General features: G+C 48.3%; 50 protein-coding genes and 1 tRNA gene (1 of these 51 cut by a window edge). 16 read left to right on the top strand and 35 right to left on the bottom strand.

Annotation, left to right across the window (positions count from 1 at the left end):
- The 16 genes from BFR57_RS08105 to BFR57_RS08030 all read right to left on the bottom strand — a co-directional run.
- Window positions 1–1,608: the 5' portion of an aminotransferase class V-fold PLP-dependent enzyme gene (locus BFR57_RS08105; RefSeq protein WP_071463486.1), read on the bottom strand. It extends 480 nt beyond the left edge of the window; the window shows 1,608 of its 2,088 coding nt (coding positions 1–1,608); it begins with the start codon at window positions 1,606–1,608; its stop codon lies off the left edge, out of view.
- A gap of 80 nt (window positions 1,609–1,688) precedes the next feature.
- Complete coding sequence (gene nqrM, locus BFR57_RS08100) at window positions 1,689–1,901, bottom strand: (Na+)-NQR maturation NqrM (protein ID WP_071463485.1); 213 nt, start codon at window positions 1,899–1,901, stop codon at window positions 1,689–1,691.
- A 19-nt stretch (window positions 1,902–1,920) separates the two neighbouring features.
- Window positions 1,921–2,961, bottom strand: coding sequence for an FAD:protein FMN transferase (locus BFR57_RS08095; protein ID WP_071463484.1), 1,041 nt, complete (start codon window positions 2,959–2,961; stop codon window positions 1,921–1,923).
- A gap of 3 nt (window positions 2,962–2,964) precedes the next feature.
- Window positions 2,965–4,191, bottom strand: coding sequence for an NADH:ubiquinone reductase (Na(+)-transporting) subunit F (gene nqrF, locus BFR57_RS08090; RefSeq protein ID WP_083405117.1), 1,227 nt, complete (start codon window positions 4,189–4,191; stop codon window positions 2,965–2,967).
- A 45-nt stretch (window positions 4,192–4,236) separates the two neighbouring features.
- Complete coding sequence (gene nqrE / locus BFR57_RS08085) at window positions 4,237–4,845, bottom strand: NADH:ubiquinone reductase (Na(+)-transporting) subunit E (protein ID WP_071463482.1); 609 nt, start codon at window positions 4,843–4,845, stop codon at window positions 4,237–4,239.
- A 5-nt stretch (window positions 4,846–4,850) separates the two neighbouring features.
- Window positions 4,851–5,483, bottom strand: coding sequence for an NADH:ubiquinone reductase (Na(+)-transporting) subunit D (locus tag BFR57_RS08080; protein WP_071463481.1), 633 nt, complete (start codon window positions 5,481–5,483; stop codon window positions 4,851–4,853).
- Complete coding sequence (locus BFR57_RS08075; RefSeq protein ID WP_071463480.1) at window positions 5,476–6,252, bottom strand: Na(+)-translocating NADH-quinone reductase subunit C; 777 nt, start codon at window positions 6,250–6,252, stop codon at window positions 5,476–5,478. Before BFR57_RS08075 ends, BFR57_RS08080 begins: the two co-directional genes overlap by 8 nt.
- On the bottom strand, window positions 6,245–7,447 hold the full coding sequence (locus BFR57_RS08070; RefSeq protein WP_071463479.1) for an NADH:ubiquinone reductase (Na(+)-transporting) subunit B: 1,203 nt from the start codon (window positions 7,445–7,447) through the stop codon (window positions 6,245–6,247). The genes BFR57_RS08075 and BFR57_RS08070 overlap by 8 nt, the downstream gene beginning before the upstream one ends.
- A gap of 2 nt (window positions 7,448–7,449) precedes the next feature.
- The gene (locus BFR57_RS08065; RefSeq protein WP_071463478.1) at window positions 7,450–8,790 is read right to left on the bottom strand and encodes a Na(+)-translocating NADH-quinone reductase subunit A; all 1,341 of its coding nucleotides are present in this window, start codon (window positions 8,788–8,790) and stop codon (window positions 7,450–7,452) included.
- A 172-nt stretch (window positions 8,791–8,962) separates the two neighbouring features.
- Window positions 8,963–10,141, bottom strand: coding sequence for an enoyl-ACP reductase FabV (gene fabV / locus BFR57_RS08060; protein ID WP_071463477.1), 1,179 nt, complete (start codon window positions 10,139–10,141; stop codon window positions 8,963–8,965).
- 73 nt (window positions 10,142–10,214) lie between these two features.
- A complete protein-coding gene (locus tag BFR57_RS08055; protein ID WP_071463476.1) occupies window positions 10,215–10,523 on the bottom strand; it encodes a BolA/IbaG family iron-sulfur metabolism protein in 309 nt (102 codons plus the stop codon).
- Window positions 10,523–11,020 (bottom strand): hypothetical protein, encoded by a 498-nt coding sequence (locus BFR57_RS08050; RefSeq protein WP_143441062.1) that lies wholly within the window; start codon window positions 11,018–11,020, stop codon window positions 10,523–10,525. The genes BFR57_RS08055 and BFR57_RS08050 overlap by 1 nt, the downstream gene beginning before the upstream one ends.
- Before the next feature lie 92 nt (window positions 11,021–11,112).
- Window positions 11,113–11,649, bottom strand: coding sequence for an ABC-type transport auxiliary lipoprotein family protein (locus tag BFR57_RS08045; protein ID WP_171903951.1), 537 nt, complete (start codon window positions 11,647–11,649; stop codon window positions 11,113–11,115).
- Complete coding sequence (gene pqiB, locus BFR57_RS08040) at window positions 11,621–13,240, bottom strand: intermembrane transport protein PqiB (protein ID WP_071463473.1); 1,620 nt, start codon at window positions 13,238–13,240, stop codon at window positions 11,621–11,623. Before pqiB ends, BFR57_RS08045 begins: the two co-directional genes overlap by 29 nt.
- Complete coding sequence (locus tag BFR57_RS08035) at window positions 13,237–14,460, bottom strand: PqiA/YebS family transporter subunit (RefSeq protein WP_083405088.1); 1,224 nt, start codon at window positions 14,458–14,460, stop codon at window positions 13,237–13,239. The genes pqiB and BFR57_RS08035 overlap by 4 nt, the downstream gene beginning before the upstream one ends.
- On the bottom strand, window positions 14,444–16,252 hold the full coding sequence (locus tag BFR57_RS08030) for a sodium:proton antiporter (protein ID WP_071463472.1): 1,809 nt from the start codon (window positions 16,250–16,252) through the stop codon (window positions 14,444–14,446). Before BFR57_RS08030 ends, BFR57_RS08035 begins: the two co-directional genes overlap by 17 nt.
- Before the next feature lie 144 nt (window positions 16,253–16,396).
- On the opposite strand from BFR57_RS08030, the gene BFR57_RS08025 reads away from it, so the two are divergent.
- From BFR57_RS08025 to BFR57_RS08010, 4 genes are read left to right on the top strand one after another with little or no spacing between them, the layout of a single operon-like run.
- Complete coding sequence (locus tag BFR57_RS08025; RefSeq protein WP_071463471.1) at window positions 16,397–17,431, top strand: Fe(3+) ABC transporter substrate-binding protein; 1,035 nt, start codon at window positions 16,397–16,399, stop codon at window positions 17,429–17,431.
- Window positions 17,432–17,458: 27 nt separating this feature from the next.
- Window positions 17,459–19,084, top strand: coding sequence for an iron ABC transporter permease (locus BFR57_RS08020; RefSeq protein ID WP_071463470.1), 1,626 nt, complete (start codon window positions 17,459–17,461; stop codon window positions 19,082–19,084).
- Window positions 19,085–20,152 carry an ABC transporter ATP-binding protein gene (locus BFR57_RS08015; protein ID WP_071463469.1) on the top strand — a complete coding sequence of 356 codons (1,068 nt, stop codon included), beginning with the start codon at window positions 19,085–19,087 and terminating at the stop codon, window positions 20,150–20,152.
- A 54-nt stretch (window positions 20,153–20,206) separates the two neighbouring features.
- Window positions 20,207–21,154, top strand: coding sequence for a zinc transporter ZntB (locus BFR57_RS08010; protein WP_071463468.1), 948 nt, complete (start codon window positions 20,207–20,209; stop codon window positions 21,152–21,154).
- 70 nt (window positions 21,155–21,224) lie between these two features.
- Here BFR57_RS08010 and bfr (BFR57_RS08005) read toward each other — a convergent pair whose 3' ends face one another.
- The 7 genes from bfr (BFR57_RS08005) to BFR57_RS07985 form a co-directional block, all read right to left on the bottom strand.
- Window positions 21,225–21,692 carry a bacterioferritin gene (gene bfr, locus BFR57_RS08005; RefSeq protein WP_006955065.1) on the bottom strand — a complete coding sequence of 156 codons (468 nt, stop codon included), beginning with the start codon at window positions 21,690–21,692 and terminating at the stop codon, window positions 21,225–21,227.
- A gap of 1 nt (window position 21,693) precedes the next feature.
- Window positions 21,694–22,170, bottom strand: a complete 477-nt coding sequence (bfr, locus tag BFR57_RS08000; RefSeq protein ID WP_006955064.1) for a bacterioferritin — start codon at window positions 22,168–22,170, stop codon at window positions 21,694–21,696.
- Window positions 22,171–22,213: 43 nt separating this feature from the next.
- Entirely contained in the window at window positions 22,214–22,438 is a 225-nt protein-coding gene (locus BFR57_RS12730) for a (2Fe-2S)-binding protein (protein ID WP_083405087.1), read from the bottom strand.
- A 114-nt stretch (window positions 22,439–22,552) separates the two neighbouring features.
- Window positions 22,553–23,536 carry a calcium/sodium antiporter gene (locus BFR57_RS07995; RefSeq protein ID WP_071463467.1) on the bottom strand — a complete coding sequence of 328 codons (984 nt, stop codon included), beginning with the start codon at window positions 23,534–23,536 and terminating at the stop codon, window positions 22,553–22,555.
- Between the two features lie 47 nt (window positions 23,537–23,583).
- Entirely contained in the window at window positions 23,584–25,485 is a 1,902-nt protein-coding gene (locus tag BFR57_RS07990; protein ID WP_071463466.1) for an acetate--CoA ligase, read from the bottom strand.
- A gap of 68 nt (window positions 25,486–25,553) precedes the next feature.
- Window positions 25,554–25,721: a hypothetical protein gene (locus BFR57_RS12875; RefSeq protein ID WP_171903950.1), complete on the bottom strand. Its 168-nt coding sequence runs from the start codon at window positions 25,719–25,721 to the stop codon at window positions 25,554–25,556.
- Between the two features lie 113 nt (window positions 25,722–25,834).
- A complete protein-coding gene (locus BFR57_RS07985; RefSeq protein ID WP_071463465.1) occupies window positions 25,835–27,553 on the bottom strand; it encodes a DUF5666 domain-containing protein in 1,719 nt (572 codons plus the stop codon).
- 119 nt (window positions 27,554–27,672) lie between these two features.
- On the opposite strand from BFR57_RS07985, the gene BFR57_RS12965 reads away from it, so the two are divergent.
- The 3 genes from BFR57_RS12965 to BFR57_RS07975 are packed head-to-tail and all read left to right on the top strand — an operon-like array spanning window position 27,673 to window position 29,232.
- Complete coding sequence (locus BFR57_RS12965; protein WP_290439326.1) at window positions 27,673–27,801, top strand: hypothetical protein; 129 nt, start codon at window positions 27,673–27,675, stop codon at window positions 27,799–27,801.
- A complete protein-coding gene (locus BFR57_RS07980; RefSeq protein ID WP_071463464.1) occupies window positions 27,798–28,385 on the top strand; it encodes an ATP-binding cassette domain-containing protein in 588 nt (195 codons plus the stop codon). The genes BFR57_RS12965 and BFR57_RS07980 overlap by 4 nt, the downstream gene beginning before the upstream one ends.
- A gap of 46 nt (window positions 28,386–28,431) precedes the next feature.
- Window positions 28,432–29,232: a hypothetical protein gene (locus BFR57_RS07975; protein ID WP_071463463.1), complete on the top strand. Its 801-nt coding sequence runs from the start codon at window positions 28,432–28,434 to the stop codon at window positions 29,230–29,232.
- A 97-nt stretch (window positions 29,233–29,329) separates the two neighbouring features.
- Here the strand turns inward: BFR57_RS07975 and BFR57_RS07970 are convergent.
- From BFR57_RS07970 to BFR57_RS07920, 11 genes are all read right to left on the bottom strand, one after another.
- A tRNA-Ser gene (locus BFR57_RS07970) sits at window positions 29,330–29,417 on the bottom strand.
- Between the two features lie 65 nt (window positions 29,418–29,482).
- A complete protein-coding gene (locus BFR57_RS07965) occupies window positions 29,483–31,114 on the bottom strand; it encodes a methyl-accepting chemotaxis protein (RefSeq protein WP_071463462.1) in 1,632 nt (543 codons plus the stop codon).
- A gap of 83 nt (window positions 31,115–31,197) precedes the next feature.
- Window positions 31,198–32,265: an MBL fold metallo-hydrolase gene (locus tag BFR57_RS07960; protein WP_083405086.1), complete on the bottom strand. Its 1,068-nt coding sequence runs from the start codon at window positions 32,263–32,265 to the stop codon at window positions 31,198–31,200.
- The gene (locus BFR57_RS07955) at window positions 32,262–32,945 is read right to left on the bottom strand and encodes a gamma-glutamyl-gamma-aminobutyrate hydrolase family protein (RefSeq protein ID WP_071463461.1); all 684 of its coding nucleotides are present in this window, start codon (window positions 32,943–32,945) and stop codon (window positions 32,262–32,264) included. Before BFR57_RS07955 ends, BFR57_RS07960 begins: the two co-directional genes overlap by 4 nt.
- Complete coding sequence (locus BFR57_RS07950; RefSeq protein ID WP_071463460.1) at window positions 32,918–33,913, bottom strand: amidoligase family protein; 996 nt, start codon at window positions 33,911–33,913, stop codon at window positions 32,918–32,920. Before BFR57_RS07950 ends, BFR57_RS07955 begins: the two co-directional genes overlap by 28 nt.
- Entirely contained in the window at window positions 33,894–35,291 is a 1,398-nt protein-coding gene (locus tag BFR57_RS07945) for a M28 family metallopeptidase (protein ID WP_071463459.1), read from the bottom strand. The genes BFR57_RS07950 and BFR57_RS07945 overlap by 20 nt, the downstream gene beginning before the upstream one ends.
- 222 nt (window positions 35,292–35,513) lie before the next feature.
- Window positions 35,514–37,385: a nucleoside-diphosphate sugar epimerase/dehydratase gene (locus BFR57_RS07940; RefSeq protein ID WP_253183614.1), complete on the bottom strand. Its 1,872-nt coding sequence runs from the start codon at window positions 37,383–37,385 to the stop codon at window positions 35,514–35,516.
- Window positions 37,386–37,587: 202 nt separating this feature from the next.
- Entirely contained in the window at window positions 37,588–40,437 is a 2,850-nt protein-coding gene (locus tag BFR57_RS07935; protein ID WP_071463457.1) for a DUF6701 domain-containing protein, read from the bottom strand.
- A gap of 93 nt (window positions 40,438–40,530) precedes the next feature.
- Complete coding sequence (locus tag BFR57_RS07930) at window positions 40,531–41,277, bottom strand: HNH endonuclease family protein (protein WP_071463456.1); 747 nt, start codon at window positions 41,275–41,277, stop codon at window positions 40,531–40,533.
- Between the two features lie 86 nt (window positions 41,278–41,363).
- On the bottom strand, window positions 41,364–43,622 hold the full coding sequence (locus BFR57_RS07925; RefSeq protein ID WP_071463455.1) for a putative inorganic carbon transporter subunit DabA: 2,259 nt from the start codon (window positions 43,620–43,622) through the stop codon (window positions 41,364–41,366).
- A complete protein-coding gene (locus BFR57_RS07920; RefSeq protein WP_071463454.1) occupies window positions 43,619–44,947 on the bottom strand; it encodes an NADH-quinone oxidoreductase subunit L in 1,329 nt (442 codons plus the stop codon). Before BFR57_RS07920 ends, BFR57_RS07925 begins: the two co-directional genes overlap by 4 nt.
- Window positions 44,948–45,052: 105 nt before the next feature.
- Here BFR57_RS07920 and BFR57_RS07915 point away from each other — a divergent pair, with 105 nt between their 5' ends.
- Window positions 45,053–45,919 (top strand): LysR family transcriptional regulator, encoded by an 867-nt coding sequence (locus BFR57_RS07915; RefSeq protein WP_071463453.1) that lies wholly within the window; start codon window positions 45,053–45,055, stop codon window positions 45,917–45,919.
- Here the strand turns inward: BFR57_RS07915 and BFR57_RS12870 are convergent.
- The gene (locus tag BFR57_RS12870) at window positions 45,916–46,083 is read right to left on the bottom strand and encodes a hypothetical protein (protein ID WP_171903949.1); all 168 of its coding nucleotides are present in this window, start codon (window positions 46,081–46,083) and stop codon (window positions 45,916–45,918) included. The two genes, BFR57_RS07915 and BFR57_RS12870, sit on opposite strands and share 4 nt — an antisense overlap.
- A gap of 265 nt (window positions 46,084–46,348) precedes the next feature.
- On the opposite strand from BFR57_RS12870, the gene BFR57_RS07910 reads away from it, so the two are divergent.
- From BFR57_RS07910 to BFR57_RS07875, 8 genes are all read left to right on the top strand, one after another.
- Window positions 46,349–48,457, top strand: a complete 2,109-nt coding sequence (locus BFR57_RS07910; protein WP_071463452.1) for a TonB-dependent siderophore receptor — start codon at window positions 46,349–46,351, stop codon at window positions 48,455–48,457.
- A gap of 37 nt (window positions 48,458–48,494) precedes the next feature.
- Window positions 48,495–49,547: an ATP-binding protein gene (locus BFR57_RS07905; RefSeq protein ID WP_071463451.1), complete on the top strand. Its 1,053-nt coding sequence runs from the start codon at window positions 48,495–48,497 to the stop codon at window positions 49,545–49,547.
- Entirely contained in the window at window positions 49,520–50,056 is a 537-nt protein-coding gene (locus tag BFR57_RS07900; protein ID WP_071463450.1) for a response regulator, read from the top strand. Before BFR57_RS07905 ends, BFR57_RS07900 begins: the two co-directional genes overlap by 28 nt.
- Window positions 50,057–50,165: 109 nt before the next feature.
- Window positions 50,166–52,475 carry an EAL domain-containing protein gene (locus BFR57_RS07895; protein WP_071463449.1) on the top strand — a complete coding sequence of 770 codons (2,310 nt, stop codon included), beginning with the start codon at window positions 50,166–50,168 and terminating at the stop codon, window positions 52,473–52,475.
- 103 nt (window positions 52,476–52,578) lie between these two features.
- Window positions 52,579–54,429: a methyl-accepting chemotaxis protein gene (locus BFR57_RS12865; protein WP_071463448.1), complete on the top strand. Its 1,851-nt coding sequence runs from the start codon at window positions 52,579–52,581 to the stop codon at window positions 54,427–54,429.
- 97 nt (window positions 54,430–54,526) lie between these two features.
- Window positions 54,527–55,675 carry a PepSY domain-containing protein gene (locus BFR57_RS07885; protein ID WP_071463447.1) on the top strand — a complete coding sequence of 383 codons (1,149 nt, stop codon included), beginning with the start codon at window positions 54,527–54,529 and terminating at the stop codon, window positions 55,673–55,675.
- Window position 55,676: 1 nt separating this feature from the next.
- Window positions 55,677–56,153 (top strand): hypothetical protein, encoded by a 477-nt coding sequence (locus BFR57_RS07880; RefSeq protein WP_071463446.1) that lies wholly within the window; start codon window positions 55,677–55,679, stop codon window positions 56,151–56,153.
- A 72-nt stretch (window positions 56,154–56,225) separates the two neighbouring features.
- The gene (locus BFR57_RS07875) at window positions 56,226–57,578 is read left to right on the top strand and encodes a diguanylate cyclase (RefSeq protein ID WP_071463445.1); all 1,353 of its coding nucleotides are present in this window, start codon (window positions 56,226–56,228) and stop codon (window positions 57,576–57,578) included.
- Window positions 57,579–57,671 lie beyond the last annotated feature (93 nt).

Raw genomic sequence — 57,671 nt, 5'->3', positions numbered from 1 at the left:
GGTCGGTAAATGTTCACCCAATTTAAATAAGCGCCGTTGGCCCACCGATAAACAACCTTTAACGCCACAGTCACACTCTGCTGGCACAGCATCACAACCCGCCACAGCACTTTCTGGCCAGCCCCAAGCGTCCGTGGCTTGCTCGGTATTAATCAGCATAGCACGCAACATCGAAGCTGCTTGTTGAACATCAGCATCATCCGAACTGACTAAGACACCTTTAACATCGTAATGTTGGCACTGAACGAGGTTTTCTAATCGACCTGCTAAGGCAGGGTGAGGGTCAATAATGGCGACTTCACGAGCGTCTCGGTCAATGAGTACATAGCAACAATGGTCATCATACTTAAGTTGCACAACACCATCGAGCTGCGCATCGTAGTCATTATTAGTATCCGCAACAATCAGACAAGACTGCTGCAACGCCTCTGCTACACGCTGAATACGTTCACAGGCCTTATCGATGGTGTCTTGCGTTGTTGCAGGACCAAACGACATCCGAATCGCTGACTCACTTTGCCAATCGCTTAAACCCATAGCGTCTAAGACGAAGCTGCGTGTCACTTTCGAACTACACGCAGAGCCTGAGCTCACTCGAATATGACTCGCATCTAAGACATCCATGATGTCCTTAGACGAAACGCCTTTAACCGAAAAGTTAAGCGTAGTAGGAAGCGACACTGCAAAGTCGTGATTAAACACAATACTTGGAAATGCCTTGCGTAACGCAGCGGCCAATTGCTCGCGATAACGTGCAAGTGTCGGTGAGTCTGCAAATACGCTTTGCTTATCATCGAGCATAAGTTCAAAGAGCGCATGCAGTGCAGCGATTCCGGGTAAATTTTCAGTACCTGACCGATACCCCGATTCCTGCCCGCCACCAATAATGAGTGGTGTGAATGGCGCTGAATCGCGCACCGCCATAAACCCGATACCTTTCGGACCGTACAACTTATGTCCACTGAAGGGCGCATAATCAATCGAAATATCGTCGAGCGCTAATGGCAACTTACCGAGAGCTTGGACGCAATCGACCATCCAAGGAACTGCCGGCGCATGGGCTCGAATAGTTTGCTCAAGTGCGCTCAGATCCTGTTTTACACCCGTTTCATTATTCGCCGCCATGGTACATATCATTGCAGCCTGTCCAACATGCTCAGCAATAAAATCATGGTCGAGAATCCCCTGCTCATTGACAGGTATCGCTTTCAACTCAGCGTTAAGCCCTAACAATTGGTTCCAATGTTGCAACGCCTGTGGAACCGCTTTATGTTCGGTAGCGCCATACAGGAGGTAACGACGTGGCGATTGTGGGTTATCGACAGCCGATCGAATAGCCGAAACAACGGCGGTCTGGATGCCTTCGGTGGCACCACTAGTAAAAATAAGCTTACCAGACGAAGCGCCAATGACCCGGCGGGCCAACTGACGGGTTGTATCGAGGATGTAGCGCGCTTTGAGCCCAGTAACATGGCTACTACTCGGGTTGCCGAATATAGTTTCCATGGTATGCGACACCGCTTCTGCAATTTGCGGAAGTACGGGGGTCGTCGCATTACAATCAAGATAGAGTTCTTTACTGTCACTCTGTAGTGCAAACGGTTTCACGTGGGGCCCTCCTTCGAAACAACAGAGGCGCTTTACGCGCCTCTAATCACTTTATGTTATAACGATATAACTGTTGAGGGTCAACGAATTTCGTTCTCTTTCCATTGTGCCTCTTTGCGCATACGATCCTTTCGCTTATCGCACGGTTCATCACAGTCGCACGCTTTCTCCATGCCTAATGCACCGATACCACCGCAACTGCCTGAAATAGATTTTTTCTGCATGATATAGCCCACAGCCATCGCTAAAACGACGACTACAAAAAGAGCAAATACCAGTAAAAATGTTTGCATGAGTACTCCTTTTCAGTCCTTAACTCTTCGCTTGCAGCAAGGGTTCAAACTGTGGACTGACAAACTCCTGAAAACCGTCATCGGTCTTAAACACGAGCATCACCGCCAGCTTATGTTGCTGAGCAAACGCTTTAGCGCGTTCAGGCCCCATCACCATCAATGCTGTTGCATAGGCGTCTGCTGACATACAGTCATTAGCATAAACGCTTACAGACACGAGTTTATGTTGAATAGGCTCGCCGGTTCTTGGGTCAATAATATGAGAAAGTCGACGACCTTCCTCAACATAAAAGTTTCGATAGTCACCAGAGGTGGCTAACGCGCCCTCTTTAAATGAGACAACTTCTTGCACAGCTCGTTCCGTAGAAACGGGCTTTTCTATCGCGAGGCGCCATGGTTCATTATCAGGCTTACCACCCGAGGCTGCAATTTCACCACCAATTTCAACGAGATACTGGTTGATACCAAGATCTTCCAATAAACTCGCCACCCGATCGACACCATAACCTTTTGCGATGGTCGATAAGTCAACATAAACCTTAGGATGCGACTTACTTAATTGATGGTTATTGATGGCTAACTTTTGGTAACCCACATAAGCTTCAATTTCATCGAGTTGCTCAGCCGTTGGAATCTCTTCCGGTCGATTTTGCGGACCGAACCCCCACAAATTAACGAGAGGTCCGACGGTGACATCAAGTACGCCATCTGTTTCGTTAGCAATTTCAATCGCGCGTGACACCACGCGTTCCAGCGCGCGAGAGATAACTACGGGCTCGGTAGAGTAGTGTTGGTTAAACTTCGATAACTCAGACTCTGGGTCGTAGGTCGACATTTGTGCGTTGACCTGCTCCAACACCGTGTCCACACGACGCTGAATCTCTTCTTTGCCGTAGCGAGGATCCTTACTAAACACAGTAATGTGATAGCTGGTTCCCATCGTCGCGCCCTGCATTTTAATAACACGCGGCGCATCAGAGCAAGAAACCAAAAAGGCTAGCCCCAAAAGGGCTAGCCACAGTTTGCTTGCTAATGCATGTTTCACTGTAGAAACGTTCATTAATTAGCCACCGAAATCATCCAACATAATGTTTTCATCTTCTACGCCCAACTCTTTGAGCATATTGATGACCGCAGCGTTCATTACTGGTGGACCACACATGTAGAATTCACAGTCTTCAGGCGCATCATGGTCTTTCAGATAGCGCTCATAAAGCACGTTGTGGATGAAGCCGGTATCGCCATCCCAATCGTCCTCAGGCTGCGGATCAGACAATGCGACGTGCCATTCGAAGTTATCATTTTCTTCTTGCAGCATGTCAAAGTCTTCGGTGTAGAACATCTCACGTTTCGAACGCGCACCGTACCAGAACGAGATCTTACGATCGGTGTTCAAGCGACGTAATTGGTCAAAGATGTGCGAACGCATTGGCGCCATACCCGCGCCACCACCTACGAAGACCATTTCGGCTTCAGTTTCTTTCGCGAAGAACTCACCAAATGGACCTGAAATAGTCACTTTGTCACCTGCCTTCAAGCTGAAGATGTATGATGACATCTTACCTGCAGGCAAACTCAAGTCATTTGGCGGCGGCGTTGCACAACGTACGTTAAGCATGATGATACCCTTCTCATCAGGGTAGTTTGCCATTGAGTATGCACGTACCACTTCTTCATCGACTTTAGACTCAACGTCTAAGAAGCCAAAGCGTTCCCAATCGCCACGGTATTCCGGAGCGATATCAAAGTCCTTGTACTTCACGTGGTGCGGCGGGCATTCGATTTGAATATAACCACCGGCACGGAACGGTACTTCTTCGCCTTCTGGCAACTGTACAACGAACTCTTTGATAAAGGTCGCCACGTTGTCGTTCGATTTAACAACACAGTCCCATTTACGAATACCAAAGACTTCCTCTGGCAATTCAATTTTCATGTCTTGCTTAACGTTAACTTGGCAAGACAAGCGCACGCCTTCACGCGCTTCTTTCTTAGTAATGTGATCGAGCTCGGTCGGAAGAATATCACCACCGCCGTCTTTAATGGTCACGCGACACTGGCCGCATGAACCACCACCACCACACGCAGACGAAACGAAGATGCCGGCATTGGCAAGTGCGCCCAACAGTTTAGTACCAGGTTGGGTCACGATCTTTTTGTCTTCGTCGTCGTTAATCAGGATTTCCACATCACCCTGAGGTACCAATTTTGATTTAGCGAACATAATGATCGCGACCAAAACCAGTACGATGATGGTGAACATCGCTACACTGAGTGAAATCAGTTGAATATCCATCGATTCGTACCTTTAACTTTTATCGATTCAACATACTGGTTATAGAGATACGCCGGAAAACGACATAAAGCCCAAACCAATCAGACCCACTGACATAAACGTCGCACCTAGACCGCGTAAGCCATCAGGTACATCTGCATACTTCAGTTTTTCACGTACAGCTGCCAGGGCAACAATAGCCAGAGCCCAGCCAGCACCACTGCCGATTCCGTACACTACGGATTCGCCAAAGTTATAATCACGTTCAACCATGAATGATACACCACCGAAGATTGCACAGTTAACCGTGATCAACGGTAGGAAGATGCCCAGCGCGTTGTACAAGGCTGGCACAAACTTATCCAAGGTCATTTCAAGGATCTGAACAAGCGCTGCGATTACACCGATAAAGGTCAAAAATCGTAAGAAGCTTAAGTCCGCATCCGGGAAACCCGCCCAATCGAGCGCTCCAGGCGCTAGAATGTTGTGATAAATCAAGTTGTTTGCGGGTACTGAAATACCCAGAACAACGATAACCGCTACACCCAGACCAAAGGCTGTTTTTACTTTCTTAGATACCGCCAAAAACGTACACATACCTAAGAAGAACGACAGTGCTAAGTTCTCGATGAACACGGCACGAATAAACAGGTTAATATACTGTTCCATTGTGCTTACTCCTTAGGTTCGACTTGTTCGGTGCGGAAAGTACGCAGTACCCAAATAAATCCGCCAATGATAAAGAACGCACTCGGTGGCATTAACAACAAGCCTACCGGCTCGTACCAACCACCCTCTGAAACCAGAGGTAGAATCTGTACGTCGAACAAGCTGCCCGAACCAAATAGTTCACGCACGAATCCAACAACCAGCAACACCACTGAGTAACCTAAACCATTACCCAAGCCGTCTAAGAACGACATACCCGGTGAGCTCTTCATTGCATAAGCTTCCGCACGACCCATCACGATACAGTTAGTAATGATCAGACCAACGAATACCGAAAGCTCACGAGAAATCTCATAAGCATATGCGCGCAATACCTGGTCGACCACGATTACCAAACTCGCGATGATGGTCATCTGTACGATGATACGTACGCTCGAAGGAATGTGGTTTCGAATAATTGAGATAAATAGGTTCGAGAACGCAACAACCGCGGTCAAAGCAATACACATAACCAGTGTATTGCTCATTTTCGATGTTACCGCCAACGCTGAACAGACACCCAAGATCTGTAGCGCAATTGGGTTGTTTGCAAATATCGGTCCGAATAATACGGACTTCATTTCTTTTGCATTAGCCATTGGTCAGCTCTCCTTTGCGCAATTTGTCGAGTAACGGACCGTAGGCGTCGTTGCCCATCCAAAACTGAATCAGTGCGTCTACACCGTTACTGGTTAGGGTTGCACCCGATAGCGCGTCCACTTCGTGTTCGCCAGAGGCCCCGCCTTTCACTAAGTCAAACTGGACTTTACCGTCATCGCCGTAAAGTTCTTTACCTTGCCAAGTTTTGACCCACGCAGGGTTGGTGATTTCGCCACCGAGACCGGGCGTTTCCGAGTGCTCGTAGAATGTGACGCCTTTAACGGTGTTAAAGTCGTCTTCGAGCGCGATTAAGCCATACATGGTGCCCCAGAGGCCCTGACCACGAATGTGAAGGACTGCACCATTGGTTGCGCCATCTTCACCTTTAATCAAGTAAACCTCAGTCATGTCTTCGCGCGAACCTAAGCCGGCAGGATCCTCAGATTTAGCCAACTTAGTACTACGCTCCGGATCACCTGCCGCTTTGCGGTTGTCAAAATCCGCAGGATTAATGTCCTGCATGACTTGGTAATCTTCTAAGCTAACAACCAGTGGTTGAATGCGCTCTTTATAGATTGCTGGAACATCCATTCCTTTTTCATAGATACCTGCAGCATCTAGAATGTTTTCCTGCATTGCCAATGCGGCGTTGCGCTCTTGCATTGGTTTTAAACCGATCGCGGCACCAGAGACAACGATAGAGCAAACCAAACACAGCGCCAGCACTACACCGACCGTTTTGCCTAAACTTTCATTCTTCTTAGACATTACGTGCTAACCTCCGTTTAATGTTGGCTTGCGCTACGAAGTAGTCAAACAATGGTGCAAAGACGTTCGAGAACAAGATAGCGAGCATGATGCCTTCAGGGAAGGCTGGGTTGACGACTCGAATCATCACCGTCATGAAGCCAATCAAGAAACCGTAAGCGAACTTACCTTTGTTGGTAAATGAAGCCGATACCGGGTCGGTTGCCATAAACATCATACCAAAGGCGAAACCACCCAAGACTAAATGCCAGTACCACTGCATCGCAAACATTGGATTCGTGTCGCTACCAATCAAGTTGAGTAGGCTCGAGAACACGACCATACCCAAGAACACACCACTTACGATGCGCCATGAGGCGATACGGAAGTAAATCAGTGCAAGGCCACCGATCAGGATCATCAGGGTAGACACTTCACCCACTGAACCTTGGATGTTCCCTAAGAAAGCGTCCCACCAAAGTGCGGTGTTGCTGTAGTCGATTTGACCCATCGCCGCTTTACCTAAGTTAGTGGCACCAGAGAAGCCATCAACAGCTGTCCAGATAGAGTCACCTGACATACTCGCTGGATATGCAAAGTACAAGAATGCACGACCCGTCAACGCAGGGTTCAAGAAGTTACGGCCTGTACCACCAAAGATCTCTTTACCAATCACGACACCGAAAGTGATACCGAGAGCAACTTGCCAAAGTGGCGTAGTTGCAGGCAAAATCAATGAGAACAGTACCGAGGTAACAAAGAAGCCTTCATTCACTTCGTGCTTACGTATCGAAGCAAAGAGTACTTCCCAGAAACCACCGACAATAAAGGTAACAGCATAGATAGGTAGGTACCAACAGGCGCCATACCACATCTTGGTACCCCAGCCAGCGTCGCCGCCGAAGTCACCACCTAACAAGTGGAATAGCCCAACCTGCCAAGCGTCACCTAATTGATAACCTTCAGCCAACGCCATCGCAGCTTGGTTACCTACGTTATACATACCCCAGAACATCGCAGGGAATGTCATCATCCATACCAAGATCATGATGCGCTTCAAATCGATCCGGTCACGAACGTGAGTCGTCGATTTAGTCACCGTGCCTGGTGTATACAGAATAGTGGCTACCGCTTCGTAAAGCGCGTACCACTTCTCGTATTTGCCGCCTTTTTCAAATTGCGGCTCAATACGCTCGAGTGTTTCTTTCAAGCTCATGGTTAGCCTTCTTTCTCAATCTTAGTGAGACAGTCTCGCAACACTGGTCCGTATTCATACTTTCCAGGGCATACGTAGGTACACAATGCCAGATCTTCCTCATCCAGCTCCAAGCAGCCAAGTTGCTGACCTTCATCAGTATCGCCTGATAACAAGTCACGCAATAATAGCGTTGGTACGATATCCAGCGGCATCACGCGTTCGTAGTTACCAATGGGTACCATTGAGCGCGCAGACCCATTCAATGAAGTGGTCATGCTGAATAGCTTCTTCGGATTGAAGTGGCCCGCATAAGCACGCGTGACCGAGTGTAAATCTGAACCAGGGCGGATCCAGCCAAACAACTCTTTGTGATTGCCCTCTGGAATAACGCTCACCTGATTGTGGAAACGACCCAACCAACGATGTGCATCATCTGCTGTGTGACCGTTCAATACTGAACCAGAGATAACACGGTTGTTGTCGCCTGCAAGCTCACCGTCAGTAAGCTCGATTAAATCAGCTCCCAAACGCGTGCGAAGCAAGCGAGGTTCTTTTACACCTTCGCCACCTAATGCAACAAAGCGTTCGGTAAAAATCTCACCGGTTGTGAACAGCTTGCCATAAGCAATGACATCTTGATAACCGATGTGCCAAGCAGGACGCTGCAAGCTCACTGGATTCAAGAAATGCATATGAGTACCCACCAAACCGGCTGGGTGTGGTCCTGAAAATGACTCTAACTGCACGTTAGTATCGCCTACATCCACTTCTGCATCGGCTGCTTTGACCACAAACATTTTGCCTTCAGTGAGGTTAGAAAGTACTTTCAAACCATCGATGAATGCTTGTTTATGCTCATTAATATAGACAGTCGGATCGCCAGACAATGGATTCGTGTCCATTGCGTTGATGAAGATTGCGGTAGCTTCGGCGTCTAGAGCAGGCGCTTTACTGAATGGGCGCGTTCTCAATGCTGGCCATTGGCCGGATTCTACCAGAATCTCTTGCACTTTTTCGCGACCCAAGCCGTCAAGCTTAGCGCTGTCAAACGACTCAAAGGTCACCTGCTCATCGCCATCAAGCTCAACTACAACTGCCTGCAGCACACGGCGAGCACCACGAAGGATGTCTTTCACCTTACCTGCACCCGGGGCAGTGTATTTCACGCCTGGATTCTTTTTATCTTCGAAAATCACCTGACCTTTTTTTACACGATCGTCCACTTTCACGTGCATGGTCGGGCGCATACCGACATACTCTTCACCCAAGGTAGCGACCGTCGTCACGGCCTTACCGTCGGATAGTTGCTGCTGGGGAGCACCCTTAATTGGGATATCCAGCCCTTTTTTGATCGTAATCATATGCGTTTGCACTACTCGTTAGGGAAGATTCATCACAACCAGCTATAATAACTGGAAACCTGAGAAATCAATAAGTTACTGATAAGGGCTCACTTCTAGTAAAACCGATATCAGTGACTAGAAAACGTAATCCACACTTATCGTCTGGATTTTAACACTTTTTACACTCCGCTTACCAGTTTACTTTGGGATTTACATCAGCGTCGTAATCTACGTTGTCAAAACCAAAGCCAAACAAGTGCAAGAAGTCTTGGTGATAGCCCGCATAGTCAGCCAGCTCATGGAAATTGTCTTGGGTCACCTGATCCCATAATGCCTCAACTTTGGCCTGAGTTTTTTCGTTGGTTTCGTAACCATTCATATACAGTCGGCCCGCTTCATCTAGGCTCGGGTTCTCCTCGTAAAGGCCTTCGGTAAACAGGCGATAAATCTGCTCAATACAGCCCTCGTGAGTGCCCTCTTCTTTCATTACGCGATAAATGAGCGAAATATAGAGCGGCATCACCGGGATAGCAGAGCTTGCCTGAGTCACTAACGCTTTTAACGAAGACACATAGGCAGACAGATCAATATCACTATACTGCTCACGAAGTGCCGCTGCTGCGCGGTCTAAATCTTCTTTAGCACGGCCAATGGTGGCATGACCATAAATCGGCCACGTTAATTTCTTACCGATATAAGTGTAGGCAGTCGTTTGGCAGCCCTCAGCAAGTACGCCTGCATCGTGTAACTGTTTAATCCAACGCTCCCAATCTTCGCCCCCCATCACTTTCACGGTGTTGGCAATTTCTTCATCATTGGCAGGCTCGAGCGAAATATCATGCACCTCATCTTTGTCAGTGTGATAAGTCTTTGTGGTATAAGCCTGACCCACGGGTTTCAGCGTTGAACTGTAAACTTCACCTGACTCTGGATCTTTACGTTTTGGCGACGCCAAACTGTAGACAACCAGATCAATTTTACCCATATTTTGCTTGATGTAGTCGATGGTTTGTTGCTTGATTTCATCAGAAAACGCATCGCCATTAATACTGTGATATTGCAGACCTGCTTGTTCAGCTTCTTGATGAAAAGCAGCCGTATTATACCAACCCGCAGTGCCCGTACGCTTTTCGCTAGGCTCTTTCTCAAAACACACACCGAGCGTATGTGCACCGCTGCCAAAGGCCGCAGTAATTCGTGACGCCAACCCATATCCTGTTGAGCAACCCACGACCAAGACATTTTTCGGGCCGTCTGCGACGGGACCTTGTTGCTTAACAAACTCAACTTGACGGTGAACATTTTCAGCACAACCCACAGGATGTGCGTTGGTGCAAATAAATCCACGAATTTTTGGTTTAATGATCATAGTGATTCCCTAGTTTAAATTTTTCACCATTGTACGGGTTCTAATATCAACAACATATCTTACCTGCTTGGGGCTAGCTGCCACCCCCCATGCAATTGGGCGAATCAGGCGCTTGACCTTGTGCCTGCCACTCTTGTTCAGTATACGTATGCAGCGCTAAGGCATGAATCTGGCTCAACACCTCAGCCAACACTCGATTAACGGAACGATGACGTTGAATCAACCGCTTACCTTCAAACTCATCACTCACAATGGTTACTTTAAAGTGTGACTGCGCTTCAGCACCTGCTGCATGCATATAACTTTCATCTTTAACATCTAATAATTTGGGTCGAAATGCACTTTTCAGTGCATCCTCAATCATCGGCTTAATTTGACTCATTAATACGTCGCTCCTTCGTCAACTGCACTTAAGCACACGCGTTCGGATCCTGCCAAGGTGGCTACAGCCGGAAATACTTGCTCCGCCACTGCACCTGCGGATTTTGATGCAGACATCGCTAAGCGATAGCGTGATGCGCTTACCGAACCATCAACCTGATATAAAATAAAGGGCTGGTCACCAACCACTTCATAAAGCGCCTTCAACCCCTCTTCGCGATAAGGTGGAAAAGCACTCACGTCTCCTGTCAGTCGCCACCCATTGAGCTCAGACTCTGATGCAAGTAGGGCTTCGTTGGTACGGTCGCGGCAGAAGCTTACCTCAATCACCGCACGACTTAAACGCCATTCAGCATTAGGTAGTTGTTTTAAATCGAGCTGCGCAATTGGGTTGTCTTGTGTTATTGAAGATGAAGTGGACGGACTGCACGCGCTGAGTAAAAGACCACTCAACGCCATTAATAAAGAAACCAAACGAATCATCGATGCTCGGTGCACAGATACACTCCTGTCAGATATGTCTTGCAGGAGTATAGCAACTGCAGCCATAGACTTCAGCCGCATTCGAACTCAGTATGAGTCGATTCTAACTACTTTTTAATCTGTTGTTCAATATTGGTTAAGCTTTTTAACCAGGCGCGGTCAAGCGCGCGAACTAAACCGTCATAACCATCATTATTCAGGCTAACTCGCTGTTCGAAGGAGCCCCTCAGCCCGGCTTCTGAACCATTGTTGAAGTGCCAGTATCCGGCGACCACCGCTTCACCTTGGGTGTTCCCATAAAACTGCATCAAACTGACCTGTAGTCTTTTTTCGCATTGGTCAGTAAGCCGCCGCTGAAGACTGTTTTGTAGTTGCGATGCTAAACCACCTATCCAACGGTTATTGCGCGCTTCAACCATGAGTAGTTCGGTTTCTTGCACCATCACGCCATCGCGTCCAATACCGGTGTCAATCGCAATCTGCCGCGCCTGCTCATCGCAGTAACCCGTGGACGCTTGGTTTAAATGCGGCAACCGATAATAGTTAACATCCGCCGAAGGCGCGGCACCGCAAGCCGCCAATAGCAGTAAGCTACTCACGGCCAAGACCATCAATTTAATCGTTCGCTTTAGGCTCTGGATCATCTTCTGCTTCCGTATTGAATAACAAGGCATTGGGCTTACGTCGTAAGGTTTCCACCAGTGGTTTCAAATCGCGGGACGTCGCCTCAAGGTTTTGCAATGTGCGCTCTAGCTGGGCCCGACTCGATGAGCCCGACTCAAAATCCGCCAAAATGCCGTTCAAGCGTTTCACTGATTGCTCTAGCGATTGCGGTAACGACTGCCACCCCGGTTGTTCTACAATAATTTTTACCTGTTCGGTCAACGCTTTGATTTGTTCAGCGGTGTCATCTGTCGAAGCCATCGCTTCTGTAAACTGATTAACACTTTGATTCAGTGGTAAATTATTCAACGTATCTAAAATTGAGTTCAGCTTCTCTTCTAGCCTACTGAAGTTGCTCACGATTGTCGGCATCACTGGATACCCCGCAAAGGTATCTTGTTGTATCGCCTCCTCATCGGGATAGAAACGCAAATCCACATACAGCGTGTTGGTAAAAATATTCGAGGCGCGGATTGAGGCACGCAGACCTTGCTCAAAAAAGCGGTTCAAGTGCTCCCGCCAACGCGCTAAGTTGGTTGAGGCAACCAACCCTTCAAGACGATCGGGCTCGTAACGTATGAGCACAGGAATCAAACGTAAAGGCTGACCGCGATTACCATCCGGTTGCCAACGGAAAGGCACTTCGACCACAGTACCCACTCGAATGCCTTTAAACATGACAGGCGAACCAGCAGCTAATCCGTCTACTGACTCATCCAATAGCAGAACATAATCGATACCGCGTGAGTAACCTTGCTGTTCCGCCTCCTCTTCACTGGCAAAGAGCTCAAACTCTGCCATCGCTTGCATGGGCTCGCCTAGGGGCTGACCATTCGGTACGCCAAAACTGATGCCCGCCCCTAACAACGACTCGACTGACCCGACTGAAACATCGACACCGTCGGGTTTCCAGCGAAACGATACACCTCGTTGCAACCAAAACCGCGTATTTTCCGTCAGTAACTCATCGTACGGCGATTTAATAAACACCTGATAAGTCGTTGCACGCGCCTCAACTGAAAAGTCCACTTGCTCAACTGTACCGACCGTAACACCTCGATATTGGACACTATCGCCTACCACAATGTTGGCCGCGCTATCACTCCTCAACACGATACGTTTGCCGTTGGTGTCGGCATCGGTGACTGGCGGCTGTTCAAGTGCTGTAAAATGATCACGTGGCTGTTTCGACTCACCCGGCTCTAGCTGCACGTAAGCGCCCGAAAGTAATGTATTCAGGCCGGAAATACCACGTCGTCCGATACGCGGCTTTACCACCCAAAACTGCGAGTCATCAACCAACATACTGCCGGTATCTGCGTTCATTTCAATATGTAACTCTGCAGTTTCGAAGTTATCCGATAAGGTAATTTGTGTCACTTGTCCGACATCAACATTGCGCACCCGTACCGCGGTCTTGCCCGCTTGTAGCCCTTCAGCATCTTTTATTTCCACAATTATTTGTGGACCACTTTGATCGCGCTCTTGCCACACCATCCAGCCTGCAACGAGTGCAGCTAAGATCGGTACCAGCCAAATCGGTGAAGCGAGTTTACCTGTCCAATGCGTCATTCAGTTGGTTTCCTTGCCCAGAATTGTCGGGTATCAAAGCTCATTGCAGCTAACATGGTCAGTATGACAGTACTGGCAAAAGCAATCGCAGCGTGACCGGGATAAACCGACATCAATGCGCCATTCCTCACTAAAGCAACCAGTACCGCCACGACGAATATATCGATCATCGACCAACGGCCAATCCAGTCAGTTACACGATACAACCATAGCGCGCTTTTCGGGCGCTTTGAAGTATCCTGCTGCGCCAAAATAGCCAATGTCGCCAAAATCAGAATTTTAGCAATTGGAATGACCAGACTCGCGACAAATACAATAATCGCAATCGGTATATCGCCGCTCTGCCACAACGATAATACGCCGCCGACGATAGTTTGTGGCTGTGCTGAACCCAGGGCTACGGTTTCCATAATCGGTAACAGTTGAGCGGGGATGAGCATCAAGGCGGCTGCGAGCAACAATGCAAACGTGAGTGAGGTGCGACCCAATCGAGCTGTCCAAAGCGGTTCGTGACAACGCCAGCATTCGGCGTGTGTCGGCTGATTCGCGGCATAACAAACTGGACACCCCACCACATGGTGTTCGTGGGCGCTTTGACCGACCATGCTACGGTAGTTTGCGGCTTCTTCATCAGCGGGCCACAATGGATGTCGCTTCATCCGCTCAACTACGACCAGCAGTAGAGAAACAAAACCGCCAAACGCAATTACACCGTAACCAAAATCGATAGTCGCATAGCCCGCTAGCTTAATGAAACTGATAAGTGCACCAATTAAAAATACATCGGCCATCATCCATACGCGAATGTATTTAATGGCGCGAACCAGCCAGCGTCCAAATCGATAATTCACACGTTCACGCCACAGTAGAATAGTCGCAGAAGCGAGCAAGAACAGCGCAGGCAAAACGACGACCGACAATAATACGACAATAGCAAGCCACTGCTCATGAAACGCCGCCAACTTGCGACTGCTATCTAATAAGGTCATTTGCTGACCTTGGCCAGACACACTGTAACCAACGAAATTCATCTCTGTCGCAGGAATGAGCAGAATCAAGGCAGCAATAATCAGCGCAATTGTATGGCTCACACTGAGCGTGTGGCCACCTAAAAAGTGGCCACAGCGCTGGCAACGACTTGACGCACGGTCACTGACCCAATTGATTTGGTCGCAATCGGGACAGACACGTACATCGTCAACGTTACTCGTTACCCTCATCGGCATTTTTCTCCGGTGTTATCATTGCGATAACGACCCAGCCTGGTGCAGGCTTGAGTTCTCTTTCGGTAGTGAAGATATGGATCTTCTTCTGTTCATCCAGAGCAAACATCGGTACTGCACGCGCACCATACTGTTGTTGATACTCCTCAAAACCAAAGTTTTCAGTAATCGGCGTTGACTTAACTTTGGCACCTTGGAAGTGCAAGCTCGCCAATTTAGAGTAAGTAATGCTATCGCCAAATAAATTGAGCGTATTTTTATAGTTTTCTGATAACTGATGACTGGCTCTAAAGTCCGATTCACCGCTATTCAAACCATGCACTTTTGAGCTGCCAAACCAATCTTGATAATACACCGAAACCAGCGGATTTAACTGCTTATAAGGCGACATCACCAATAAACGGCCAATACCGGTCAAGTCGATATTATTCGAAGCATGCTCCGACGCGGGATTACCAAAGTAAACAGGTAAGTTATCCATCCGCGCAAGACGGATATTCTCCCAGTTGGTATCAGCCAACCGGACAGGGATTTCATGTTCTTTAAGAACCGATGCCACCGCACGAGCCATCTGGTTGGCACCAAAAATCAAGAATCCACGCGCCGGCGGTTCAATTAATCCAAGCAGTCGCGCTAGCGGTTTAGCGGTTAAGCTTTGTAACACCACCGTTGTCATGATGACTAAGAACACCAAGGGCACGATAGCCGATGCATCAGTCCATCCCGACTGTTCCATCTTCAACGCAAACAAAGCCGATACCGCCGCGGCAACAATACCTCTGGGCGCGATCCATGACAGTAGCAACTTATCCTTAAAGCGCAACTCAGTGCCGATAGCAGACAACCAAACACTTAATGGGCGCACAAGGAACATAATTACCGCAAGTAAGATGATAGAGGGCACACCCAAAGCATCAAAGTCAGCAAAATCGAGTCGCGCTGCCAACAGAATAAACAATGCCGAGATCAACAGCACTGAGAGGGTTTCCTTGAATTCCAAAATCTCATCAAGATTAAGATTTTTGGTATTCGCCATCGCCATCCCCATAACGGTGACGGTCAGTAGGCCTGATTCATGTTGGATTGCGTTCGACAACGCAAATACGCCCAAAACGATGGTCAGGGTTGCGACATTCTGTAAGTAATGCGGAAACCAACCTCGGCCTAGCGCGAGGCCGAGCAGCTTAGCCGCCGCCCAACCAAAGAAGAAACCGATGCCGATGGTTTTCGCAAAAGCCTGTAAGGCATGCAACATGGCTACGTCTTGGCTGGCAATAATAAATTCATAAACTAAGACCGCAAGTAATGCACCCAGCGGATCAATAATAATCCCCTCCCAGCGCAAGATGTTCGCCAACTTATTAATCGGTCGAATTGAGCGGATCATTGGCTGAATAACCGTCGGCCCGGTCACCACCACCAATGCGCCGAACAGCGATGCGATTTCCCAACGCCAATCCATAATAAAGTGCGTCGCGACACTGATGGTTACCCATGTAACCACCATACCGATGCTGACTAAGTTGGTCACCATGCGGCCATGACCGCGTATTTCGTCAAACTTAAGCGTCAAGCTCCCCTCAAACAGGATGACCGCAACAGCCAGGGAAACCACGGGGAATAGCAAATGGTCGAACAACTGATCGGGTTGCAACCAACCTAACGTAGGTCCCACCAAGAGGCCACAGACTAGCAACGGCAAAATCGCCGGCAGTTTAATGCGCCAGGCTAACCATTGGCAGCAAATCGACAACACACCGATAAGCGCTAACATGGATAAGTCAGACATAGGGTCTCCAGTAAAGTATGAGCTTATGCTCTGTTATTTTATTTGACATTGACCGCCACTCAAATGAGAATGGCTATCATTAAATTTTAATTTTGATACACTTAAGTAATTAACCTACGCGAATTATTGGTAAGAGGTTTGAATATGGCAATAAAAATTACTCCCCTCAAGCTTGCAATGGCAACCATTATCGGTGCAGCCACACTCGCAGGCTCATTCGCGCAAGCGGCTGAAGTTAATATTTATTCATCGCGGAAGCAAGCATTGATCAAGCCTCTGCTCGATAAATTTACTGAACAAACAGGTATTGAAGTTAACCTGCTGACCGGTAATTCAGACGCATTGCTATCTCGTTTAACGGCCGAAGGTGAAAATACCCCAGCGGACTTATTTCTAACCGTTGACGCCGGCGCGCTGCATCGTGCCGTTACCGCCGATGTGTTTCAAGCGATTGATTCTGAGTTCGCCCACAAAACCGTGCCAGCACATTTTCGCGACAGCGATGACCAATGGGTTGGTTTGAGCTTGCGTGCTCGTCCGATTTTTTATTCGCCAGACCGTGTTGATCCAAGCAAGCTCGAAAATTATATGAGTCTAGCAGACGACCAATGGCAAGACCGTATTTGTATTCGCTCGTCGAATAACATCTATAACCAGTCATTAGTCGCTGCCTTACTCGACCACTACGGCGAACAAAAAATCATGGATTGGGCTAAGGATTTAGTCGACAATTTCGCCCGTACGCCCGTCGGCGGCGATCGTGACCAAATTAAAGGGGTCGCATACGGCGTGTGTGATATCGCCGTAGCGAACACTTACTATTTTGGTCATATGCTGAATTCTGACCAAGCTGAAGAACGCGAAGCAGCTGAAAAAGTTAAGATTTTCTGGCCTGCGCAAAATGGCAATGGCACCCACGTCAATGTGTCGGGTATTGGCATCACTAAACATGCAAAGCATGTCGATGAAGCCACACAATTAATCGAATTTCTGCTCTCAGAAGCCTCACAAAAATGGTATGCTGAGGCCAATTATGAGTACCCTGTACGTGAAGGCGTTGAGTGGAGTGAGACCCTCAAGCAATGGGGTGACTTCAAACAAGACGATATTTCGATGGATATTTTAGGTGAGAATAACGCAGAAGCCGTCCGTTTAATGAACTCGGCAGGCTGGCGTTAATTCCGCACTAAGCGTTAAGGAGCAGCTATGACCCGCGGCCCGCTCGTGTTGTTCGGCGTTGCGGCATTGGTAGGGCTACCACTTATTGTGGTGGCCTTATCTTTGTTAAATCCTAATTGGGATATTTTAAATCACCTTTGGCAAACGGTGATACCCGAGTACATTTCTCATTCACTGATACTACTGGTATCGGTGGGGTTTGGCGTGACTATCCTCGGCGTCAGCACCGCATGGTGCGTAAGCCAATACGATTTCCCGGGTTGGCGCTGGGTGAGTTGGGGGCTACTACTTCCCTTAGCCATGCCCGCGTATATCTCAGCTTATACTTATACTGGCCTACTGGATTACGCCGGTCCCGTACAGCAAGCATTACGCGATACCTTCGACCTCAGCATTGGTGAGTATTGGTTTCCCAGTATTCGGAGCATCGAAGGCGCTATATTCGTATTAAGCTTAGTGCTTTACCCATACGTTTATCTGATTACTCGCGCAGCCTTCATGCAGCAATCAACCGCCGCATTTGAAAGTGCACGGACATTAGGCGCAGGTCCTGTCCGGAGCTTCTTTCGTATCGCACTCCCATTAGCACGACCCGCTATCGCAACCGGCGTCACGCTCGCGTTGATGGAAACACTCGCCGACTACGGCACCATGGAATACTTTGGTGTTACCGTATTTACTACAGGTATTTTCCGTACGTGGTACGGTATGGGTGACGCTCAAGGTGCGTTGCAATTGGCGTCGATTCTCCTGCTGTTTGTTATTGTACTCATTCTAATTGAGCGCTATTCAAGGCGTCAGGCTAAGTTTTATCAGCGCCGCAGCCAAAATAATAACTTCAGAAAACCGTTACGTGGCAAAGCGGCGTGGCTTGCATCGGCAGTGTGTTGGCTCCCCATTGTGCTCGGCTTTGCCATTCCCGCAAGTCAATTACTGATGTGGTCGATCGAACGTGCTGATATCTGGACCCAGGCGTCATTTTGGACGCTGACACTCAATACGCTCTGGCTGGGCTTGTTAGCCGCTACCATCACGGTTGCGTTAGCGCTCTGGCTCGCCTATGGTCGCCGTCGCCATCCAACCCGAGCAATCCGCACGGCAATAACAACCGCGGGGCTTGGCTATGCGATTCCAGGTATTGTCATTGCCGTTGGCATTTTGATTCCACTCGCGTGGCTTGATCACCGTATTATCGATTTCAGTAAATCGCTATTCGGTGTGAACCCTGGTCTGTTGTTAAGCGGCACCGTCGTTGCGTTAGTATTTGCTTATACGGTGCGCTTTTTGTCTATTTCTTTGCAGACGATAAGCTCGGGTTTAGAACAAATCACCCCCCAAATGGATGATAGCGCACGTACGTTGGGCGCGAGTTCACGTCGCATCATGACTCGGATACACTTGCCGTTACTTAAAAGCTCAATTCTAGCCGCACTGATATTGGTGTTGGTTGATGTGATGAAAGAACTACCTGCAACCTTGGTGTTGCGACCCTTTAATTTTAATACCTTAGCGGTCAAAGCCTTCGAAATGGCCTCGGATGAACGACTTGCTGATGCGGGACCTCCTGCACTGATGATTGTCCTGGTGGGTTTAATTCCAGTATTGATGTTGTCACGTGCCTTGCGCACTCAAACGATTAAAACGGGAGACTAAATGAAGCCGTTAGTAGAACTTGATTCAGTGTCCATTGAGTTAGGTAAGGAACGTATAGTTGAGCAACTCTCGTTCTCACTGAATGAGGGCGATATTGGCTGTTTATTGGGGCCTAGCGGCTGTGGTAAAACGACGTTACTACGCACCATTGCCGGTTTTTCTGAGGTCACCAGTGGTGCTATACGTCTCTATGGTGAGGAAGTCGCTTCAACGAAAGTGCAAATGCCCACCGAGCAACGTCAAATAGGCATGATGTTCCAAGATTTTGCCTTGTTTCCGCACCTTACTGTGGAAGAAAATATCGCCTTTGGCATCAATAATTGGTCGAAAGCCGAACAAAAGCAGCGCGTAAAGCAACTGCTTCAACGGGTCGATCTGACCGGCTATCAAAATCGTTATCCGCATGAGTTATCTGGCGGGCAACAACAACGAATCGCACTTGCCCGTGCATTGGCACCCAAGCCAAAACTCATGCTGTTAGACGAGCCTTTTTCGAGTCTCGATGCAGAACTGCGCGAACTGTTAGCGCAAGATGTGCGTAACTTATTAAAAGAAGAAGGTATTACTGCGCTGTTAGTGACTCACGATCAGCAAGAAGCCTTTGCCATGGCAGATAAAGCCGGTGTCATGTACGCGGGTCAATTATTGCAGTGGAATACCCCCTATGAGTTGTATCATCAGCCCGAGCATGAGCTAGTAGCAGACTTTATAGGTCGCGGCGTATTACTTAATGGCCAGATAAAATCGAATCAACTGCATAGCGCTTTGGGCGTTATCGACCATGAGGTCCTCTGCGATCAAGACGATCACGACGTCACTTTTCTCGTACGCCCAGATGATGTGCTTATTGTCTCCACCGCTCACCCCCACCGCCTGCAGGCTCAAGTCGTTGGGCGTGGCTTTCGCGGTTCTCATTATTTATATACGCTTGCCTTAGACAACCATGAACATGTACTCGCAGTAGGTCCCTCACACCAACCTTTGCAGTCAGGTCAAATGGTAGGGATAAATGTTGACTTCGACCATTTAGTGGTGTTTGATTCCAATATATGTCAATTACCTGACTAAGCGCTCAACAATCAATCACTTATGTGATTTGGGCGCTTATTATTGGAGCGCTTTATGAACTTTTTAATCGATGCTTGGGATTTTAACCAGCACCCTGCGCAAGCGATCAACAACGACGACACTGTTAAGTCTCGCCCCGGCTGTTGGTTTCACTTTCAGCGTGACGTGGAAGGTATCAATGAATGGCTGAAAGCCGCTGATATTCCCGAACCTATTATTGACGCCATGCTTGAAGAAGATACGCGTCCACGCTTTCAGCGACTCAAAGACGGCTTTGTACTGTTATTGCGAGGCGTAAACCTCAATGAAGGGGCTCAACCTGAAGATATGATGAGCTTGCGCATCCTCTATTATAAAGAGACCGTGTACACGTTTCGCAAGCATCATTTTAAAGCGGTAGCTCATATACGCGATGACCTGCAAAACCAACAAGGGCCTGAAAGCTTAAATGACTTTTTGGTGCACCTTGTCGAGCAGTTAAACCAGAAGATCGAAGATGTCATTGACGATATTGAGCTCAACGTCGAACAAATGGAGACGGAAGGCTTTGATAACACAGCAGAGCAGCAAAAGAAGCTGACCGTAATGCATCGTCGCTTACTGCGCTTAAACCGCTTTATTCGCCCACAACTAGCCGCACTGGATAAGTTTACTAGTGAGAGCGAAAAATGGGTCGATGCGGAGTTGCATCAGTGGCTACTGAATGAGCGCGATACCACCCAGCGGTTACTGGAGCAAATCGACCTGATGCTTGAACAGGTATGGATGCAGCGCGAGCAAATACAACAAGCGGTCGCCGAAAAGATGAACCGTAATACTTACTGGCTCTCAGTCATCGCAGGCGTATTTTTGCCATTAAGTTTTTTAACTGGGGTGTTTGGTATCAACATTGGTGGCATGCCAGGCGTCGAGAACACCAGTGCCTTTGAGATTTTTTGCTGGATTTTACTGGGTATCGCGGTGGTCGAATTTCTCTTACTCAGACGTCTGCGGTTTTGGTAAACCCAGTCAATAAAGCAACAAAAAACGCGGCTAACCCTGCCGCGTTTTTTATGGTTGAATGAGACTAATCTTACTTCATGCCTTGCAAGTAAAGCGCCTCACCCAAGCGATCCATCAGGTTCAATTGGATACGCAGCCAATAGGCGTGGTCTTCTTCCGTATCACGTAAAATCCCCACCAACATATCACGCGTGACATAGTCATCCACTTGCTCGCAATAATCGATCACTTCGCGCAAGGTTTTGGCGTTGTTGTATTCCAGCTGTAGGTCATTTTCTAACATTTCGCGCACGTCCGAGCCGATATTGTGAGGCTCGCGGTTGGACATATTAGGTTTACCTTCCAAAAATAGAATACGACGAATCAATAGGTCAGCATGGCCCCGTTCGTCATCAATCTCATGATTGATACGTTCGTACAACTTCATCAATCCCATGTCTTCATACTGGCGCGAATGGGATGTGTATTGATCAATAGAGGTCAGTTCGAAAGCGAGTAAACGGTTTAACTGCTCGACGACTTTGTTCTCTGCTTTCATTCTAGTCCTCCTCTTTTAACATCGACTGAAGGTATACTTCTGTACCTAAGCGCGACATTAAATCGATTTGTGTTTCTAACCAGTCTAAATGCTCTTCTTGCTTATCAAGAATCTTATTTAGCGCATCGCGACTGACGTAATCTTGATGGCTCTCACAGACTTTAACGGCGTCACGAATGGCATTGATGTCGTTGAACTGAACCTTATGGTCCATTTCTAACATTTCACGTGGATCTTCACCGATATAAAGTTTGCCAAGCTCTTGTAAGTTCGGCATGCCCTCTAAAAACAGCAACCGCTCAATGAGCACGTCCGCGTGCTTCATTTCTTCGATAGATGCTTTATAAACAACATTGTTGAGGGACTCAAAACCCCAGTCTCGAAACATGCGCGCATGTAAGAAGTACTGGTTAATAGCGGTCAATTTGAGCGTCAGCACCTTATTAAGCTGCTGAATGACTTTTGCGTCACCTTTCATGCGGGATGTGCTCCTTAAGCTGGTTCTAAAATTAGAAACTCAGTTAAGTGTAGCACACCGTAGTAGGAATTTTAGTGCCTGGAAGCACATGATCGTTACGTTTTTCTAAAGCCTCATTCAAGACTTCTTTAGCGCATTGCTTACAGCAACCACACTGCGAAGCGACACCGTACTGCTGACGGAGCTCCCGCATACTAGACACCTCGCCAGCAGCAACTGACTTAGCAATGGTTTTATCCGAAACGCCTTTGCATAAACAAACGTACACTGAACATCACCTCGTAATTAACTCATAATGAGTGTAATGCTAATGCGAACGATTTTCAACAATAATGGGTAAAAAAGCCGCGACTCGCGCGGCTCATGTCTATCGTCAGTCTATTTAACTGGTTAACGCGGGTGTGAATCCCGTGCTTATCAGATAAACCGTGTAAGCAACGTAAAGGACTAAGAACGTCACGCCATGAACCCGGTTGATACGACCTAAACGATTGACCCGCAAAGAAAACAGCAACAACAATAGCGTGAGACCGGCCATTGCGACCCAGTCACGCGACAGCACCAACGGTTCTAGATCAATCGGATGAATCGCACCTGCAATACCCACGACCGCTAGGGTATTGAACATATTCGAACCAATCACGTTACCCAACGCCAAATCATGCTCGTTTTTGCGCGTCGCAGCAATAGCAGACGCCAACTCCGGTAACGAGGTTCCGATAGCCACGACCGTTAAGCCAATAACCAGATCACTGACGCCCAATGCGGTTGCTATATTAACAGCACCCCAAACCAGTGCTCTGGAGCTCACGACCAATAACACTAAACCGATAACCAACCAGATAACAGCAGGCTTCATCGACATCGGATTAGCGTCGACTTCCTGCGTAAACTCTGCGGCTAAACTATCGTCGCTACTGTTTTTGCCCAGCCAGATTGACCAACCCATGTAGACCGCGAAGATAGCTAAAAGGACCCAAGCTTCAATGGCGGTTATTTGGTAATCCCACAGAAAGGCAGCCGTTAATAAAGTAATCGCAATCAGCACGGGTAACTCACGTTTAATCACCCCCGACTGTACTGCAATCGGTGCCAACACGGCCGTTAAGCCCAACACTAGAGCGATATTAGTGATATTGGAACCGTACGCATTACCTAGCGCGAGCGCAGGGTTACCTTGTGATGATGCCAACGCCGAGACCACCATCTCTGGTGCTGAAGTACCGAAGCCAATGATCACCATGCCGATAACAAGCGGTGCCATACCTAAGTTTTTGGCAACTGCGGCAGCACCTTCGACAAAGCGATCAGCACTCCAGACTAAGACAATTAAACCCAAAACAACTGCGACAATAGAAAGTGTCATTAAATACCCGTTAAATTGACTTACAAATGCTCTATTCTAACGGTATTTCAACTGACTTTCCTAGCTTCATTTTGCTGCTTTACCACGGTTTGAATCATCTCAACACTATCCGGGTCGTCTATGGTCGAAGGAACCGCCACGGTGTCGCCCTGTAATACTTGTCGAATCAACCGGCGAAGAATTTTACCTGAGCGTGTCTTAGGTAGCTTAGGCACGATGTAGAGCGTTTTTAAGCACGCTATCGCACCGATCGTCTCGCGAATTTGTGCAATGAGCTGCGCTTGCAGTTCCTCTGTCGTGATCTGCGCATCGTTTTTTAAAATCACCAGCCCCACCGGTAACTCCCCCTTCAGCTCATCGGGTTGACCGACTACCGCACATTCGGCAACGGCTGAATGTTGCGCCAGGACTTCTTCCATTTCACCGGTCGACAGGCGGTGACCCGCGACATTAATCACGTCATCAGTACGGCCCATAATGAATAAGTAGCCGTCGTCGTCCATGTAACCACCGTCACCACTGCAGTAATAACCTGGAAACGCTTTCAGATAGCTATCCTGTAAACGTTGTTCATCGCCCCACACAGTCGGTAAACAGCCCGGCGGCAGCGGCAGACGCAAGCACACGGAGCCTTCTTCATTAGCGCCTAATGGCTGACCTTGCGGGTCGAGTATGGCAAATTCATAACCCGGCACAGGCAGGCTTGAAGAGCCCGGCTTGACAGGGGTAGCGCCTACTCCCACGGGGTTAGCGCACATTGGCCAACCACTCTCGGTCTGCCACCAATGGTCATACACCGGACGATCGGTCAGATGCTCAGTCCACTCGAGCGTAGCGGGGTCGAGCCGCTCACCGGCCATGTAAATGCGCTTTAACGAACTAATATCGTAGTTGGCTAAATGCTCACCTTGAGGGTCTTCTTTTTTAATGGCGCGAAACGCCGTAGGTGCCGAAAACACAGCCGATGCTTGGTAGTCTTGGATAATTCGCCAAAACGCACCCGCGTCGGGTGTATTAATGGGTTTGCCCTCATAGAGTACTGAGCTGCAACCGAACAGCAAAGGACCATATACAATATAGGAATGGCCAACTACCCAGCCGACGTCCGACGCAGTGAATAGGGTTTCCCCAGGCGACATACCGTAAACGTAATTCATGGAGAAATTGAGCGCTACGGCATAGCCACCATGATCACGTACCACCCCTTTTGGACGTCCCGTGGTTCCCGATGTGTATAGAATATACAGTGGATGAGTGGCATTGACTGGCACCGCATCAACCCCAGGTGCGTCTTTTATTGCGCTTGCCCAGTCAATATCGCGAGGTGACTGCATCGACGCTTGGCTTTGTGAACGTTGATACACAATCACATGTTGTGGCGGGTGTTCAGCTTCGTGCAATGCTTTATCGACAATAGGTTTATAGTCGAGCACGCGTTGCCCCTCGATACCGCATGAGGCGGTAATCAGCAATGCAGGCTCCGCATCATCAATTCGGATTGCAAGTTCGTGTGCCGCAAAACCACCAAACACAACGGAGTGAATCGCGCCCAGTCGCGCACACGCCAGCATCGCAATGGCTGCCTGTGGGATCATCGGCATGTAAATAACCACGCGGTCGCCTTTACTCACACCCGCCGCTTGGATCATACCCGCGCAGCGCGCCACTTCGTCGCGCAACTGATTAAATGTCCACTGCTGTTTGGTTTGCGTAACGGGGGAGTCGTAGTACAGGGCAACTTGTTCGCCTCGCCCCGCCTCTATCTGCGCATCAAGTGCTTGATAGCTAATATTGCACTCACCATCGGGGAACCAATCGGCTAACCCATTGGTTTTTAAATTAGCCGCCTGCTGGGGCGCTTTAAACCAATGTAAACGATGCGCCTGCTCGAGCCAGAATCCCTCTGGATCTTGCTGAGCATCAGAATAAAGTTGGTGATAGGCCTGCATATACATACTCCGCAACCAAATAGATTTGGTTTAAGCATATGCAAGCCAATAGAAATTAAACATTCGACTTAGGTCGAAGCTTGATCTGGCGGACGTCGCGCATTTTGCGCGACATCAACCATCGCCACATCGGACATCCCCACCGGCGGACGTCGCGCATTTTGCGCGACATCCACCATCGCGACATCGAACACCCCACCCGGCGTAGGTCGCGCATTTTGCGCGACAACAACCATCGCACCTTGCGCCCAAGGCGCAAGCTACGCCACATCGGACATCCCCACCGGCGTACGTCGCGCATTTTGCGCGACATCCACCATCGTCCTTGCGCCCAAGGCGCAAGCTACGATTAATCGTCGATCTCGGCCTCGTAGACAAGCACGTAGCTTTGTTCTTGCCACTGGCCTTCCACTTCAACCACAACACCTTCAGCTAAAGCATCAACAAACGCTTGTAGCGTGACCTCTTCATCGTTGATTTTTAGTTCGCTGTCAGTGGTTAAACGCGCTTCGATGCCATTAACCGTAAAGGCTTCGCCATTGACGTCAGTCACCTCACCTTCATATTCGGTATAGCCCTGGCGATCGTCCCCCTCGTCGTCACCGTCATCGGCATCATCTTGGTCTTCGAGGTCGACCTCGACTTTGTGCGCAATCAGTTGGTCACCGTCCCACTCGCCTTCAACCTCAACGCGCAACTCAGTATCGCCGTCGAACAAGGCAATGAATTCATCGAGCGAAATCCGTGAATCATCGGTTTTAAAACGCGTCTCGTCATTAATAATGACTTCAACTCCAGCAAGGCTGAAACCCGACTCCGAAATATCATTGGGTACGCCCTTAATCTCACCGTCACGATCCTCTTCATCTAAACGCTTGATCTTCAGAGCAATCGCTTGACCCTGTTGGTCTTCACGTGCAATGACACGTAATACGTCGTTAACGGCAATATCGTCGAACGTGAATTGGCGCAAATCAGCATCCGAATCATCTTTATAACGGGTTTGCGAGGTGGTTAAGAATTCAATACCGTTTACGGTAATCAATCCGTTATCCGCATCAATTTCACTGACAGCACCCTCGGTACGCCCTACCGCACGGTACTCTTGAAATTCTATTTCTTCAGCAATCCAAGATTCGCCATCATTACGTGCTTCAACTTTGATACGAACACCGTTACTTAGGTCGGCCTCTTCACCCTCATCAAATTCAGTATCGTCATCAAGGGCAACTTGGTAACCTTTAATGATAAAGGTACCCGCCGCAGCATCATAGTTACCGACAACACCGGCGACTTCGAGCTCATCAACATCGTCGTCCAAGCGACTATCTTTTTGCTCAATAGAATCAGCAATCAACGTATCTGTGGTTGAGTCATACTGACTTCCTTCAACTTTAATGGCTAAGCCATCTTGCAAATCGTCAGCCGTCATCTCTTCGAAGTTCGCCTGCGAATAGTCGATGGTGAGCTCGCCCAACATGAACGTTTGCGCGTCCGTATCGAGCCCAGCTACGTTGCCTTTTACTTTTAGCTCATCCTCGTCGCTCTCAAGCTCCACCAAGGTCGCGTAAAATTCACCGTCTTCGTTTAAATAACCACTGATTTCAACAAAGTTGCCTACGGCGAGCGTACTGTCGGTTACTCCTACAAATTCCGTGACATCATCAAAGTTAATGGTTTGACCTAATACCGTAAACGCTTGGTTATCGATATCGATGAAGTCTACGCGACCCTGAATTTCTTCTTCATATTCGATTTCACTGGCTTCAGGTGTTTCATTACCAGAGCGTGTGGCTTTCATTTTCACCACCATACCGACCTTTAAGTCACTCTCGGTGCCAGATTGAGCATTATCGAGCGCAATGGTGGCGTTGTCAGAACGATAACGTTCACCGTTTACGTAAACACTACCAAAACCCGTGATGACCCCTTCGGTCACAATTGTAGATGATGCGGTTTCATTACCGCCGCCATTATCACCGGTCGTTGAATCGGTGCTTGAGTCAGATCCGCCACAAGCGGCGAGCGCACTACTCAGCGCGATAACGAGTAAGGAACGTTTAAACATAGCTATCTCCTAACAGAATGAAACTTCAATTTGAAACACTTTGTTACAATAGACAATATGCTTTCTGCTAAATAGTCTCTTTACTATTTCTAAACAAAAATTCAATACCGTGGCGCAAAATGCGCGACATCCGACACCCCACCGTAGGTCGCGCATCCTGCGCGACATCAACCATCGCACCTTGCGCCCAAGGCGCAAGCTACCGTAACATGGCGGCAGATATTCGTTTACAAGATGCACATAAATGACCAACATTGAATTAAATAATGTCAGCGTAAAACTCGGTGATAACTTAATTTTAGATTCCGTTACACTCGCGCTGCCAGAAGGGCAGTATCAGCTAACAGGTAAAAACGGAGCAGGAAAGTCTACCTTTTTACAGCTTCTCAGTGGGTTAATCATGCCCAGCTCGGGCTCGTTGAACGTTGACGATCGCCCCGATCTCGTTGCCGATAGTATTCAAATCCCCGACAACATGACCATAACTACTGTGTTTTCGCTATACGACAAGTATCAACGTTGCGACACCACACAACGCAATCAATTGGTTGACGCTTTCCAGTTCTCAGATTGTTTAACGGCAACGGTAGGCAAGCTTTCGCAAGGAAATCAGCAAAAGCTCAAATTGATACTGGCACTCTCAGGCAACGGGCACTGGCTATTACTTGATGAGCCGTTTAACGGCTTAGATTCCACTAGTGCCGCCACTTTGAATCATATATTGGCCGAAACAAACCGACCTTTAATTGTCATTGATCACAGTGAGCAGCTCACCAACTTGCGTCCAAGGCGCAAGCTACATATCGGCGACCAATCCATTGCATTGGTGTAGGTCGCGCCTTACGCGACGATGATAATGACACAGGGACCCGGCGAACATGTACCGCACATGTGAAAAACATCAACTGCGCGCTTTTTCAGAAAGTAACCGCACACTAATAAAAGTCGCCGCAGTATTCACGCTCATGATCCAACCTGTGTTGCTCATACTCGGGCCACTTCCGGGTTACCTTTTATACACATTTAACATCGGTAACCCTGGTTTTTGGCTGGCCGCATTGATAATCATCGGACTCAGCAGCCTATCATTCATCATCTATAACACGATTGTAAAACCAAGGCACACGGCCTGGGTAATTCACGTGGCTGGTTATAGGCATTTTTGCATCGGCTATTGTCGCGGTCAGTTGCTGTTCGCGGCTCCAACGTTGCTACTGCTCGCACTGGGACTCGCTAAAACTGAGTCGTTGGGCAAAGCACTGGTGTTCATGCTATTGATCATTGCTGTTCACGTACTCGCTTACAGCTATGCCGCTACACGCCGCTTTGAGAAGTTGAGTAGGCCTGTCAATCGCCACCCACGCCTACATATGATGTTACAGATAGTATCCCCCGCAGGCATGCACTATTTAGCCTATTTGATCGCCTTAGCCATGCTGTCATTGATATGGTTTACTGAAAGCACTCTATTTAATACCGTCCTTGCGGGGAGCATTACCTTTCTCACCACCACCCTTGCAGTAACCCAGTTCAAGATAGTCAAACATCAGCTGACGGGCTACCGGAGCTTTTTGTGGTTGATAGAGCCTGGTCTCGTACGGACCTTAAGCCGCGCATTGATTCTATGGTTGTTATTCCTGCTCACGCTGCCGCTTGGCATCATCGCCGTCCTTTGGTAGGTCGCGCATTTTGCGCGACATCGGATACCGCCCTTGCGCCAAAGGCGCAAGCTACGCGGGCATAAAAAAACCGCCGTAAAGGCGGTTTTTTTGGATATGGCGGAGAGAGAGGGATTCGAACCCTCGATACGTTGCCGTATACACACTTTCCAGGCGTGCTCCTTCAGCCACTCGGACACCTCTCCATAGGGCGCGTATACTAGGTGTTTTAGCCTTGTAAATCAAGAGCGAAAACACCGAGTGACTAAATCTACGCCGTTTTAAAACGTTTGACACGCTCACTTAAATTGCGTGCAAGCTCGTTGAGCTGACGGCTCGACTCACTCACTTGCTCAGAGCCCGCCGCAGTCTCCTCAGTAGCTTCCGTAATCTTATGAAAGTTCTGATTGATTTCTTCTGCTACCGAGCTTTGTTCTTCGGCTGCTGTGGCAATTTGCGCATTCATATCGGTCATTTGCTTAACCACATGGTTAACAGTATCTAACGATTTACCCGCTCGACGCGCTTGTTCAACACTATTGCCTGCTTGCTCTTGACCTCGTTGCATCACATCGACCGCCTGCGACGCGCTCGAGCGCATCGTTTCAATCAATTGCTGAATACTTTGAGTTGACTCTTGAGTACGGTTAGCGAGCGCTCGCACCTCATCAGCAACAACCGAGAACCCTCGGCCATGCTCGCCCGCTCGTGCTGCCTCAATGGCTGCGTTCAACGCCAGTAAGTTGGTTTGATCGGCAATGCCCTCAATCACTTCAAGTACCTTGTCGATTTCAGCCGTGTTATCGCTCAATTCAACGATAACTGCGCCGGCGCTTTCCACTTCTTCTGCCAGCTTTTCAATCGAACGAATCGTCGCTGCAACTTCAGTGCTACCGGCCTGCGTCTCGCGATCAGTTTGGTCAGCTAATTGCGCCGCTTCATTCGTGTGTGAAGCGACTTCAGACACGGTTTGCGACATTTGGTTAATCGCTGTCGCACCTTGAGTTGTCTCGTCCTGCTGACGGATAACCATCTTAGTATTATTTTCACTGGTTTCGCTAAGCTCGCCAGAGGCGTTCAGAAGCTGGTCAGAAGTTTCATCAACTTCTTTAACCAACGCACGCAATTGACGAACCATACGATTGACCTGTGCCATCATGCTGCCTTCAAACTTAGAACGCGTCTCAACCGTCAAGTCGCCCGCTGCGATGGTTTCCAGTACCTCGACAACCGCTTCCGGTTCGCCGCCTAAAGTATGAGTTAACCGACGCACAATGTAATAACTAATTGCTGCAGCCACCAAAGCGGATATTAAGGTCACACACCACATCAACACCGCAAATCCATTACTGCGTTCAAGTACCCCATCAACACCTTGTGCAATTGTTTGCTCTTGATAGTCAATAAAGGCATTAATACGCACCAGCCATTCAGCGTAAGCAGGCGATAAGTCACTAAGAACATAGTCTTGAGCCTGTTGCCGTTGACCCTGCGATAACAGTTGATAGACACGCTCTGAAGTCGCTAATGCCTCGGTACGTATCTCACCGATGCGCGCTAACAGCTGCTTCTCTTTCGAGTTCACAAACTGAGGATCACTGATGATGCTGTCCATACCCTTTTGTGCCGTCGCATAATCCGCTTGTAGCTCATCAATCAACGCTCGGTATTCCGAGCGCGATGAGCTCTGTTCAGTAAGTACCAGGTCGCGTAAGGCGATCGCCCTATCGTGCACACTCCCACGGAAGTTAATCGCGTAGCGCTGTTTCTCGCTGCCTACTTCATTTACCTTTCTTAATGTTTGGTCAATTTGCCCAACTTGATAGGTACCCACAATGGTGACACCGATAATCAGTAGGATGATAAAAGCAAAACCTGCATAGAGTCGCTGCGCGATGGTCATAGATAATCCTGTTAAAACGATTGTTCAATTAAATCGAATACTAATACATCGATTATGAAGAGCTAGATCAACATTATCGAAATTTATTCAGCAGAATCGAGCGGAAGGGTTTCGGTCGCACCGACCGGCATTATCCGAAACTCACTATCAGTTAAGCCGGCATCGGTGCGTGCTTGCTTAATATCATTGAGGGTTTGTGGGATGCCCTCTGCAGCGAGCTGAAAAGCGCCCCAATGCATCGTAATGCTGCGCTTAGCGCCGATGTCTCGATGAATCAAAGTTGCTTGTTGGGGGTCAACGTGAGGCATTTTCATAAACCAACGTGGCAAATAGGCGCCCACCGGCATTAACGCAAGGTCAATATTATCAAATACGTTACCAATCTCTTTAAATTGAATTGGGTTATAACCTGTGTCGCCGCCAAACCATATACGCCAATCGCCGATATCAATGACATAACTCGACCACAACGTTTCAAAGCGATCCCACAAGCTGCGCCCAGACCAATGCTGACTCGGCGTTGCATGCACCCGTAATTGTTCGCTGTTTGCCGCGCCCTGCCACCAATCAAGTTCAGTCACATTCTGTTCAGCAATACCTTGCTCGAGGAACCACGATTTAAGCGCCAGCGGCACATAATAATGAGTCGAATTACCCAGCGCTTCAATCGTATCGGCATCTAAATGATCATAATGATCATGAGAAATAATCACCGCATCGATCGGTGGTAAATCGGATAATTTAAGGGGCAGTTCGGTTAGTCGCTGCGGCCCCATAAAACTGACTGGAGACGCGCGTTCACTAAAAATAGGATCCGTGAGCACGGCTTTACCTTGGTATTGTAGCAAAAAGGTCGAGTGTCCAACCCAAGTCACTTGACGTTGTTTAGGGTCAGGACGGGTGATACGCGCTAAATTGGTTTGTACAAACGGAATCGCATCAACCTGCTGCGACTGATTTGCCCATTCTGTATCGCCAAACCAGCGCATATACCAATAATCAAAAAAACCACTTTGCTTTTCCGGTCCGTGGAGATTTTTAAAGCCCTCCTCGGTGTGGTGAGGGGGAGCGTTGGAACTCAGCGCTATCTTATCGCTGTTACTACAAGCCACTACAACTAAGGCCAAAATACTCAGCAAAATAATCTTCACGGACGCTCCTTTCGCGCAGAAATACAATCCAACAACCAAGCAAATAGGCGGCGCTCACTGGATAAATAAAACAAGTACTCTGGGTGCCACTGCACGCCCATGATTGCTCGTGTCGAGTGCTCCGTGGCTTGGATAAATTCATCCAAATCCCAGCCCACCGCTCGCATACCTTCACCGGGACGAGTAACCACCTGATAGTGCAAGCTGTTGACACGCAGTTTACCTTTTCGGGTCACCGCTCTAATGGCCGAGTGCGAGCTAAGCCACACTTGTTTAGTTGGTAATAACCCCGGCCGATTGTAGGTTCTTTTACGCAAAGAGCGAATATTTTGGTTCAGTTCACCGCCTAAAACTACGTTAATCAGTTGCGCGCCACGACAAATGCCCAACATTGGCGTGTTGGTTTTCAGTGCCCATTGTATCCACTCAATCTCCAACGCATCTCGCGCAGGATCATAGTCGCCATCGGGCTTAGCAGGTTGCCCATAGTGGTTAGGACTAATGTCGTCACCACCGCCAATAATCAATGCATCGACAGCGCCGTCACGCGATACGCGGTGACGAGTACTTACTCGGATTGCACGTGCGCCGAGCAGCCGTAGTGTTATTTGCGTGCACCACCAAGATGGCGACCAGCGACGCGCATTCCCAGTTACCACCACGCGCGGTCGTGCAACCATGACGATATCCTATCTATCCAGGCAGATTCATCAACACCGACGAGTGGACGATCCGCTGATAAAAATGCGTTTTTCCAATAATCCAGTGCCTCAATGTCATTAGCGAGCTGTTCAACCACCCACCAGCCATGCCAGGCATTGTCGAGTTGCCATCCTGGTCGCTCGATATGGCAGTTCGGTAAGCGGAAATGAAATGTCGGTCGCGCACCGACTTTAGCATCTCCAACCGCTTTACTGACCGTATCCGGACGGCAGTGCGCGAATAACGGCAGCATATCAAGTGCACGGTTTCGCGAAGCATTAAAACGCAGGTAGTCGTCGATCAATCGCCCCTCACTGACTTCTGACTGTTTACATAATTGTCGAATGTAGGCTTCTGGATATTTATCAATATAAGGGCTCAATTTACGCGTGGTATCAACCTTAAGTGCTTTGAACAACCACCACTGTAAAAGCGAGAATGCTTGTATATAACGTAATACGTCGGTGCTGTCTTCACTTGCCACTTGGGGATTGATATGCACACCGTAGGCCGCTATCCAAGATTCGTCTGTACCTTTAGCACCCGCCTCCCTTAATGCCTCAACAATTGGAAACAAGCATTCGCACTGCTGTAAAGTCATCGGTGGGCAAACGATTTCCATCGGAACCATACGCTCTGCCAAAGCATGTAGCTCCTCCAGCCAAATACGTTCAGGCGTACCACTGGTCGGCTGCTCGCGAGCGATCCGTTTGAGGTAGCTCCAATCTAATTCAATATGAAAAGTACCGAGTTGCTCATGTTGGATGCTGCGCTCGGCGAGGGATATATGATCGACCTGACCTTTGAGGTGGGATTGCAACACATTGAGTGTTTGCTGCACTGATAAACCATTGAATTCTATCTCGAAGCCAATGGTACGCAGCTGACCAGAGTCAGTCTCTGGCCGCTGCAATGACTTAAAATGATTAATCGTCGTCTGCGTCATCCTCGAACTCGATTGAGAACTCGCCCGCGGGCCCAGGGAATACGACAGGACTCTCGAATCCGTCAGGGCTTACGCTAGCAACTCCAAAAATGTAATTATCAATCACTACGTTCTCAAGCGTATATTCGTTCACATCACCCACGTAGCGACTCCACTGCCATTGTGGCTCAGAAGTTAGACGCCAGTACACTTTATAACCCATGATATTCTCATCGCCACGAGCGTCGCTCCAGGTGAGTGTGGTCGAAGGTTGCACTGCACCACGAATATCCACATTCTGCGGCGGTTCTGGTGCCCAGCTCATACCCGCTAATGACACCGCATTCAGCGCAGTCAATTTTGCCGCATAATCAAAGTCAACGCCCTTGATGGTATCGCCATACTCAATACCGTTTTCGGTACGCAAGTCTTGATGTTGGCGATTATAGTTCTCATTGGTTTCCATAATGCGCACACCCGGATAGCCCAAGTCATTAAACGGGCGATGGTGTCCACCGCGACCAAAACGGTCTAATCGATAGATAATCATAGTATCGAGGTTCGGGATATAGCGATCCGCCATAGTATCGATGTAGCGGGCTAAGTTACGCGATGGCGAATCATTTTCTCCACCGTAAAAACGGCGCATGGTAGCTTCTCGGTCTGTTTCATCCATGCGTGTGCCTTCGGCAAAAATACGCGCGGTGGTATTGTTGATAACGCCATTGATACCTTCAATGTTACCAATCATGTCGTTGTTCAATACCGCCATGATGCGCCATTTATTCTGCTTTGCTTTGTTGGCTAAAATTTTACCGCCAAACAGGCCTTGTTCTTCACCAGACAGTGCAGCATATACAATTGAACCATCAAAGTTATACTGGCTCAGCACGCGCGCGGCTTCGAGCGTCCCCGCCACACCTGAGGCATTATCATTGGCACCCGGTGCATCTGAGGTTGAATCCATCACATCACTGACACGCGAATCAATATCACCCGACATCATGACATAACGATCAGGGTCTGTTGTACCGCGTTGAATTGCGATGACGCTTTTGACTTCAGTCGCATTGGGAATACGTTCCTCACCTTCGATGATGTCAGAAACATACATCACCTCGAGACAACCACCGCAATCCTCAGATATACGTTTGAATTCTTCATAAACCCAACGACGCGCTGCGCCAATGCCACGAGTATCAGATTCAGTTTCAGAAAGGGTATGACGTGTACCAAAGCTAACGAGCTTGCGGATATCTTGCTCAATGCGTTCCGCTTTAACCGCTTCGGCAATATCGTGAAGTTTTTCTTGATCAGTGTAAGTGACCGCATCTTGCGCGACAGCGCTGGTCGCGCCCATGATGCCAATCCCTAATAATAACGTGGACAGTTTTTTCATACTTTTTCTCACTGCAATCGTTGATGAGTAATTTCGATTATGGCGAGTGGTGTGAGAATTGCAACGAGCCGAAGATTAAATCACAGTTTTGCAAGTTGTATAACGAAACATGCTATTTGGCACGATACCCAATTAACAATTTGCGTAAAGTTGTGTCATAGCGGTAAATAGTCCATTCACGTCCTGATAAGTATCATTACCACTTCAATCATAAGAACCTCTTTATTGCGCTAAATTTCGCTTTAACTTTTGTGTTAAGTGACGAGGATAATGCAAGTCGACGCAGCGACTATTGGGGGCATAATCAGTGGGTGCTGCCTTTAAAATCTCGCGTAAACGTTGACCATTCATGGTAGCGCAACAATCGCGTATATCACGTAATATTAAGGCGACTTCAGCCCAATCTGTATAACGTTCAGAGGCTCGTCTAATACGAGGGTGTTGAGTCAACCTATCGGTTTTACCGATAATCAATTCCTCGTATAGCTTTTCTCCAGGACGAAGACCGGTGATATTAATCGCAATGTCGCCACCGGGATTTTCTTCATCTTTTACTGAGAGCCCCGATAAGCGCACCATCTGAGTGGCTAAGTCATAGATTTTGATCGGCTCGCCCATATCCAGCACAAAAACATCGCCGTTATCGCCCATTGCTCCGGCTTGGATAACTAACTGAGCGGCCTCAGGAATCGTCATAAAGAAACGGGTAATATCTCTGTGTGTCAGCGTTATGGGTCCGCCCTGTCTGATTTGCTCACTGAATTTAGGCACTACAGAACCCGAGGAGCCCAGTACGTTACCAAACCGCACCATACAGAAGGCTGTGCTTTTACATCGTTTAGCCAAGCCTTGAAGTACTAGTTCTGCCATGCGTTTAGTCGCGCCCATCACATTGGTAGGACGAACCGCTTTATCGGTTGAAATGAGCACGAACTTTTCAATGCCCGCTTCCATTGCCGCCTCAGCAGCACACAGTGTGCCCAGTACGTTATTCTTGACCGCTTGCACAATATTCATTTCAACCATCGGCACGTGCTTATATGCTGCAGCGTGATAAATAGTATTCACCCGGTGGGTACTCAATATCGAACGTAATGTGATCTCTTCCTGCACTGAGCCCACAAATGGGTAAATCTCTAATTGAGGGTGCTTTTCACGCAGCTCCTGATCGATGTAGTACAATGCCGGCTCCGACCACTCAAACAAAATCAGTGCTTTAGGCTCTTGAAGCGCAACTTGCCGACATAGTTCGGAACCAATTGAGCCACCCGCTCCGGTAACCATAACCACTTTATCTTTTACATTTTCGGTCAACAGGCCAATGTCTGGGGCTACGCAGTCACGCCCCAGTAGGTCTTCTATATTTACTTCGCGAAATTCATCAATTTGCGCATCCCCTGCGACAATATCCGCCATTCCTGGAATCGTTTGCACAGTCACAGAAAGATGCGCGAGTTGATCGAGCGCGCGACGTCTCACGCTCCTTGGCGCGCTTGGAAACGCCAAAAGAATACGATCAACTTTAAAATGCTCGACCAACTCGGCAACTTTTTCTTGAGGGTAAACAGTTAGGTTTTGAATCACCGCGCCTTGCAGTGTCTTATCGTCATCGATAAAGCCTACGGACTTAAATTCATTTCCATTGTTAAGTGCCTGAGCCAGCTGTCTTCCAGCTTCTCCAGCACCATAAATTAAAACCTTGGATCTTGGCTTGGCTTGGGCTTGTCTAAATATGACGCGAGCCCCAAAACGGGACATCGCAGTAAAAATGAAAGCCGTCAAACTGTAGATAACGATTTCAGACAGGTTAAGGTCTGCAGCGAACGCGAAATTGAATACCACTAAAGCTGCAGTAGATGCTACTACACCAAAAACCACGGAAATAAGTACGTGAGACCCAATATATCGCGTTACTGCTCGGTACAAACCCAAGCGATAAAAAATCACCACTGTGGTCAGTGCCACAATCGCAGTAAATACACCTTGATTAATACTCTGAATCGTAAACAGTTGACGGCTCTCAACACTGATAGCAAACCACAGTGCTAGTGAAATCCCTAATACATCCGCTGTAGCCGCCACTATACGTTTCAAATTTCTGGGCCAAGCCAGAATTTTCAAAAACATAATGCGTAAAATCCCTTTTAACCGATAAATCCATTTAGTCGGCGCGCAGACAGTCTACGAGTCGACAAGCGACAAAATAAACACTAAAACTCCTTATTCTCTACATTACGGCGATTTGACGTCAATTTACGGCGCAAGTTTGAATGGTAGCTTGCTCAAGCTCGCTTGATTAATAGACTTCTTGCGTATAAATCACTCGATCATTGCCTCGGTACTGGCCAATCACGGCTTGTGCATCTGGATTTTGGTTTCCATTTTGTTGCCACTCAAACTTTAAAAAATCGGGTACGTTTAATTTAAACAGCGCAACGCCCTCGCTATCAGAGGTTAAGTTAAACTGTTCACGCTCAACACCATCTTCAATTTGAGCCTTCCCAGAGCCTGCAAAACCTAACTCAATATCAATACCATCAGCATCCACATCAGCGTTAACCACCGAAAAGTTACCTGCTATGGCAGTACAGTCATCCAACCGGTTCAAAACGAATTGGCTACCCGACCAGTATTCAGCAAGCCATTCGATAGGTAGACTTTCTTGCACCGGTCCAATCACGTTGCCAAGCCGAATTCGACCGTAATATTGCTGCGTTTCTCCAATAGAATAACTTTCACCTACCGTAGTACTCTCAATTACGGTAAACGGGCCTGCAGTTTCATTGTCATCGACTTGAAAGCCAACGCTAAGTGAGAAGGGTCCATCAGGCCCTTGCTTCGCTCGTGCAAAGTTAAGTTGTGGTTGATATAAGGCTTTCCCCTTCGTCCAACCAATGTCACCTGTCACCGATAGCCGTCCAGCAACCTTCTGCTGATTATCCAAGTTATCCGCAGACAGTTGAAACAAAGCGCCACCTTTGGCTAACTCACCATGGTAGTTTTGCGTCACATCGCCTTGTTTGTTCCGCGCACTTACATTGATACTGGCGGAAAAATCTTGTCCCATATAAGTAAAACCACCCACTTCACAGGCTTCCCATATGCCCGTTTCGGCATTATTTATCGCAAAATGATGAGGAATAAAGCGGCCTAATCGCCCTTCACCGTTCACGTTACCCGCACCTAAGTAGTCACCGTCGGCAATACTCAAAGTCGCATCGATGACGCCAACCTCAGAGTAGTGCGCTTGTGCGATAAAGTTATTGGCTAACTTCGCATTACGCTCAATCGTTAACTCACCCATAACCGGATCTATCGAAGGACGCTGAACATTGCTTACCCCCGTTAACGCGAGTGCTTCAGACACCTGCTCACGACCAAAGTTAGGCGTGACATCACCTTGTTTATTCAATGACTGCAAAGTTACGTCAAAGATGTCACCGGCCTTCGCCAAAATGTCCGTACTGGCATATGTGGCGGCGGGCTGTGGAGTGACATCAAGCTGGTAGGGTTTCACAACAAACGCATTGGAGGCACCATATAAGGTTAGTGATTGCCCATATACGCGCACCTGCTTTTCCGCCGTTAAACGAATACGGCCCACATCGCTATAATTGACTTCAAGGTCAAAAGCCTGACCGTTAAGCTCCACACCCACGTTGGTGTAGTCATTATCCTGTAAAATCTGTTGATTAACGTTAATGCCCTGTTGGCACTGATTTGGATCAACACAGCTAAAGCTCATGGGAATCGCGTCTGTTTGGGCCGCAAGGGTCTCACAGGCGTTTGTGCTGGTGTTACGCTTAACAATACGCAAGCGAGCATCAAAAGGCTCGCCAGCACGCTGCGTCGCGATGGTGTCAAACTTAAATCCAACATCGCTAAACGTCACCTGACAGTTCGCATTAGGTTGGCCGTCTAAATCGATACAGTGCACCGGAATATTGCTATCAACATCTAACTCCACAACGCCTGCTTGCGTTGTGCTAAAACGGGTAGTCCCCTCGCCTGCAATAAGCGCTAACGGCTGCTGTTGCCAACCTTGCGTAGGCATTAAGCGGACACTCTCGGCATCTTCGATCACTTGGCTGCACGCCGAATTAGCGCACGCCTTAACGCGTACTTCCGCCCCCTCGCACGTCAGTGCTTGGTTGGCGAACCGTAACTCATAATGATCGATCTGAGGTGAGGCGCCGCACTGCCCGAAGTTCTGTCGTTCGGCAACATAATCATCTTCAATGCCTTGAGTTAAGCCGTCGGAGCGATAATTAATGGTATTGCGTGGATTTTGGTCGTTATAGATACGCAAGTTATCGATGACTCCGCGCGGGCTGTGAACACCGACCGGTGACTCGCCCAGAACCAGATATAAATTCTCAGAGTTCATCAACTCTAAGCGCTGCGATCCCCAAAATCCGCTCTCATTGTTAAACGTGATGGTCTGCGATTGTCCACTGAAAGGCTCACGTACAGTAAACACCATACTGGTCGAGCCCGGCTGAGCGTTTTGGTCCCACGCGACCGAAACATAAACCCAATCATCCTCCGATACATTAATCTGCAACGAGTCGGTTTCAATACTCGCACCACCCCACCAACAACTCCAAAACCAACCATTACATTGGTTCGTGCGATATTGAATTTGAAACTCACCCGCCTCGGTCGTCATAACTTCAAGACGACGGTTGTCGGAATCACTAAAATCGATGAGCGAGAATAGCGTCCGCGTCTTATTGCCTTTATAAGCATTTTTACCAGGTTGGTACCAAAACGACACCGCACCGGATTCACCGAGTCGGGCATGGGTCAGTAAGTTGACGTTATTATTGTGGAAGTACAGTCCTTGGCATGAAGGACCATTGTCGAGCGTTACGAACTGGGGCTTGGCACCTCCCATATTACCGTTCTTATCACACTCAAAGAACTTGTTACCGTTCCAAAAGCCGGTGCCATAGTTGCATAAGCGGTCTTCTTCAAACCCATAAAGCGAGACCGGATAACGATTATTGTCAAAAGTACCCGCATATCCGTTCACTGGAAGATAACGAGCAGCATAAGCTTCTGAGAGAGAAGAGAAAAAACACAAACAGCTTAGCGCACAACTCATTAGAGCAAACCGCTGAAGCCACGCGGGAACTAAAGACATGGGTAAATCCTTTTACCTTTAAATTGTTGAGTCTGTGCAGTCCTTGCACAGGTTTATCTTATCTTACTTTTTAAAAACCTCAACCCAGCAACATTACCGACTTGCCACAGCCCCCGCACGACAAACCTGCTCGCGCTGTATGGCGACTTGTTGTACAGAATCAGCAAAGTCGTAAGTTTTAAGTACCCGTTGATAGCGGGTTAAATACTGACAATGAAAACCCGCGTGTGGCGGCAGCCATTGCTGAGGCCCCTGCGCGCCTTTACTCCGGTTAGTACTGTTATCGACCGCAAATAAGTTAACTGGATCGTTAGCAAAACGCTGGCGCTTAGCATCACTCCACGTATCCGCACCATTATCCCATGCCCACTTTAACGGCACCAAATGATCAATATCTAAATCTCTGGATGATAAAAACGTCCGATCGGTATAGGGGTCTAACCACCGTCCCCGTGTCACTCGACAGCCATCCTGGCTATAGGTGACAGAACGAGTGGACAACTGTTGCAGTAGCTCGTGACGCGTATTCATGCAGTCGTTGTCGTCATCCAGCCAACGACCAAAGGCAGAGCGTTCGTAACTTTTTTCTGATGCCTGATGAGTGCGTTCATTAGGATGATGACCTTTAGGTAACCGCCCACCGTCGGCTAAACACGCGCGTAACGTATCATAAGCGGTGAAATTTTTAGTGCGATTATAATAAGGGCTTGAGGGATCGTGACATATTCCAGAGCGTGATTGCTTAACGAGCGTATCACTAAATAAAGCAGCTGAACTGACCGATGCAAAGCCGCCGCAGCACGCAATGACGGCTACGATAAAAAAGGGAACAACACGCATGGAGTAACTCCAAAGCCGAGTGATGCTCCCCTTTTACGCTAACTCATTTGTAAGTTCAAGCTTACAAAACACCGCGGATACCTGATTTACAGAGTAACCTCTGTCAATTGTCCCTCATCATCGAGTTGGTACAAAAACAGCCAACGATTCTGTACTAAAGGTTTGAAGCTTGGACTTGCCTCAAGCGCTTGTTTAATCTGCGTCTCACTGGCATCAATGATAACTTGTAACCGACAAGGTCGATGCCGCCACTGTTCACCGTCCCATACCGACTGCAGCGATAAGCCAATACGTAAATCGCCACTGTTCCCCTCAAACACGCCGACATTCTGTGCCACTCGGTTGTGCAGCAACTTATTACCACTACCTAAACGCGCTGGCGCAGTTACCGAGGTGAAGTATTGCCAATTAATCCAATGCGCGACCACGCCTGGCGCACTGATTAACGCCGCCAAAATGCTCGCATCCGGATCGTGCTGGGCATCGTAATCGTGCAGAAAAGCACGACCTTGAAGGTCAACTGTAGCGCTGCGCGCGCGCGGCGCCAGCACCATCATAAAATTATCAGCCAAGCCCCACTCCGGTCGCACTTCAGCCCAATCCCGAGTCTTCTTGAACAAATCTGCCAACCGGTTAAGCCCCGAACGCGTCTGCGGATACTGCTTGTGCTCACGTACGGTGGCACTGGCTTGCTCAAAGGCGCGCGCAACATACTCAGGAAATTCATCACTTAAGGGCAGGATGCGGTCAGTGACGGTTTCATGCAGCCCAGCATAAAACTGCGTATCCTTCGGTATCTTAATCCCCCGCTCCGCTAAAGCGGTGCGAATGTCCGCTTGATTCAATAACTGACACATGAGTCGCGCATTAATCGCACCACTTTGACCACCACAGGCACCGCAGTTCATCGCCGCCCGCTGCGGATTGTTCTCATGATGAGAGCTATGCCCCACCCACACAAAACACTCGCCAAACTGCTTTATACCCAAGCTAGTAAGCGTCCCAGCTAACGCATCGACCAATTCACTTTTAACCGCGGCCACATCAACATCTAGCTGAGCCTTTGGAGTATCCGTTGATTCCACCTCGTCATGCGCTGTGAATAAGCCGATCCCTTTAGCTAAACCCAAGACCTCAACGGCATTGAGACTCGATGTAGGCGTGTCGAGCAACTCACCGATCGCAGTAATGGTGGCACCGGGTAACGCCACGTCCTTCTCCTCTACCCATATTTGAGGATTAAGTAAGCCAGGCAACTGCGGACGTTTACCCTGCTGCGACTTAAACCCTATCGGCAAGCCGAAAAAGCCCGCCACACCCAAGCTTTTTATTCCACTTTGAGTGTCCAGCGCACGCCGCAGTGGCTCAGAGCGCACATCAATACAAAAAGCGGCTTGCACAGTGGGACGTTGCTCAACGTCGGGTGCAGTCTTAGACGCTAAGCGATAGCCTTGCAGTTGCTCGCGTTCATAGGCGCGCTGGCATTGCCAGAGAATCTTCTGAGACTGTTCGACGCGTTCACAATCGCGTTGGCAACGTGCCGCCTGCTGGGCAAAACGTTGACTCAAACGGTTGAATAAATCACTCGAGGTGTCTTTTGCCCATTGCCACAACACATAGTCCCAGGCTAATCGAATGCCCAACAACGAAAGCACCGGCTCAATATTATTGTGTGGTGCCGCCGGATCCCAGTCGCGATACCTAAGTGCTGAGGACCAACCGAGCACATCAATCAGCAGCGAAAATAAATAATAATTGAGTGCATCTTCGCTGTAATGTTGCAACCAATCATCGGACAGTACCTGGTAAAGTTCACTAATGTCGTCGGGCAGGCGGTCAAAATAATGGGGCAGTTGACGCTCTCCCATCAATGTTGCGATACCTTTATCTTCGCGTACCACCGTTAACCAGCCGAGGTATAGACCATTATCGGGTTGCGCTTCATCAACAAAGCGTTCCGGAAACTCAGTATGCAAACCACAAAACTGACTAATTTGCAGCACTACTTCATCTTTCCACAGCATTTTGCGCTGACGCGCTTGCAACTGGTCGACAATATCCGTGACGTTAAACCAACGCGGTAAACGTTGTGGCTCTGAAAGTTGCTTTATTGCATCGGTCGGTAGCAACATATCATCGAGTTGCCCTTGCTGAAGTTGCTGACGATAGAACGCCCGCTCCATCACTAGGTCAATATCCGATACATACTTCCAAATCGCCGAAACACGCTCCACCGGCTGGTCGGTAAAAAACCAACATGGATTAACCGCTATCGATTCAGCTAACGGCCACATGGGGGCGACGCGCGCACACTGCTGTCGCGCCAACTGGATAAACTCACTCATGATGCCGACTCCTTTTCTTGCACTGACTCATAGCGATGGCGATCTTCCGGTCGCGGCCACAACCATAAAGCAAGGCGCGTGAACCACTCATCAATATATAATCCGGCATTCAAGCGAATAAACCAGCGTTGACTTACTTGATGCGCGACATGTTGCTCCAACCACCAGTACAAAGCGACTAGTACAATAAACCAAGCCGCTACCGCTAAGTCGAGCATGATGTGAACGCGCCCATCTTGCATCAACTGCGCAGCAGACAGTGTTAAGCCGGTATAAATGGCAACCCAAACGACAGCGATAAGCACGCTCTTAAACCAGCTAAACTTGTGAGCCTGGGACATCAACAAAGTAATTGATAAGCTCAGTAGCACTGCCGCAGTCGGTTTAAAGTGACCAAAGCTCAACCAGAGTGCCAAGTTAATTAACACCAGACTGAAGATAAACCACGCCAACGTTATCCAACTATTGCGAACTAGTACATTATGAATAGGACGCACCGTTCCTGACGATAAAAACGCATAGGCTTTGTACAACGAGTGCGCAACCAAGTGCAGTAAAGCAAGGCTGTAATAACCCAAGGCAATTTCGAGTAACATTAAGCCCATTTGTGCGCAGGTCGACCACGCCAATCGAATTTTAATACTGATGCGCGTCGACATGATTAAAATAGCCAAACCACAAGAAACAGCACTTAAGATCCCGAGCAACCAACGTGCAGATTCGGCCTCCGTAAGCAGTGGTGCAAAACTTAGCAACAAGAAGCCACCTAAATTGACAATGCCCGCGTGCAGTAAAGACGATACTGAGGTAGGCGATTCAACAACCTGCATCAACCAACCATGAAAGGGCATTTGCGCACAGCTCAGTAACGCGGCAATCACTAAAGTTAACATGGCGCCTGTCGGCACCGTGTTAGTGCTGTAATAATGGGCTAACGTTCCGGTGATAGTGGCATCGCCCGACCATAGATAAAACTGAATAAAGCTGACAACAAGCAGTACTTCCGTAAGCCGCGCGGTGATCATACGTTTGTGTGTTGCAAGCACCGCTCGCGCTCGCTCAGGATAAAACAGCAGTAAACGGTGTAAGCACACACTGATGCTTATCCAACTTAACAAGAACAAAATAAAATGGTTGGCTACCAATGTAACAACTACACTAACTAGACAGCCCAACATCCAGCCCATCGCACGAGGGCGACTGGGCTCAAGTGCAAAGTTCCGCCACGTGTAGCGTAGTACCACCCAACTTAATAAAGCGACCATGACGACTAAGGTCACTCGCAATTCATCTATCTGAATCCAGTTCAACGTGGTTGCTCCCATCGTTTACCCTAATTAACTGTGGGCTAGTATCTCGACTTGCGATAATTAAGTAAAATAGATATATATTATAATACTATTCTTTTTTTAAGAACGATTAACCCAGCTATGAATTATCGTCATCTCTATTATTTTTGGTCTGTCGCCAAAACCGGTCATTTAACGCAAGCAGCGCAACAGCTGCATGTCTCTCAATCCGCGCTATCAAGCCAGATCAAGCAATTAGAGGAGTGGTTGGGTCAGACGTTATTTGAACGTGAAGGGCGTCGGCTAAAGCTGACTCAAGCAGGCTACATCGCCAAACAATACGCCGATCGCATTTTTGCAGAAGGACAAAGCTTGGTCGAGCAACTAAAACAAGGTAAGACCAGTCAAGCAAACGTGGTGCGTATCGGTCATGCGTCGACCATGTCGAGAAACTTTGTTGAACAGTTTATAGCGCCGCTGATGAGTGCTACGCCGCAACCGTTCCGTTTGCACTCAATGTCGACTCACCAGTTGCTCACTGAGCTTGCTGAACACCGTATTGATATTGCGCTGGCAAATACCGATGTGGCGGGTCAAGACGAAGACATTTGGCAAAGTCGTTTGCTCGCTCGTCAACCCGTCTCTATTATCGGTATCCCCGGTTTACCGATTCAATCATTGGCTGACCCCGCACTGTGCAACCGCGCATGGGTGTTGCCGCCGACCAGCGCGCCATTACGCTCGGGTTTCGATATGTTAGCTACACAGTATCAGTGGTCACCGCAAGTGATTGCCGAGGCGGATGATATGGCGATGTTGCGCTTGTTGGCACGAGACGGTGGTGCACTGGCTGTAATCCCAGATGTTGTGGTCAAAGATGAGCTAGATAGCCGGCGGCTGCAAAGGTATGTGACATTGCCCAACTTGTTTGAGCAGTTTTACGCAATTACTATTAAACAGCCTTTCCAGCACCCTTGGCTCAGCCGCTTGCTTGCGCGTTACGATTAGCGTGAACGCGAGCGTTCAAACTCGGTACGCAGAGCCTCCACTTCGGCTTTGCTGAGCAGTTGCTGCACACTGCGCGGCTGCGCACGACGATGCCAGCGCGTTTGAGCCCTGCGCTTTAAGGTTTCGTCGAGTTGTCGATTTATTGCCGCCCAATCGATCGTCATGACCTGCTCCTCATTAAATAAAGTGCCACCGACGGCTCTGAGTTATTCGGGGGGTCACCCAAGCCGTCCGATGACGTATAAACAGTATGCCGTGCGGCCTTATTCAACAAGGTGTAAAAGCGTAAAAGGTTCGTAAAGGTGAGTACTTACAAACTTGTAAAGTTAACTTAAGTATAAAGGGTGCGACAATTTGTCACATGGTCAAGCACGGTTCAGTTTGTAAACTGTGCTGCAAGTTAATGTGTTCACCATCGGACTATAAAACATGCAGAAACTCTTTCCACTTGCGCGTACTAGTTTTCTAGTTTGCACCGCTCTAAACACCCTTTCAATTCATGCTGAGACCCCGCAAGACACCACAGAAGTTATTGAAGTCAAGGGCCATCAAAGTCAACGTACTTTGGGTGATTTATCTCAACAGCTGCGCGAGCAAGGCGTCGACTTTTCTGCAGCGGGCGGCGTATCGGCCTTGCCCGTTATCAACGGCATGATGGGTGACCGTGTTAAAGTGATTATCGATGGCGCCGAGTTAACCGCTGCTTGCGCTAATCAAATGAACCCACCACTTTCCTATATATCAGCGAATCAAGTCGCGGCAACGCAAGTTATTGCCGGTATAACACCGGTGCGTAGCGGAGGTGACAACATTGCAGGTGTTATCAATTTAGAACAAATGCGTACTCAGTTTAGCGATACCGAGCAGCTCTCTTGGCAGCAAGGTTATTTCGCAGGCGAGTATCAAAGTAACGGCGACAAATGGTTAGCTGGCGCAGGCGCCCAGTGGGCGAGCAAAAGTTGGTCAATTGACTATCAAGGTGCCTACGAGGAATCCAACAGCTATGAAGACGGTCATGGTAATACCGTGCTCGATACGCTTTATCAAGCGCAAAACCATGCTCTCACCACGGCTTGGCGCGATGAACGGCAGCAATTTACCACCAAGCTCACGGCGCAAGCCATTCCTTATCAGGGTTTTCCCAACCAATATATGGACATGACCGATAACCAAAGTCTGGGGGCGCATGTTAAGTACCAACGAAACTTGGCTCAAGGCGCTCGCTTCACGAGCTACTTTAATTGGCAATCAGTCGAGCATGAGATGGGTTTCTTCACGGACGAAAAGCCCGGCATGATGCCGATGGTTACCGATGCCAGTGATCGCAGTTATAAACTACATTGGACGCTCCCGGTTTCGTTAATCGGGAGTCATGCAAGCGATATTACTTTAGGTCACGAATTATTCGATTACCAACTCGATGACTATTGGCCTGCCTTGACTGGCTCAATGATGATGGGACCCAACCCCTATATCAATATTAATGACGGCGAACGTCAGCGCGTCGCTTTATTTGCCGATTCAGATACGCAACTTACCAACGATTGGTGGATTAATGCAGGTGTACGTATCGAGCATGTACGCACCGATGCGGGAAAAGTACAGCCATACAACGATAGTCCAATGATGGGTATGCTTAATCCTGATGCAGCTGCAGCAACAACCTTTAATCAAGCCGAGCGCAAACAGACGGACACTTTAGTCGATTATACCGTCGCCGTTAAACATAGAATAAACGCCCAACAAAGCCTCGAATTGGGTATCGCACAAAAGAATCGTGCGCCCAATTTATATGAGCGATACAGTTGGGGACGTGGAACCATGGCAACCACTATGATTGGTTGGTTCGGTGATGGCAATGGTTATGTCGGACGTATCGATTTGAAGCCAGAAACAGCGCAAACCCTCAGTGCAACTTATCAATTAGAAAACGCTCACGATGATTGGCAACTTTCGCTAAGTCCGTTTTATACGCGAGTAGATGACTACGTTGATGCTGAGGTGATCGGCACATTTAATCGCGGTACATCCCTCGTAACGGCGCGCAATATTCTACAGATGACCAATGTTGACGCCACACTAAAAGGTATCGATGCCCAATATAACCAGCGTTGGAGTCAACTCTTGGGGGTTGACGAGTGGCGGCTGAGTGCGTCCGCAAAATACACCCATGGCGAACAACACAACGGGCGTCCACTCTATCAGATTCAACCACTGACCCTGCGCGTCGCGCTCAGTCAGCAATGGGGGGCATGGGAACAAACCGTTGCAATTGAACACGTCGCAGAAAAAGATCGCGTCGATCCGCAGCGTTTGGAAAACCGCACTGAGGCCTATGAACTCATCAACTGGCAACTCAGTTACACCGCTGCACAGTGGCAGGTCAATATGGGTATCACCAATGTATTGGATGAGTTTTACCGACAGCCACTCGGCGGCGTCAATATTGCGGCGCAAAAAGCGGCTGCCAACGACGGGTTTGATAATATTGCCGGTGCAGGACGTTCAATAAACTTTGGCGTCCGTTATACATTTTGAGTAAGCTTGCTTTGAGTGTATTTAATGAGGCGGTAACATGATTTTGCTTATCTGTATGGCGGTGTTTCGCAAACGCCGCCTCACAGTCATTTGGATGTTTGCCCTGCTCCTGCTCGAAATAGTCGCGCTCAACTTGCTTATCGCGTTTAACGGCGCCGCAAGTAACCCTTTCAGCGCAGTACTGTTGATTCCAGTCGTGATGGCGTGCGTTTGGCTACCTCACTCTGCAGCAGTGGCGGTTGTTGGCTTAAGCATCGCAGCGCAGTGGACCCAGTGGCAGTTTACTCAGTTCGATGCCAGTCACGCCATGCTTGCTCATGCACAGGGCATGCTGCTTGGCTTCACGATTACCAGTGTGCTGATCATGACGGTGGTATTTTATTTGCGTCATCGGCTTAATCAACAAGAGCATCAACTACAAGCGCTGCGCGAAAAGCAATTACGTAACGAGCAGCTATTGGCAATAGGTACCGCCGCCGCACAACTTACACACGAATTAGCAACCCCGACACAGGCAGCACAGTGGCTTCTCGAGGAAGCACTGGAAAAAACACAGCCCACTCCCGATTGGTTAAATGACCTCAGTCAACAGTTTTCTCGCATCCAAAATAAGCTCGAGCATTGGCGCCATGTCACGGATGACGTACGTCATCAGCGCACTGTCAGTATCAATGCACTTGCCCTCGCGACGGAGATTCAACATGTAATGCAGTTGGCGCGTCCTGAAGTCGCCATCAGCTGGCGGGTCGAGCGTCAGCTCGAGTCGGTCAACATCAACGCTGACCGCACGCTGTTACCCGCGCTAAGCAATGTCATTGTCAATGCCTGCGATGCGCAAAAGCAAATCAGTGACGCGCCCGTTGTAGTGTCTATTATGACCCAACAAAACGGTTTTTGTATTGAAGTCCGCAATGCCGGTCATTCAGATAATTTGAATCAACTCGGACAACGACTCATGCAAAGCGATGAAGGTCATGGCGCAGGAGCTGTTATCAGTAATGCCACTTTAGAAAAGTTTGGCGGAACGCTACGCTGGACTCACGCAAATAATGAGGTAGTCACTTGGATAACGCTTCCCTTATCATCATAGATGACGACACAAGCTATCGTAGCGTATTGCAACGTCGGCTCACTCAAAAAACCGACTTTTCGGTAGCAGCATTTGCCTCCACGGAAGAGGCGCTCAGCGCGCCCAAATCAGCGCATTGTCACGGGATCATTTTAGATATGATGTTGACTGATGAATCGGGGCTTGATGCCATCGCTCAACTCAAGCGGCACTTTACCCCAAACCATCTGATCATGCTCACTGGCTACGCAAGTATAGCGACTACGGTCGAAGCAATGCGACGCGGCGCAACCGACTACCTGGCCAAGCCGGTTGCCCTCAACACCCTGCTTCAAAGGCTTATTCCGACACAAAATTTCGTTGCCACAGAATCACCCGAAACAACACTGACGCCAGCCCAACTCGAATGGGAACATATTCAACGCACCCTGCTCGACCACCACGGCAATATCAGTGCAACGGCTAAAGCGCTAGGTATGCACCGGCGAACTCTACAACGCAAATTACAAAAGATGTCACCTCGCGGATAAAATACAAACAATATACGCTAGACATTTACAGCATATGTTTTATATTTGTTAACAAGACATTCAAAAAAGTATTCTTCTTATTATATAGAAAGAATCAGGGGTGCAGTTTATGCCATCGTCTCGGGCCACGACACTCATGCAAACGGGTTTGATGAACTCTGTCTCCGAGCGCGCATTCGACAATATCGCTTATATCGCGAAACTTATATTCAATACCGATATCGTTTTAATAAGCCTGGTCGATGACGACCAACAGTGGTTTAAAGCGAAAATTGGCCTCTCGCTATGTGAGACGCCTATCGATATATCCATTTGCCAGTTCACCATTCAAAGCGATGAACCCTTTATCATCAATGACGCATTAACCGACAGTCGGTTTTCTAACAACCCCTTGGTAACGGGTTATCCATTTATACGTTTCTACTGCGGTATTGCGCTACATGCACCCAATGGACAGCGTATTGGCACCCTGTGTCTGATTCACGGCTCGCCACGGACAATAAGCAGTCATGAGCTCAAGATTCAACGTCATCTCGTACACATGATCGAGTACGAATTCATGCGCCGAGGTCGTGCTCCGTTGCCCGATGCCGTGCAACCCAGCCGGCTAAATGAAGTGATTATCAAAGCACAGCATTTATTGCTGACAACCCATAACGATCAACTCACCTTTGATATTCTACTCGATGACATCCTAAAACTAACCTCGAGCGCGTTTGGGTTAATCGGTGAGGTCCTCTACGATGAGGAGCAGCAACCCTACCTCAAGGTTCACAGCTTGACTAACATCGCTTGGAACGCGGAGACCAATGCACTATTTGAGCGCAATAAAGGTAATGGCTTAGAGTTTAGAAACCTCAATAACTTGCTGTGTAAACCCCTGATTAGCGGCGAAGTATTGATTACCGATAATGCAGCAGAAGATAATCGGTCGGGTGGCACGCCCTACGGTCACCCACCTATCCAGAATTATGTCGGGATCCCCGTATACTCCGGTGAGACAATGGTCGGCTTAATCGGCCTAGCAAATCGCATTAATAAATACACGCCCGCTTTCGTTGACTCTTTGCATGCGCTGACCTCGGTCGTGGGTGTATTGATCGAGCGTAACCGCATGGTGAATGAGCGCAAACAATTTACCGTCAACCTGCAGCATGCGGCCTTTCATGATGAGTTGACAGGTTTGCCCAACCGGCGTCAGCTCGATCGAGATATTAAAACGCTCACCCATGCACAAACCCCATCGCAGTTTTCTATCTGTTACATTGACTTAGATGGATTCAAGCCAATTAATGATAATTATGGTCACGAAGTCGGCGATAAATTGCTGAAGTTAGTCGCGGCGCGTATTAAACATACCATTTATTCCAAAGACTCAGTCGCCCGTATTAGTGGTGACGAATTTGTCGTTTTGTTGAACCGCTCCGCTAACAAAGATGACTATCAACAGATTATCAACGCTATCGCACAACCCTATTCAATCGATGACATTATGATCATGGTGTCGGCGAGTATGGGGGTTGCGGTATACCCTAATGATACACCTAACGCCGAACAGCTCATCCGATTCGCAGATCAATCAATGTATCAAGCAAAAAGTGAGGGTAAGAATCAGGTCAGTATTCATGATGCCAAACAAGCTTCAGAGCGCGAACATAAGATAGAGTTTATAAAAGAGCTCCTTTATGCCATCGACGAGCGGCAGATAGAGTTTGCCTACCAACCCAAATTTAATATGCACAGCAACCAAATAGTGGGTGTCGAAATGCTCAGTCGCTGGCGTCACAAAACCCGAGGTCTATTGATGCCTGGGGCGTTTATTCCGCAAATTCAAGGCTCTCAAGCCGCTATAGCGCTCGACCATCACGTGCTGAATGAAGCACATCACTTGGCAGCAATGTGGCGCCGTTCAGGCCACAAAATCAATGTCAGTGTTAATATTAGTGGTGATTACTTCAACAGCGATTTGTTTAAACGTCGATTAGAAGCCATGTCGGAATCAAATACTGGGCGCGATAATGGTATTACGCTCGAGATTTTAGAAACCACCACAATCGATGACCTCGATGAAGCGGTCGACATACTGAAGCGCTGCCACCTCTGTGGTTATCGCACCGCACTCGACGACTTCGGCACACACTACTCTTCTCTCACTTATTTTAGACGTTTGCCCGTTGATGAAATCAAGATTGATCGTAGCTTTATCACGAACCTAAAAACGAATACCAACGATGAAGCGATTGTCGAAAGCATCATTTATTTGTGCGGTCGCTTTAATCGTGAAGTGGTCGCCGAGGGCGTGGAGACCCAAGAGCAAGCCGATCATTTGCTATCGCTGGGATGCCATTTAATTCAAGGCTATTTAATTTCGCCCCCCGTCTCACTAGAAGAATTAAGCTATAACGCCATATTGTCATAAAAGCTTCATCTAAATCCTTATAATGAATGGCCGATACACAAAGAATCTTCAGTTCTTTGAGTTCATTGCTATGCGCCGCTCACCCTCAAACTATGGATTTTCAATGTCGATTAAGCAGAAGTTATACTTACTCGGTACAGGCGTTATTGTTGCCTTGCTGGTGTTAATGGGGATTTTTCTTTTCTCACAAGCTCAGATAGCATCGATCAATAAGGCCGATCAGCAACAATCACGACTCAGTCGCCTGATCAGTGAACTACGCATAGCCGAGAAAAACTTCTTACTCGATAGTGACCTTAAGTACAGTCAGTCAGCTCAGCAGCAAATTGCGCGTATTGAGAGCACCTTAAAAGAACTGAAGCAAACCGTCACTTACCCTGAAGTGTTAACATTACTTGATCGCATCGATGATGCCGTTACCGTTTATCAACAGCGTTTTATTGCGCTTGAGCAAGCGATGGTAGATCGGGGGCTCACACGCAAACTCGGCGCCTACGGAGCACTCCGCGATGCGACACACCAACTTGAGGCGGTACTTGATAAGCGTAACGATAATGCAACCTTAGTGACTTTACTGCAACTTAGGCGCGCAGAAAAAGACTTTATGCTGCGCTGGGAAGATAGTTACGTCGATAAAGTCGCGCGCATTGCTGACCAACTTAGCAACCAATTGGCGGGTTCCGCGAATGACCAAAACAAAGTTAAAGGTTACTTGGTTGAATTTAATCGTTTCGCTGATCTCTCGAAGGCCATCGGTTACACGCTCACTGATGGGCTCAAGGGCGACCTCAGAACACAAGGAACTGAGCTGAATGATATACTTAGTAGCTTAAGCAAGGTACTCAATGACCAGCTTTCGCAACAACAGGGGCAAGCCACTTGGCTGCCTATTATCATTACCTTATTAGTTATCGCGCTCATGATTGTGATGCTGTACTGGGTAACACGCTCGATCAACAAGCCATTACAGACGCTCAAAGCTCAGCTGAGTCAAATCCAAGAGAATAATGACTTGTCACTGCAACTGGATAAACATCAAAACGATGAGTTTGGCGCTGCCGTTGATCACGTCAACCAACTACTCACTTATTTTAGAGGCGTGATAGAAAGCATTCGTCGAACCAGTGTTAGCGTGGGCGACTTATCTCAACAGCTATCCGGCACCGTGTCGCATTCTTCTCGTAAAACCGAGCAACAAAATGCGGAAATCGAACAGGTGGCTGCGGCGGTTGATGAGGTGGGCTCAACGGCACATACCATTGCCCAAGACGCCGAGGGGACAGCGCAACAAGTGGACGAAATTGCTCAACAGGCCTCAACGGGTCGTAACGTCATCAACTCCGCCGTTGAGAAAGTCAACTTCCTTGCGGAACGTCTGGCAAATAGCAACCAACACGCGTCTGAACTTGCCAAACGCAGCCAAGGCATCAGCGATATTGTTGCCGTTATTAATGGTATCGCCGAGCAAACTAACCTGCTAGCGCTAAACGCAGCGATTGAGGCAGCCCGTGCGGGTGAGCAAGGACGCGGATTTGCCGTTGTTGCAGACGAGGTACGTAATTTAGCGCAGCGTACGCAAAAATCTATCAATGAAATTGAGCAAATTGCCACCCAACTTTCAGAGCAAACAACGGTTATCGTACAGTCATTGGAAGAGTGCAATGAACTAGGTGACGAAAGCCGCCAGGAAGCAGCGCGTTCTGGCGACCTATTTACTGAAATTAATGAACAGTTAATTAAAGTAAACGACCGTTCAGCTTCGATTGCCACAGCTGTCGAGCAACAGTCAAAGGTCGTTGATGACACCTCGCAAAATGTCGTGCGAATTAAAGACGCAACCAATGACATTTTGGCGGATGCACGCACCAATGCAGAGACAGCCGAGCAACTAAGCCGCTTCGCGCGCGAGTTAGGCGATTCCGTTGCACAATTTAAATGCGATTCGGGTCGCTAGGTATTCCTCATTTTTCATTAATATAGCCAAATACATTTGATAATTGTTCTTATTAGCAATATCATTAAGGCAATGTTAATGAATGATGGAATGCCCTATGACGCAACGGCAATGGTTTAAAATTCACGGATGGTGTTCGCTCCCCATATGGATCGTATTTTGTTTCGTCTGTATCACGGGCACCATCGCGGTATTTAGCCACGAGTTAACTTGGCTATTTAACGAAAACGCACGTGCCTTAAACCCCAATGATTTAGCGCCAATCGCCATGTCAGAGCGCGTCGCTGCGGTTAAAGCCCTGTACCCATCCGCGCACATAACAACCGTCATGACGTTCGAGTCGTACCTGACCAACGCGGTGATGTTCTCTGCCGACTCCGTTCCAGCGGGCATTGCTTACGTCAACCAATACACAGGCCAAGTGCAGGAAGTCAATCAAGGTATTACCTTTATCAACTTCATGCGATCTCTGCACGGCTGGCTACTATTCCCTTGGCAAAGTAGCTATAGCGTCGGCTACTATCTGGTATCGGCGATGTCCTTTGTGATGATGGGTGCCTTAGTCAGCGGCCTGGTTATCTACAAACGTTTTTGGCGCGCCTACACTCAACCTAAGATTCGTGTGAAACAAGGTAAAAAGTCGATCCTCTCCGACTTACACAAACACGCAGGTGCGTGGTCTATCTGGTTTATCATGATCATGAGTTTGACGGGCCTGTGGTACTTCACGCAACAAGTACTCTGGCATGCGGATATCGATATCGAGCCTCATGCACCGACAGTAAATATCAGTGATGTTCCGCGTGGTGAAGCCCCGGCCGAACCCACGGTCAGCTTTGACCAAGCCATGCAAATCGCGCAAGCACAGTTCAGTGACCTACAACCCAGTTATATCATGATGCCAGAGCACAATCGCGATATGTATAAGATTATGGGCGGTGGAGACTTCATTTTTTATGATCAATATTCCTACCGCTTAGCCATCAACCCATGGACAGGTGACGTTGCACAGGCTGACTCTCCCGCCAATATGTCACCATTGCAAACCGTCCTGCATGTCGTCGATCCATTGCATTATGGCACTATCGGCGGGATCTGGACCAAAGCGATTTGGTTTGTATTCGGTCTCATTTTGTCAGCGATGTCGATCACAGGGTTTATGATTTGGAGCTCAAAAATAGTACAGGCAGCGCGCGCTAAAAAAGCGGCTAAGCGTGAGCAAAAGCTGTCAGAGCAAGGAGCATAATATGGCACGTTTGAAGAATACATTTTGGCATCGTAACAAATTCAAGTTATCGGGTCTGATACTGATATTGCCCATCTATTTTCTGTACGAATCGCTACAGCCACCGGAGTTTCCCCAAGTATGGGAGTCAAAGTCAGTGGGGCAGCTTGAGCTTGCGTTGCAGCCAATCAACAATGAACCACCTTACGCGCACCATGAAGATTGGGTTAAAGATTTCTCGGTATGGGTCAATGATGGCGCTGTCAAAAATATCCGCCAAGCCTATATCAATATCGGCCCGCGCCCATTGCCATTGAACCAATTGGAACAAGACGATGTGGGTATTCTACACGGCAGTGATAGTTTGCAACATGTACACGCCATCGCACCCCAAAAATATTCACCGTCTGATCAGGTGTGGCTGACATTGCAGAACTGGGATGGTAGTCAACATGTTCAATCGTGGTCGTTACCGCCGCAATGGGTTCCCGCGAGTTAATGTAAATTACACTAGCCAATTTCAATGCTTTTGATTACTCTACCACTATAACTCGTTGGTGGAGTCATCCATTTGCGCATTGATCGTGTATTTCGAAAGCTCGCAAACACGCTGCCCTTTATGATGGCGTTTATCGATACTGAGCGGCGCTATCAGTTCGTTAACGAGCGCTATGAACAGTTTTTTGGCGTCAAATTTGCCGATCTTAAAGGCAAGTTAGTGGCCGAAGTATTGGGTCCCGAGTCTTACGAGCGTATCTCTAAAATCCATTCCAAAGTGCTCGCGGGTGAAGACGTTTCACTGCGGGAAAAAGTGACGCTCCGTAATGGGCGTGTGTTACAGCTTGAAATTAAGTATGTCCCAAACCAAAACCAACGTACGGGGCAAATTAACGGATTTTTCGCCATTATTAACGACGTCACTCATTACGCATCGGCATCCGAAGTATTGCGCGCCGTCCATGATGTGATGAACCGACAATCAATGGGGTTATCCACCGATCGCATTACCAAACTACTCAAGCTCGGCTGTGAATACTTAAATACCGATATCGGTATTGTAAGCCGCGTGGTTGATAATGAGTACACCGTTAAATACGCGTGGTCCACCGGTGATCCTATTCCCCCCGGGACACAGTTTGAACTCGGTAACACCTATTGCTCGGTCACCTTGGCGGCGAGTGACGTTATTGCCACACGTCACGCCTCAACGAGTAAGGAATTCAGCGGACATCCTTGCTATGCCGCCTTTCAATTAGAGACCTATCTCGGTCTACCGATCCGTATCAATGGAAAAGTATGGGGCACGCTCAACTTTTCTAGCCAAACTTCGCGCGGCGCACCGTTTACCGACCTCGATAAAGAGCTCATGGGGCTGCTCTGCTCGGCGATAGAAACGTTGATTATCAACAACTCAAAGACCGATCGCCTCGAGCGGCTCGCCTATACTGATTTTCTCACAGGGCTCAGTAACCGCTTATTCATTAATGAGTTCTTTGAGCGTTTGGTCTATCAAAATCGTGAACGGTTGAATCAATACTACTGCGCATTAGTCGATATTGACCACTTTAAACAGCTCAACGATCAATTTGGTCACGACGCCGGGGATACTGTACTGCAAGCCGTCGCACTTGAGTTCACCGACAGCCTGCGTAATGATGATGTGTGCGCCCGCGTTGGCGGCGAGGAATTCATGTTACTTATCCACGCGGAAGACAAAGCTGATATTGCACGTGTCGTTGATCGCCTCCGCCAAGACATAGAAAAGTTAAAAATAGAACATGATGACGAAATCATTACCACGACGGTATCGATTGGTGTGACTAAATTACAAGAGCAAGACAGCTTTAACCTTGCTTATAAACGGGCTGATAAAGCGCTATACCAAAGTAAATCAGACGGTCGCAACTGTACGCGCTGGAACTAACCTTAAATTTTTCTTAAAAGCGGTGATCTAAAGTCATCTCCCATGACTAAACTAGTACTCAATCGTTCTTAAAAATCGTAAGTTCAACAAGCT

Source organism: Idiomarina sp. MD25a (assembly GCF_001870515.1).
Lineage (GTDB): Bacteria > Pseudomonadota > Gammaproteobacteria > Enterobacterales > Alteromonadaceae > Idiomarina.
This window is presented reverse-complemented; position numbering and strand designations above follow the sequence as displayed.

What these genes read in the sequence shown, in the direction of transcription:
- nqrM (WP_071463485.1), bottom strand. Translation starts at nt 1,901, where the DNA reads ATGCAAACATTTTTACTGGTATTTGCTCTTTTTGTAGTCGTCGTTTTA.
- BFR57_RS08095 (WP_071463484.1), bottom strand. Translation starts at nt 2,961, where the DNA reads ATGAACGTTTCTACAGTGAAACATGCATTAGCAAGCAAACTGTGGCTA.
- nqrE (WP_071463482.1), bottom strand. Translation starts at nt 4,845, where the DNA reads ATGGAACAGTATATTAACCTGTTTATTCGTGCCGTGTTCATCGAGAAC.
- BFR57_RS08080 (WP_071463481.1), bottom strand. Translation starts at nt 5,483, where the DNA reads ATGGCTAATGCAAAAGAAATGAAGTCCGTATTATTCGGACCGATATTT.
- BFR57_RS08075 (WP_071463480.1), bottom strand. Translation starts at nt 6,252, where the DNA reads ATGTCTAAGAAGAATGAAAGTTTAGGCAAAACGGTCGGTGTAGTGCTG.
- BFR57_RS08070 (WP_071463479.1), bottom strand. Translation starts at nt 7,447, where the DNA reads ATGAGCTTGAAAGAAACACTCGAGCGTATTGAGCCGCAATTTGAAAAA.
- BFR57_RS08065 (WP_071463478.1), bottom strand. Translation starts at nt 8,790, where the DNA reads ATGATTACGATCAAAAAAGGGCTGGATATCCCAATTAAGGGTGCTCCC.
- fabV (WP_071463477.1), bottom strand. Translation starts at nt 10,141, where the DNA reads ATGATCATTAAACCAAAAATTCGTGGATTTATTTGCACCAACGCACAT.
- BFR57_RS08055 (WP_071463476.1), bottom strand. Translation starts at nt 10,523, where the DNA reads ATGAGTCAAATTAAGCCGATGATTGAGGATGCACTGAAAAGTGCATTT.
- BFR57_RS08045 (WP_171903951.1), bottom strand. Translation starts at nt 11,649, where the DNA reads ATGATCCAGAGCCTAAAGCGAACGATTAAATTGATGGTCTTGGCCGTG.
- pqiB (WP_071463473.1), bottom strand. Translation starts at nt 13,240, where the DNA reads ATGACGCATTGGACAGGTAAACTCGCTTCACCGATTTGGCTGGTACCG.
- BFR57_RS08035 (WP_083405088.1), bottom strand. Translation starts at nt 14,460, where the DNA reads ATGAGGGTAACGAGTAACGTTGACGATGTACGTGTCTGTCCCGATTGC.
- BFR57_RS08030 (WP_071463472.1), bottom strand. Translation starts at nt 16,252, where the DNA reads ATGTCTGACTTATCCATGTTAGCGCTTATCGGTGTGTTGTCGATTTGC.
- BFR57_RS08025 (WP_071463471.1), top strand. Translation starts at nt 16,397, where the DNA reads ATGGCAATAAAAATTACTCCCCTCAAGCTTGCAATGGCAACCATTATC.
- BFR57_RS08020 (WP_071463470.1), top strand. Translation starts at nt 17,459, where the DNA reads ATGACCCGCGGCCCGCTCGTGTTGTTCGGCGTTGCGGCATTGGTAGGG.
- BFR57_RS08015 (WP_071463469.1), top strand. Translation starts at nt 19,085, where the DNA reads ATGAAGCCGTTAGTAGAACTTGATTCAGTGTCCATTGAGTTAGGTAAG.
- BFR57_RS08010 (WP_071463468.1), top strand. Translation starts at nt 20,207, where the DNA reads ATGAACTTTTTAATCGATGCTTGGGATTTTAACCAGCACCCTGCGCAA.
- bfr (WP_006955065.1), bottom strand. Translation starts at nt 21,692, where the DNA reads ATGAAAGCAGAGAACAAAGTCGTCGAGCAGTTAAACCGTTTACTCGCT.
- bfr (WP_006955064.1), bottom strand. Translation starts at nt 22,170, where the DNA reads ATGAAAGGTGACGCAAAAGTCATTCAGCAGCTTAATAAGGTGCTGACG.
- BFR57_RS07995 (WP_071463467.1), bottom strand. Translation starts at nt 23,536, where the DNA reads ATGACACTTTCTATTGTCGCAGTTGTTTTGGGTTTAATTGTCTTAGTC.
- BFR57_RS07990 (WP_071463466.1), bottom strand. Translation starts at nt 25,485, where the DNA reads ATGCAGGCCTATCACCAACTTTATTCTGATGCTCAGCAAGATCCAGAG.
- BFR57_RS12875 (WP_171903950.1), bottom strand. Translation starts at nt 25,721, where the DNA reads ATGGTTGTTGTCGCGCAAAATGCGCGACCTACGCCGGGTGGGGTGTTC.
- BFR57_RS07985 (WP_071463465.1), bottom strand. Translation starts at nt 27,553, where the DNA reads ATGTTTAAACGTTCCTTACTCGTTATCGCGCTGAGTAGTGCGCTCGCC.
- BFR57_RS12965 (WP_290439326.1), top strand. Translation starts at nt 27,673, where the DNA reads ATGCGCGACATCCGACACCCCACCGTAGGTCGCGCATCCTGCGCGACA.
- BFR57_RS07980 (WP_071463464.1), top strand. Translation starts at nt 27,798, where the DNA reads ATGACCAACATTGAATTAAATAATGTCAGCGTAAAACTCGGTGATAAC.
- BFR57_RS07975 (WP_071463463.1), top strand. Translation starts at nt 28,432, where the DNA reads ATGTACCGCACATGTGAAAAACATCAACTGCGCGCTTTTTCAGAAAGT.
- BFR57_RS07965 (WP_071463462.1), bottom strand. Translation starts at nt 31,114, where the DNA reads ATGACCATCGCGCAGCGACTCTATGCAGGTTTTGCTTTTATCATCCTA.
- BFR57_RS07955 (WP_071463461.1), bottom strand. Translation starts at nt 32,945, where the DNA reads ATGGTTGCACGACCGCGCGTGGTGGTAACTGGGAATGCGCGTCGCTGG.
- BFR57_RS07950 (WP_071463460.1), bottom strand. Translation starts at nt 33,913, where the DNA reads ATGACGCAGACGACGATTAATCATTTTAAGTCATTGCAGCGGCCAGAG.
- BFR57_RS07945 (WP_071463459.1), bottom strand. Translation starts at nt 35,291, where the DNA reads ATGAAAAAACTGTCCACGTTATTATTAGGGATTGGCATCATGGGCGCG.
- BFR57_RS07935 (WP_071463457.1), bottom strand. Translation starts at nt 40,437, where the DNA reads ATGTCTTTAGTTCCCGCGTGGCTTCAGCGGTTTGCTCTAATGAGTTGT.
- BFR57_RS07930 (WP_071463456.1), bottom strand. Translation starts at nt 41,277, where the DNA reads ATGCGTGTTGTTCCCTTTTTTATCGTAGCCGTCATTGCGTGCTGCGGC.
- BFR57_RS07925 (WP_071463455.1), bottom strand. Translation starts at nt 43,622, where the DNA reads ATGAGTGAGTTTATCCAGTTGGCGCGACAGCAGTGTGCGCGCGTCGCC.
- BFR57_RS07920 (WP_071463454.1), bottom strand. Translation starts at nt 44,947, where the DNA reads ATGGGAGCAACCACGTTGAACTGGATTCAGATAGATGAATTGCGAGTG.
- BFR57_RS07915 (WP_071463453.1), top strand. Translation starts at nt 45,053, where the DNA reads ATGAATTATCGTCATCTCTATTATTTTTGGTCTGTCGCCAAAACCGGT.
- BFR57_RS12870 (WP_171903949.1), bottom strand. Translation starts at nt 46,083, where the DNA reads ATGACGATCGATTGGGCGGCAATAAATCGACAACTCGACGAAACCTTA.
- BFR57_RS07910 (WP_071463452.1), top strand. Translation starts at nt 46,349, where the DNA reads ATGCAGAAACTCTTTCCACTTGCGCGTACTAGTTTTCTAGTTTGCACC.
- BFR57_RS07905 (WP_071463451.1), top strand. Translation starts at nt 48,495, where the DNA reads ATGATTTTGCTTATCTGTATGGCGGTGTTTCGCAAACGCCGCCTCACA.
- BFR57_RS07895 (WP_071463449.1), top strand. Translation starts at nt 50,166, where the DNA reads ATGCCATCGTCTCGGGCCACGACACTCATGCAAACGGGTTTGATGAAC.
- BFR57_RS12865 (WP_071463448.1), top strand. Translation starts at nt 52,579, where the DNA reads ATGTCGATTAAGCAGAAGTTATACTTACTCGGTACAGGCGTTATTGTT.
- BFR57_RS07885 (WP_071463447.1), top strand. Translation starts at nt 54,527, where the DNA reads ATGACGCAACGGCAATGGTTTAAAATTCACGGATGGTGTTCGCTCCCC.
- BFR57_RS07880 (WP_071463446.1), top strand. Translation starts at nt 55,677, where the DNA reads ATGGCACGTTTGAAGAATACATTTTGGCATCGTAACAAATTCAAGTTA.